We start from the raw sequence: 55318 nt of genomic DNA, 5'->3' as shown, positions 1-55318 counted from the left end.
GATGAGGTTGATAAACACCTGCCCCAAGCGGTCGAGATCCGTTTGCAAGGGGATACGCTCGGATGCCTTGCTGCGCCGCACAGCGAGCCGCTGATCCGTGCCCGCCAGTGCGCTGGAGATCGACCGATCCAGAACCGAACGCAACGTATCATCGCCAAGGTTCAGCCTGACCTGTCCGTTCTCAAGAACGCTTAGGTCGAGCAGATCGTCCAACAAACGTGTCAAGCGCAGCGCCTCGTCGTGAATGATGGCGGCATAGCGGGTCTGTTCTTCACCGCTCAGCCCTTCGGTGTCGCGCATTATCTCGGAAAACGCCCGGATCGAGGTCATGGGCGTGCGCAATTCATGACTGACCTGGCTGAGAAAGCTGTCTTTCTGCTCGGATATTTGGGTTAGCTTGGCGTTGGCATCGCGCAACTGGCGTGCCGTGCGGCTAAGTTCGGCAGATTTTTCTTCCAACTGGCTGGAGTATTCCAGCAATTGCGCAGATTCGTCGGCAACGGCCAGGAGGTCCTCGACCGAAACCGAGGCTCCTCCCACGATCTGCCCGATCATCGCATGCGCCGTCGCCGCCCCTACTGAGCCGCTGAGCTCCCTCTCAAGCCGGGCCAGAAATCCGGGTGTCGGCTCGGGCAAGGGCGAGCGTCCGCCCTGAAGTTCGGCCTCGCGCTGGAACAATTCCTGGGCGGGCGATGTGCCCAGAATGCGCTGGGTCATGATCATCAGGTCTTCGCTTTGCGCAACCGACCCGGTCCAACCGCGCGGCGCGACCGAGTGGTCAAAGACATTGACGAATTGCGCGCCCTGAAGCCGCTCCAACGGGCTGGGAAAGCTCAGCAGGGACGCAACACAGAACACAACCGCATTCAGGGAAATTGACCACATCACGGAATGCACCATTGGATCGATACCTTCGATCCCGAACAGGGCCTGAGGTCGCAGCCATGCAATACCAAATGGTCCGTTCAGCAACACACTCTCGGGCATCCACGCAGCCCCCATTCCGGGAAGAAGCAGCGTGTAGATCCACAGCACAAAACCCACGGTCAAACCTGCCAGGGCACCGGTTCTGGTGGCTCCGCGCCAGAACAATCCGCCGACCATCGCGGGCAGGATTTGCGAAATACCGCTAAAGGCCACCAACCCGATCGAGGCCAACGCCGCGCCGCCGCCAGACAGACTGTAGTAGAAATAGCCCAGCGCCATTATCGCAGCGATTGAGATACGCCGCGCCATCAATACGATGTTGCGCACGTCTCCGGGGACAGACCCGACCCGCTCATGCGTGTTCAGCCAAATCGGCATTACGACGTGGTTCGACACCATCGTCGACAGGGCCATTGCCGTCACGATCACCATCGAGGTCGCTGACGAGAACCCTCCGATGAAGGACAGCATAGCCAGGCCGTCCTTGCCCTGCGACAACGGCACGGTCAGCACGAACAGATCCGGGTTGGACCCTTCCGGCAACATATCGAGCCCGATAACGGCGATGGGGACGACAAACAGGCTCATCAGTAGCAGGTAGAGAGGAAAGGCCCACGCGGCGGTACGTAGATGGCCCTCGTCATCATTCTCGACCACCATCACCTGGAACATGCGCGGCAAGCAGACAAAGGCGGCGGCAGACAGGAAAATAAAGGTCGTCCAGCGCCCGGCATCCACTTGCCACGTGCCAATTTCCGAGGCGTCGATCCGCTCCATCATCGGGCCAAAACCACCGGCAATGCCCCAGACGACGAAGATGCCGACAGCCACCAGCGCAAACAGCTTGACGACTGACTCGACCGCAATGGCAGTTACCACGCCATGGTGGCGTTCATTGGCATCCAGATTGCGGGTGCCGAACAGGATCGCGAACATCGCCAGCCCAGCCGCCACCCAAAACACGCTGGAGCCTTCGCGGTAGAGGCCCGAGGGGTCGGCCTCGGCAAAGATCGAGAAAGACAGGGTAATCGACTGCAATTGCAACGCGATATAGGGCGTGCCGCCAATCACGGCCAGAATCGTGACGCACACCGCCAGCGTGTTCGACTTGCCATAGCGCGAGGACAAAAGGTCCGCGATCGAGGTCACGCGCTGGCTGCGCCCGACGCGCACCAGTTTGCGCAGCCCCCACCACCAACTGATCATAACCAGCGTCGGCCCGAGGTAGATTGTCACGAACTCCAACCCCGACCGCGCCGCATTGCCAACCGCGCCGTAAAAGGTCCAAGCCGTGCAGTAGATCGATAGGGACAGCGTGTAGATCAAAGGGGAGCGCAGCCATTTGCCCCGTCCGGCCGCCGCCATCCTGTCTGCGGCAAATGCCACGCCGAACAGCAGAACGACATAGCCCAGACAGACCAGAATCAGGACGTTCAATGTTGCCATCAGCCAGCGTCCGCGTCAGAGCTGTCATCCACGCCGGTGCGCCGGGCGACGAAGCCAAAAATCAGGCTGACCAGAATCAGACCGATCCAGCAGGCGAAGATGTAGAAGATCGCCGACGACAGCGGCACACCGCCGGTTTCAGAATAGGCGTCCGGCCACAGCAGCGGCAACACCAACAGCGCTCCGCCTAGAAATGGTAGTAACCGAGCCGAATCCGCCAACCTACGCCGGCGATAGCTTTGCCGTTCCAGAAACAACGAGGGCCGCGCACCGCGCGACGTGCGGTCCTGACCCTCGGGCGACGTCATAACTGCGTTGCCTGCGCATGCAGATCGCGCACGGCGGTCAGCACCTCAGCGTTGGAAAAAGGTTTGGTCATGAAGCGGCTAACACCCGCATTCTCGGCCATCTCACGATCTCTGGACTGCCCGCGAGCGGTCAGCATCAGAACCGGCAAGTCCTGCATGTCGTCCAAGGCACGCAGATCGCGCAGGATGTCCATCCCGCTCTTGCCCGGTAGCATCACGTCCAGAATCACCAGATCGGGCTGTGCGCCCTGAATCACCTGAAGCGCATCCGCGCCATCGCCATGTGTCTCGACCTGCCACCCCTCACGAGTCAGCAAGAATCGGATGGCCTCGGCAATGTTGGGCTCATCCTCAATCAACAGAACCTTACGGCTCATTTGTGTATATCCTCCCGATGACTGGCCTCCACCCCGGAACCGGTCTTCGCCAGATTAAGCGGTTGTTCGGGAACCTGTCAAAAGCCTTCGCTGAGAATTGACGGCTCGCGACGAGAACCGCAATCGCCGCTTGGGCAAATCCGGCAGCTTGGCCCGACCCGTGTCGCCTCTGGGTTCGGTTCGGCCTCGACCAGCGGCCATATCAGCATGGCCGCGCGATACGAGGGTTCCTGGTCGTATCCGGACAAGCCATGCGGCCAGGCATAGGCGTGACATTCGAACATTGCGGCGGCACGCCCCTGCTGCGCGACCTGCCGTCTGATCGGAACCAGAGGCCGATTCAGCGCAGAAAACAGCGGCCAATGCGGGCAGGCCTCGCCATGGCGCGGCAGCGACAGGCCGGTGACAGGTTTCAGGAACAGGATACTGCCCGAGCCGTCGCAGATCACCAGCCCTACTGGGCGGTTCAGCACCTTTTCGGGCAGGCTGGCTAGGCGTCGGAACACTGTCGGCAGATCGACCGAGAATCGCTGGGCCAGTTCCATAGGGTTCGGATCAACATCTGCAAGCGTGGTTTTGAGGGCATCAAGCGGCATGGCCTTGGCGTCAGCCTCACTCTGCTTTAGCCATTCCCCTGCAAGGTTCCGTGCAGCCGAGGTATTTAGACCCTCTAGATCTATGACCTCTGCCCCTTCCCCGGCGTCGAGTTCTGGAAAGCTATAGCCGCGCGCTTCAAGAAACACCTCAACCTCTTCCAGCGGTGCGCCACGCGGGTCTTTCGACGTATCGCATTCGTCTAGGTAGGTCACCAGCGCCTTTGAACTGTCGGCCAGTCGCTCGGCATCCTGATGAAGGTTCTGGTGGAACCGATCCTGCCACTCGGCGTCGATATCCTGCGGGTCGGCCAGAATCGCTGCGGTCGACCGAATCGCCGCTGCGGTCGACAGCACTTCGTGCATCGAGGCTGCCAGATGCGGGTCATGGGTCAATCGGTCCGAAAGCGTTGCAACCGTCCGTTCCAGCGACACGACACGCCGGTGCATCTGCGCCAAAACCCCCGACCAACCAGGAAAGCGGCCTGCAAACTCCTCAAGCGTTTCAATTTCGGCCTGCTGGCCAACTGCATCGGCCGCCGCTTCGCGCAAGGCCGATATCAAGGTCGCTTCGATCCCTTGCGTCAACACGGAGGGCTCAACTGCCAGCGCCCCTGCAATATCGACCAGCAATTTGCCCCCGATCCGGCGGCGGTTGTGCTCGATCAAGTTCAGATAAGAGGCCGAGATCCCCACTTGACGCGCAAGTTCCGCCTGCCTTAGACCCGCAATCTGCCGTCGTTCGCGGATCCGGCTACCGGTCAGCAAATCCCGCATGATCAAGGTCCTCAGTCACGTATTGCTATATCTGGGCAGTTGTATTTTCAGTTTATTCTATCATTTTCCTAATGTTATGCACCAGTTTTCACATTGAGTTGACAAGATTAACAACGTCCGGTCCTCGATGGCACCGTCAGACGCGCTTCGCCCCTTCTCATTTCCTGCATTTACCGCCACCATATGAGTATGAGCGATCCAGCTTTTGAATATGCACCCATCGGCCTTGTCGAATTGGAAAACCGCATCATCCGACGGTGCAACTTGCAATTTGCGCGCACCTTTGGCGGGGATGAAGCCGAATACAATAATATGCCCTTGCTGCATCTCTACCCTTCGGTCGCGGATTGGGAGAGAATCGGGCAACGCAGCCTGCAGGTGATGCGCGATACCGGCTACTACACCGATGAACGTGTGATGCGACGTCGGAACGGAGACCTGTTCTGGTGCCGCGCGCGAGGACGCTCGCTGACCCCTGACGATCCGTTTCGCCATGGAATCTGGAGCTTTTCCGACATCTCCGAGGAGCGCCCGCTGGTGGAACTGACCGTGCGCGAGCGCGAAGTGGCGATCCTGTCTTGTCGCGGCCTGTCGGCTAAGGAAATCGGGATGGAGCTGGGCCTGAGCTACCGCACGATCGAGGCCTACCGCGCCCGGCTACTGGAAAAATTCGGCGCTAGGAAACTGCCGGAACTGGTTGCAAAGCTCTCTGGCATGCCGCTGTAAGAACAACCGCCCGTAATAAACCATCCAAACCCCCTGTTTTCAGGCTTAAACGGCGCTTTTCATGGCTGCTCGCTTGGCTTATAACGCTGCGTAATCAGATCGAAGCCCGCGTAGATACAGACGGGCCAAAGGGGAACCTTCGAGGATACTCATGACAGATACCAAACACGAAGCGGATGTGGCGTTCATCAAAGCCTTGGCCGAACTGCTGCGCGAAAATGACCTGACCGAGCTGCAGGTCAAACGCGAATATGGCGAGGAAGACAGCCTGAACGTGCGCGTCAGCCGCGCAACGCAAGCGGTTGCCGCTCCGGTTCAGGTTGCCGTTCCGGCTGCAGCCGCAGCACCTGTCGCTGCCGCGCCGGCCCCTGCAACAGCCCCCGCAGCCCCGGCCGCAGATGTGGAAGACCCGGCCAGCCATCCCGGCGCTGTGACCTCGCCTATGGTCGGCACGGTTTACATGCAACCCGAGCCCGGTGCGCCCTCTTTCGTTTCGGTCGGTGCGTCTGTTTCCGAAGGAGACACGCTGCTGATCGTCGAAGCGATGAAGACGATGAACCACATCCACGCGCCCAAATCGGGCACCGTGAAACGCATTCTGGTCGGCGACGGCGACGCTGTGGAATTCGGCACCCCTCTGGTCATCATCGAGTAAGGCGGGCCCATGTTCGACAAGATCCTGATTGCCAACCGAGGCGAGATCGCCCTGCGCGTCATCCGCGCCGCGCGCGAGATGGGGATTAAGACGGTCGCCGTCCACTCCACCGCCGACAGCGACGCGATGCATGTGCGCATGGCGGACGAATCGGTCTGCATCGGCCCCCCGCCCAGCCCGCAAAGCTATCTGTCTGTCCCCGCGATCATCTCCGCCTGTGAGATCACCGGCGCGCAGGCGATCCACCCCGGCTATGGCTTCCTATCCGAGAACGCCGAGTTCGTGCAGATCGTCGAAGACCACGACATCACCTTCATCGGCCCCACTGCGGAACATATCCGCGTGATGGGCGACAAGATCACCGCCAAAGATACGATGAAAGCGCTGGGTGTGCCATGTGTTCCCGGCTCCGACGGTGGCGTTCCGACGTTGGAAGACGCCAAGCGTATCGGTGAAGAATTCGGCTATCCCGTTATAATCAAAGCCACCGCCGGTGGCGGCGGACGCGGCATGAAAGTCGCGATGAGCGCGGATGAGATGGAAAGCGCCTTCATGACCGCACGTGCCGAAGGTAAAGCAGCCTTTGGCAACGATGAGGTCTATATCGAGAAATACCTTACCACACCGCGCCATATCGAGATTCAGGTCTTCGGTGACGGCAAAGGCAACGCTGTTCATCTGGGTGAGCGCGACTGTTCACTACAGCGTCGTCACCAGAAGGTGTTCGAAGAGGCCCCCGGCCCCTGCATCACCCCCGAAGAACGCGCCAAGATCGGCAAGATTTGCGCCGACGCGGTGGCCAAAATCAACTATATCGGAGCGGGCACCATCGAGTTCCTGTACGAAAAAGGCGAGTTCTACTTCATCGAGATGAACACCCGCCTGCAGGTGGAACACCCGGTGACCGAGGGTATCTTCGGCGTCGATCTGGTGCGCGAACAAATCCGCGTGGCCTCAGGCTTGCCGATGTCGTTCGGACAGGATGATCTTGAGATCAACGGCCACGCCATCGAGGTTCGGATCAACGCAGAAAAACTGCCCAACTTCTCGCCCTGCCCGGGTAAGATCACGGCCTATCACGCGCCGGGTGGTTTGGGCGTGCGGATGGACTCTGCGCTTTACGATGGTTATTCGATCCCGCCCTACTACGACTCGCTGATTGCCAAGCTGATCGTTCAGGGCCGCGACCGCGCCGAGGCTCTGGCCCGTCTGGAGCGCGCCTTGGGCGAGCTGATCGTAGACGGCATCGACACCACAGTGCCTCTGTTCCACGCGCTGTTGCAGGAGCCGGACATCCATAGCGGCGACTACAATATCCACTGGCTGGAGCATTGGCTTGCGGAGAATATGGCCGACTAACCCCACAGGGCCGGTTGGCATGCGCCGCCCGGCCCTTGGATGTTCCTCATGAGTCTGTCACCAGAACTTTTGCTGCATGGCTATTCGATCGGCATCTTCCCGATGGCCGAGCATCGTGATGACCCGGACCTGTTCTGGGTCGACCCCAAATTCCGCGGCGTTTTCCCGCTGGACGGTTTCCACATCTCGCGCAGCCTTGCAAGGCGGATACGAAGATGCGGCTTTTCCATCTCGATCAATCAGGATTTTGAAGGCGTCGTCGATGGGTGTGCCGATCGTGCGGACACATGGATTAACGCCGAGCTGCGCGACCTGTATCGACAGGTGTACAACGCAGGCCAAGCACATTCTCTGGAAGTATGGGAAGATGACCAGCTTGTCGGAGGCGTTTTCGGAGTGGCCTTGGGCGCTGCCTTCTTTGGTGAGAGCATGTTCTCACGTCGCACCGACGCCTCGAAAATCGCGCTGGCTTATCTGGTGGACCGCCTGCGACAGACCGGTTTTCAGCTGTTCGATACTCAGTTTCTGACTGCCCATCTGGCCTCACTCGGCGCGATCGAAATCCCCCGGAGTGACTATAGAAAAGCGCTGGAAGAAGCGATTGGCGATAGCGCCGAGTTTGCGGCCGAGGTGCCTCAGTCCGCCGACGGAGTGATACAGCGGATCACCCAAACGTCGTAACGCGAATGGTCCAAGGCGTTCAGTGCCGGAGAGGTCGCGATCATCCAACCGTCGAACAACTGCTCCGCCTTGCCCTGTTCCCATATGGTCAGGAAGGCAAACGCATCCCCGGTCGGGTTATCGACGGGATAGCGGCAATCCCCCAAAGCGACATCCAGACCAAAGACGGCCTGTGTCTGACCAGTCTGCAGCTCAACATCCACGGTCTGACCGTTGACCTTATCCAAGCCGCGCAACATCGCGCCGGGTCCGGACTGAACCGTTTGCTGAGCTGTCGCGGATGTCGCGGCCAGCGTCAAAGCAAATGCCAAAGCGCGCATCATTCGCTGCCGTCTCCGGCGACGAACTTCACAAGCAACGAGATCAGGCTGACCGCGCCCTGTGTATCTTCGATTTGATCGCCGGGCTCAAAATAGAACGGAGAACCGCCTGGCATCACCTCAACAAAATTGCCCCCCAACAGCCCTTCGGAAGAAATCACGATGGCGCTGTCATCTGGCACGAGGACACCATCCGCGACCGAAAAGGTCGTATCAGCGCGGTAGGTCTCAGGGTTCAGGGTCACGTCGGTAACGGTCCCGATTTTGACACCCGCGAGGCGCACATCGGTTCCGACATTGACCCCTTCCAGCGACCGGAAGGACGCCCCAAGCTCATATCCGGCACTGCCTTGTGACAGGCCGGTGGATTGGCTGGCATAAACACCAAACGCGACGGCGCAGGCCAAGACGGCACCGCCGACGAATACTTCGGTCCAGTTGTGGGTCGACATTGCTCGCCTCGTCTTATTCCGGGCTCCAGGCCTCGTAGTCCTTGCGCTCAACAGGCTCTGCCCGGCGCAATGACCCCGCAGGGGTGTAAGCAAGCGCGGTGCCTGTCAGGTTCTCCTGATGCGGTTTTTCCCAGGCCTTGTGCGCCAGCGGTTTGTCTGTCGGCGGCTCATCCCAGGTGCGGTGAAGCCAACCATGCCAATCTGGATCAACCCTGCTGGCTTCAGCCTCACCATTGAAAATTACCCAGCGTTTGCTGTCATCGGCGGTTCTATAGAAGACGTTGCCTTCATTGTCCTCACCAACTTTAACACCTTTACGTGCGGTGAAAATCTGCGTGTTCAGGGTTGCCCCGTTCCACCAGGTTACGGCCCGCAAAAAAGTGTTCAGGATGCCCATGATCCGCCTCCGGCAATTCGGTCCCGAGAAGGTATGACCCAAAGGCGCGCCAAGGTCCAGTACCCGCCGCGTGACTGCGTCACTGCGGCAATAAAGCGGTCACTTCGATCTCGATCCGGTATTTGGGGTCGATCAAACCGCATTCAATCATCGTCGCGGCTGGAGGATTGGCTCCAAAAACCTCGGATAACACGGGCCAGCAAGGCTCGAACTCGGTCCGGTCGGGCAGCATGTAGGTCACACGAACAACATCGGCGAAACCTGCGCCCGCCTCATCCAAGGCTTTCCCGATGACGTCCAATGCTGATCTGCATTGATCGACAACGCCACTACCCTGCCCAACAGTGCCGGAAACGTGAACCCACCCTCCGGCCACCACTGCTCGGCAATAGCCAACCTTGCCCTCAAATTCACCACCTGAAGAGATACGCTTGATTGCGGACACGGCTCATTTCTCCGAGAATTTGAATGTCATGAGGTTTTGCGAGGCTCTACCTCGCGCTCCGGGATATTTATGGCCAGATGAAGTAAAGGATCCCCTGTTCATCTGGTTGGAAATACCTCGGGGGACGCGCCTGAAGGGCGGCGGGGGCAGCGCCCCCTTACCCCTTAACCAGCTGACGCCGACTCTGGCACGGCATCCGCATAGATGATCAAGGGTTGCGAGTCAGAGGTCACGGCTTCTTCGTTTACCACCACTTCGGTCACATTTTTGAGGCCCGGAAGTTCAAACATCGTATCCAGCAGGATATCTTCGAGGATCGAACGCAGCCCCCGAGCGCCGGTTTTTCGCTCGATCGCTTTCTTGGCGATCGATTTCAGCGCCTCATCGGTAAAGGAAAGTTCAGCATCTTCCAGCTCGAACAAACGCTGGTATTGTTTGACCAGAGCATTCTTGGGTTTGGTCAGGATGGTGACCAGAGCGTCCTCGTCCAGATCCTCCAACGTCGCCAGAACCGGCAGACGACCGACGAATTCCGGGATCAACCCGAATTTCAGCAGATCTTCCGGCTCGAGATCCTGGAAGATTTCGCCAACGCCACGCTCGTCATTGTCGCGCACGTCAGCGCCAAAGCCCATTGCCGAACCCTTGCCGCGTTGCGCAATGATCCGATCCAGACCGGCAAAGGCGCCGCCACAGATGAACAGGATATTGGTGGTGTCGACCTGCAGGAACTCCTGCTGCGGATGTTTACGTCCACCCTGAGGTGGAACCGAGGCGACGGTGCCTTCCATCAGTTTCAGCAGCGCCTGCTGCACACCTTCACCCGAGACGTCACGGGTGATCGAGGGGTTTTCGGACTTACGGGTGATCTTGTCGACCTCGTCAATATAGACGATGCCGCGCTGTGCGCGTTCCACATTGTATTCGCTGGCCTGAAGCAGCTTCAGGATGATGTTCTCAACATCCTCACCCACATAGCCAGCTTCGGTCAGCGTCGTCGCGTCGGCCATAGTGAACGGCACATCCAGAATACGTGCCAGCGTCTGGGCTAGCAGCGTCTTGCCGCAACCGGTCGGACCGATCAGCAGGATGTTCGACTTGGCCAGTTCAATATCACTACCCGCTTTCTGGGCGTGGTTCAGACGCTTGTAGTGGTTGTGGACCGCAACCGACAGAACCCGCTTGGCTGTGGCCTGACCGATCACATAGTCGTCCAGAACCTCACAGATATCCTTAGGTGTCGGTACCCCGTCCGAGGATTTCAGACCGCTGGCCTTTGTTTCCTCGCGAATGATGTCCATGCACAGCTCGACGCATTCATCACAGATGAAAACGGTCGGGCCTGCGATCAGCTTGCGCACCTCATGCTGGCTTTTTCCACAAAAGCTGCAGTAGAGCGTGTTTTTGCCGTCACCGCCTGAATTCGTCGCCATGATCTACCTTTCGGGCTTCGTCTCTGCGCCCCTACCTGTGGGGCACGCTTGCGCATGTTCGTGCAGCTTAGGCCAGCGCTCTGGCGGCTACAATCTCAAAATGGCCCTGCGCTTGGCGCGCGGGACGCGTTTCTTAGGCCTCTTCCGTATCCATCTTGGCACGGTTTTCGACGATCTCGTCGATGTGACCCCAATCCTTGGCCTCTTCGGGACTCATGAAATTGTCACGATCCAGAGCCTTTTCAACGGACTTCTTGGTCTGACCGGTGTGACGTACGTAGATGTCATACAAGCGATCTTTCAGCTTCTGTGTTTCAGCGGCATGGATCATGATATCGCTGGCCTGACCCTGATATCCGCCGCTGGGCTGGTGAACCATGATCCGGCTGTTGGGCAGCGAAAAGCGCATGCCCGCCTCGCCGCCAGCCAGCAAAACCGACCCCATCGAGGCCGCCTGACCGATGACCAATGTGGAACATTTCGGCTTGATGTACTGCATTGTGTCGTAAATCGACAAACCGCTGGTCACCACACCGCCGGGCGAGTTGATGTAGATCGAGATTTCCTTGTTCGGGTTTTCCGCCTCAAGGTGCAGCAACTGCGCGACGATCAGATGGCTCATACCGTCGTGAATCGGACCGTTAATGAAGATAATCCGTTCTTTGAGCAGGCGCGAGAAAATGTCATAGGCGCGCTCCCCCCGGCTGGTCTGCTCAACGACCATGGGCACGAGCGTATTCATATAGGTATCTACTGGATCGAACATTCGGAACCTGCCTGCTTTGCTATGGATCGGGACATTATCCCAACAAGAGTTACCCGAGTCTTAGTGTCGCCACTGGGGGGCTGCAAGGGGGGCCAGCAAGAACGACCTTGCAAACTGTTCGCAAGATACGGCGGCCCTTGTCTTCAGGTCCCACCTCACAGGGGCCGAAAACGGCGCTTTTTTGTTCACCGCTTCTTTGATCACAGTATTTTGATGCATGCATATGGGCGTAAAAGTGCAAAATAAGTAAATTGGATGTACTTATCCGGAAAGAAGTATATCTCTGGCTCCACCCACAGCGGGATAGTAAGGAACGAAGTTTAGATGGCACTCCCCCAAGTAACCCAGGACACCCCCTCGGCAGAGCTTGACCACATGGTCGAAAACGCGTCGCGGGCGGCGAATTTTCTGAAGGCGATTAGCCACGAAGGGCGTCTGATGATCCTGTGCCATCTGGCGTCGGGCGAGAAATCTGTCACCGAGCTTGAGACTCTGTTGTCCGCCCGCCAGGCCGCCGTGTCGCAGCAATTGTCGCGCTTGCGGTTGGAAGGGCTGGTGACGCCCCGCCGCGACGGCAAAGCGATCTATTACCGACTGGCCGATGACAAGCCCCGTCGGATGCTGGAAACCGTCTATGAGCTGTTCTGCAGCGAAAACACAGGGCACTAACAGTTTGCCCGGCAGGCCGCAGGCGTAGACGCAGCGCGACCCCCGGTAAACCGCAAAAGTGCTAGCCTCCTCAGTAAGATACTGCTACCGAAGGCCTGATCGAGCATGAAGGAGAAAAACATGATCCGCGCAATTCTGATTGGCCTGAGCCTATTTGCATTGACCGCCTGCGAAACCGCCAAAGGCGCGGGCAAAGACATCGAAAAAGCGGGCGATGCGATCCAAAACGCAGCCTCGGACGTGCAGGAAAACCTCTGATTTACGCCTTCATCTTGCGGATCGCAGGATGACGCACGCAATATGTTGTTGATGCGGTAGGCTGAACTGGCTATTATGCAAGGACAGGTGCATAGACGCGGCATTGCATCATCTGACGTTAACACGGGGCTCTTTTGCACATGCGAAAGAGCCCCGTTCCCATTCTGACGAGGGGTGGGTGGTAGCCTGCATGAAGCCAGCAAGGGAAAAGGCGTCAGGTGCGCAGACGCGGTCTTTGCATGCGCCCTTGCGGGCAACCCCTGACGCCTTACCCGGACGAAGTTTGTCCTAAGACCACTTCGATCCAGTTGCCCCGGCCCCCGAGGGAACCGCAGCCGCCGCCACAAACTCGAAAGTCGCCGCGACGCACAAAGCCCATTTGAGAAGATGATCCGTCGACCCAAGACACGAAGCCCCAACTCGATGCACCACCCACCGGTAAGCCCTTGCAAAAAAACGTCAATCCTAAGATCAACTTTCCCTGCGCAGACCCCCTTGGCCTTTGCATCCCGCCTTCTGATCCGAGGAACTCCAGCGGTGAAACCAATCTTGCATTGCACCCGTAATCGGGCAAGAAAATAGCACTGCAGCATGGAAATCAGACGGGGATAAGTTGTTGATATCTGCCGGGAGGGTACTGTGGATAACTCCGGATTTCTCGACAACCACGTAGGGTTAGAATTGCAAAACTCTTTTCGCAAAACTCTGACCGGAATATTGCGATTTGCTGCAGGTGCAAACGGCAACAGACGATAAACTGATCGCAAATTGCAGGAACTGACAACGCCGCACCGTCCGCCGAACCGAATCGTTCGGACCGAAACAGGGCTAAGTTCCCTATTACACACCTGCGCTGTCGAGCATATGCAAAAGACGGCATTTAGAGTGAGGCTTGCGCCCGGTATTGGTTCTTAACCGACGCTTAAAAAACGCCTGCCGTACTGAAGTCGGTCGCGGAGGCAAAACAGATATGTTCGCAAAAGATCGACTGGACAAATCCTCCCAACAGAACCTGCGGCATACTGCGGATAGGATGCCATTCTGTAATGGAGCTTGGACCGGACGGCGAATTTTTCACCGTGCGTGACTCCGCGCTGAAGGTTCGCGAGATCCGAGTAACCCGGGCCGAGGAACGCCGCGTGTAAACCCGGCATATCATGGATCATGTCGCGAGCGGCGAAATTACCGTCCGGTCCGCCTCCTCCCTATGGAGACGAGTTTTCCGATATTGAGAAGCGTTCCGACCCGGACGGTTTACCTACTATTCTGTCGCAGTCAAAATCAGGCGACAGTCCGTACCCCCTACAGTCCGGCCGGGCCGAAAACGCTTCAGTTCACCTGACGTTCCAGAACGGTGCTGTAGGTAGTTCCATTCCGCAGGCTACGGAAATCCGCGTAAATTCGCCCATCCTCGTAGCGCGCGTCAATCAAAGCGTTTACGCCAATCGCCGGCTCGGCCGAGCTTTCGACGATCCCGATCTTTCCAGAGCCATCCTGGCTGATGGAACCGGTGGCCTCGTACATCGTCCAGTCATCCATGGCATTGCGACGCCACATACTCGGCCCCCAGAAGACATTGTCGTTCTGAGCCTGAATTTCGAGCACCCATTCCGACTGGTTAAATCGTGGAGCATCGCCGGTAGCCGAATTCGACGGCGAAACTGTAGTCTGGCTGGCCGTCCAAATACCGCGCAGATCAGGCGTGGTTTCGGCACCAGCGGCAGTACCAAGGGCTAGGCTCGTGGCCAGAGCGGCTGCTCCGGCAGTCATAAATCTGGTCATGGTCTCTTTCTCCCTGAAATCGGTGCCATCTCTGGCTGTGTTCAACAGATTGGGAAGAGTGCGACGGATTACAACTTTCCTGAAGGAACCTTCATCAAGCGTTTATGCTCTGTTTGATCGCACAGGTCGCTTTCCACACTATACATCCGGCGCCTCACTCGGTAAGGAGTGCCCTTCGACGATCATCCGCGTAATAGACGCTCTGAGGGTGACCGCAGCATCCCAAAGAGCCGAGCCATGAATCAGACACTTCAAGACGCCCTTGATCGCAAAGGGTATGACACGCTGACCCCTGTCCAAACCGCCGTATCCGCGCCCGACTTAGAAGGTCGCGACATGTTGGTTTCGGCACAGACCGGATCGGGGAAAACCATTGGCTTCGGCCTTGCCATCGCCCCGACCATACTGGGCGACGTGGATGTATTCGATGGGGCTGGCGCGCCTTTGGCGCTGGTCATCGCGCCGACGCGTGAATTGGCGATGCAGGTCAAACGCGAATTGGCATGGCTTTATGCGGATGCAGGCGCGTTCATCGCGTCCTGTGTCGGCGGCATGGATATGCGAGACGAGCGGCGGGCGCTGGCCCGTGGCGCGCATATCGTGGTCGCAACGCCGGGCCGCCTGCGCGACCATATCATGCGCGAGTCGATTGACCTGACTGCTGTGCGCGCCGTGGTTCTGGATGAAGCCGATGAAATGCTCGACCTGGGCTTCCGCGAAGATCTTGAGTTCATTCTGGAACAGACACCGTCCGAGCGTCAGACACTGCTGTTTTCCGCGACGGTTCCCCGCGCCATCGCCTCCCTCGCCGCGCGGTATCAGCACGATGCCGAGCGGGTCAGCACCGTCAGCGAGCGCACACAACATGCCGATATCGAATACCGCGCGATGAACGTGGCCCCGCGCGATGGTGAGAATGCAATCATCAACGTGTTGCGGTTCTACGAGGCCCCCAACGCCATCATCTTCTGCAACACCCGCGCCATGGTCAGCCGCCTGACGGCGCGGTTGTCGAATCGTGGATTCTCGGTCGTGGCCCTGTCCGGCGAGCTGACGCAAAGCGAACGTTCGAACGCGCTACAAGCCATGCGCGACGGACGCGCCCGCGTCTGTGTGGCGACCGATGTGGCCGCGCGCGGCATCGACCTGCCGAACCTTGATCTGGTGATCCATGCGGAACTGCCGAACAGCCATGAAACGCTGCTGCACCGCTCGGGGCGAACCGGACGCGCCGGGCGGAAAGGCGTCAGCGCGCTGATCGTACCGCCTGCATCGTTCAAAAAGGCGCAACGCCTGCTGAAATTCGCTAAGCTGACCGCCGAGTGGGGGTCTGCGCCCTCGGCCGACGAGGTTCAGGCGCAGGATATGCAGCGGATTTTCAGCTCGGATGATTGGACCGTGGATGTGACCGAGGGGGAAAGTGCTCTGGTCGACGATCTGGTCTCGCGCTTTTCGCCGCAACAGCTGGCGGCGGCCTATCTGCGTCAATACGGGCGCAAGCACTCCGCCCCCGAAGAGCTGAGCGACACGCCGGATGCAGCGGCAAAACCGAACGTGCCCTTTGGCCCAAGCGTGTGGTTTTCGCTGTCGGAGGGACACAACGAAAACGCCTCGCCTCGCTATTTGCTGCCCATGTTGTGTAAGGCGGGCAAGATCACCAAAGACGATATCGGCGCGATCCGCATTGCTGACACAGAAAGCTATATCGAGATTCGCGAAAGCAGTGTCGAAGGTTTCCTGAAGGCCATCGGCCCCAAAATGACGGTCGAAGGCACCAAGACCATCGTGCAACTGGACGCGCCGCCCGCCCTTTCCGGTGGTGGCCGCAAAGGCCCCAAGCGCGACTTCAAAGGCAAGAAGCGCCCCGAACGTGCTGAACGCCAGGCCCGCGCGGCTGAGCCTCAACCCGCAAAACCACACCGGAAACCGGCCGAGAAACCCAAGCCCGAAACGCGCCCCAAACGGGAAGAGGTGCCCTCGGGCGATCAGCATAAGAAACCCGCGCGCCGTCCGAAAGGCCCGCCTCCGCCCAAAGGCAAGCCAAGCAGCAAGAAAAACCGCGCGCGGGCGGCTGCGATGAAGGGTGGCAACGCGATGCCCAAGCGGAAAAGGTAGACCGCCTTAGCGCACGTGGCTGGTTGTGCAAGCGAAGAAATTTATTTTCTTCGCCACACCATATATTGACAACATGCCACCACCAACCCCAATATGGTGTTGCTTCGGTTCTTTCGATTCCTGTTGAAAGCTAAGAGGGAAACCGGTGAAAAACCGGCGCTGCCCCCGCAACTGTAAGCGGAGAGTTCGACTGAATACGCCACTGAAAGCGTGCTTTTGGGAAGGCCAGTTCGAACGTCAATCCGCGAGCCAGGAGACCTGCCGTAAGCAAAGAAAGAGAACCGCGAACGGAGGGTTCGGGGGCGTGTTCAGGGGTCATTTTGCCCGCAGCGTCCTCGGCATTCATTAAAAGGACAGAGGACGACATGAGCATTACCGTATATTCCAAACCCGCATGCGTACAATGCACCGCCACCACCCGCGCGCTGGATGCAAAAGGCATCGCCTATGACGTCATCGACCTGACCCAGGACGACAGCGCAATGACCCATGTGACCGAGTTGGGCTATCGTCAGGCCCCTGTCGTTGTTGCGGGCAGTGATCACTGGTCGGGTTTCCGCCCGGACATGATCGCCCAACTGGCCTGATCCATGACCGCGCCGATCCCGGCGCTGGTCTATTTCTCATCGAAATCCGGAAACACCCACCGCTTCGTCTCGCGGCTGGGCCTGACCTCTTTCCGCATTCCGAATGGAATGGACCCGCTGCCTGACCCCGGACACTCCTACGTGCTGATCAGCCCCACCTATGCCGATGGCGAAGGGCGCGGGGCGGTTCCGAAACAGGTGATCCGGTTCCTGAACAACCCGGACAGACGTGCCGGGATCGTTGGGGTGATCGGCACAGGCAACCGCAATTTCGGTGCGACCTACGCTTTGGCCGGTCGCATCATCGCCCAGAAATGCAACGTACCGCTGCTCGACACATTCGAGCTGGCCGGAACAGAGACCGACATCGCCCGCGTCCGCGCCGGGCTGAAAAAACTAGGGAGACACCTATGCTCGACAGCAGCGTAAACGAGCAGGATTATCACGCGCTGAACGCGATGCTGAACCTCTATGATGGTGAGGGGAAGATTCGGTTCGATGCCGACCGTATGGCCGCGCGGCAGTATTTCCTGCAGCACGTGAACCAGAACACCGTGTTCTTCCACTCGCTGGACGAAAAGCTCGGGTATCTGGTTTCCGAGGGCTATTATGAAGAGGCCATTCTGGACCAGTATTCCAAAAACTTCATGCGGAAGATCTGGGATGCGGCCTATGCCAAGAAGTTCCGGTTCCCGACCTTTCTGGGCGCGTTCAAATATTACACCTCATATACGCTGAAAACCCGTGACGGGCAGCGGTTCCTGGAACGTTATGAGGACCGCGTCGTCATGACCGCGCTGGCGCTGGCGCGCGGGGATGAGGCGCTGGCCCTGTCCTTCATGGAGGAAATCCTCGACGGTCGCTTCCAGCCCGCCACGCCCACCTTCCTGAACGCGGGCAAATCCTCACGCGGGGAGTTGATCTCGTGCTTCCTGCTGCGGCTTGAGGACAACATGGAGAGCATCGGTCGCGGCATCAACTCGGCCCTGCAACTGTCCAAACGCGGCGGAGGTGTGGCGCTGCTGCTGACCAACATCCGCGAGCACGGCGCGCCGATCAAAGGCATTGAGAACCAATCGTCAGGCGTGATCCCGGTGATGAAACTGCTGGAGGACAGTTTCTCCTACGCCAATCAGCTTGGCGCGCGGCAAGGTGCGGGTGCGGTGTATCTGAACGCGCACCACCCGGACATCATGCGCTTCCTCGACACCAAGCGCGAAAACGCGGATGAGAAAATCCGTATCAAAACGCTGAGCCTTGGCGTGGTGATCCCTGACATCACTTTCGAGCTGGCGAAGAAAAACGCTGATATGTACCTGTTCTCGCCCCATGACGTGGAAAAGGTCTACGGCGTGCCGTTCTCGGAAATCTCGGTGACCGAGAAATATCACGAGATGGTCGATGACAAGCGCATCCGTAAATCCAAGGTCAACGCGCGCGAATTCTTCCAGACCATCGCCGAGATTCAGTTCGAATCCGGTTACCCCTACGTGATGTTCGAAGACACGGTGAACCGGATGAACCCCATTGCGGGCCGGATCAACATGTCGAACCTGTGCTCCGAGATTTTGCAGGTCAATGAAGCGTCCGAGTTCAACGATGACCTCAGCTATTCCCATCTGGGCACGGATATCTCCTGCAACCTCGGCTCGCTGAACATTGCCAAGACGATGGATGGCGGCGATCTGGGTCGTACTGTCGGCGCTGCGATCCGCGCGCTGACGGCGGTGTCTGAGATGTCGGCAATCGACTCGGTCCCATCGGTGCGTCGGGGCAATGATGAGAGCCACGCAATTGGTCTGGGGCAAATGAACCTGCACGGGTTCCTTGCCCGCGAACATATCCACTATGGCTCGCCCGAGGGGGTCGAGTTCACGTCCGTCTACTTCGCGGCCATAGCCTATCACGCGATCCGCACCTCCTGCGATCTGGCACAGGAGCGTAAGGCGTCGTTCAAGGGGTTCGAGGCCTCCGACTATGCCTCAGGCACCTTTTTCGACAAATACACCACCCGTGACTGGCTGCCCGAAAGCGAGCGGGTTAACGCTCTTTTCGATGGCATGACCCTGGCCACCCGCGACGACTGGGCGGCGCTGAAGGCCGATGTGATGAAACACGGCCTCTATAATCGCAACCTTCAGGCTGTCCCGCCAACAGGGTCGATCAGCTATATCAACAACTCGACCTCTTCGATCCACCCCATCGTCTCGAAGATCGAAATCCGTAAAGAGGGCAAGATCGGCCGCGTCTACTATCCGGCGGCCTTCATGAACAACGACAACCTCGAATACTACCGCGATGCCTATGAGATCGGCCCCGAGGCGCTGATCGACACCTATGCCGCGGCCACCGAGCATGTGGATCAGGGCCTGTCGCTGACCCTGTTCTTCCCGGCCGAGGCCACGACCCGCGACATCAACCGCGCGCAAATCTACGCGTGGAAGAAGGGCATCAAAACCATCTATTACATTCGTCTGCGCCAGGAGGCCCTTGAAGGGACCGAGGTGCAGGGCTGCGTATCTTGCTCGCTGTAAGGGGCCACTGACATGAAAGATATGATCCAAACCAAGATCCCCCGCGCCATCAACTGGAACCGGCTGGAGGATGACAAGGACCTTGAGGTCTGGAACCGACTGACGGTCAATTTCTGGCTACCAGAGAAGGTGCCGCTGTCCAACGACATCCAAAGCTGGGCGACGCTGACGGACCATGAAAAGCAGCTGACCATCCGCGTCTTTACCGGCCTGACCCTGCTGGACACGATCCAGAACACGGTCGGCGCCCCTGCCCTGATGCCAGATGCTGTGACTCCGCATGAAGAGGCCGTTCTAACCAACATCGCCTTCATGGAGGCGGTTCACGCGCGCAGCTATTCCTCGATCTTCTCGACACTTTGTTCGACCAAGGAGATCGATGAGGCGTTCCGCTGGTCCGAAGAGAATCCCCATCTGCAGGCCAAGGCCGAGGCGATTCTGAACACATACGCCCCGGGCAACGATCCGCTGAAACGCAAGATCGCGTCGGTGTTTCTGGAAAGCTTCCTGTTCTATTCAGGCTTCTACCTGCCAATGTACTGGTCCAGTCGCGCCAAGCTAACCAACACCGCCGACCTGATCCGCCTGATCATCCGGGATGAGGCCGTGCATGGCTATTACATCGGCTACAAGTTCCAGCGCGGCTACGAGAAGCTCTCTGAGGCGGAACAGCAGGAGTTGAAGGACTATGCCTTTGGCTTGATGTTCGAGCTTTACGGGATCGAGAACCAATACACCGAGGAACTCTATGACGAACTCAGCCTGACCGAGGATGTGAAGGTCTTCCTCCACTACAACGCCAACAAAGCGTTGCAGAACCTCGGGTTCGAGGCCCTGTTCCCACCAGAAGTGTCCGAAGTGAATCCGGCGATTCTGGCCGCCCTCAGCCCGGATAGCGAGAACCACGACTTCTTCTCGGGCTCCGGATCCTCCTACGTCATCGGCAAGGCGGTTGCGACCGAGGACGAAGACTGGGATTTCTGATGGCAAAGGACACTCTGACCATCGTTCGGGACTGGCACGAAGCCTTCGACGTGCCGGTCGTGGAGACGCCCGCAATCCCCGAGACGCGCGCGCAGATGCGGTTGGCGATCCTCGAAGAGGAAGTCGCGGAGCTACGCGCAGCCGTCGAGGAAGGCAATCTGGTCGAGGTGCTGGATGCCCTGTGTGACATCCAATACGTGCTGGACGGCACCTTTCTGGAATTCGGCCTCCATAGCCTCAAACAGGCGGCGATGGAGGAAGTCCACGCCTCGAACATGTCCAAGCTGGGCGCCGATGGGAAACCGGTTCTGCGCGAAGATGGCAAGGTGCTGAAAGGTCCGGCTTTCCGCCGGCCCGACCTCGCCCGCATCCTTGAGGATGGCTAACACCGCCTTGATTGGGACGAATAGCTATCGGTGCAAATGAACAGGGCGGGTAAATCCCCGCCCTTTTTCACGTCAACTGATCTTTGACCGGATCAGCTGCAGTTCAGCGGAACCGCAAAGCCCGAGCTGCGATCGGATGAGCCCTTGCTGTAGACATCTCCTGCAGGCAGGCAACCGGTAAAGCGTTCGGTCTCTCTACCAAACGCCGCCCCCACAGAGTTATCGACCCGAGTGCTGTTTGAGCGAGTCCGAACGACTCCGAACAGGGTACCGTTCACATTCACCGTGCTCAGATACAGGTTCTGACTGCTTCCTGATAGTTCCACTGCGTTTGCAGGCGACTGACCGCCATTGTCGATCGCCACACCGGCAATCCTATCGATCCCGACCTTGTCGGACAGGACCGAGACGGTGGGCAATTCCGCAAGCTCGGCCGGGACATTGGTCGCTGGCGGTAAGAAGGCAACGGCTCCCGGAACATCGGACACCGTGCGCGGTTCACCATCAATCCCGGTGAACCCGACACCTTGGCGATTGAAGGGGTCTTCACAAGCCGTGAGAGTCAAAACAGCGATTGTCGGTAGCAAGATTTTTTTCATGACGGTCAACATTTTGTGGCGATTTGCTAAACCGTAGCGGTAGCGAGATGTAAAAAGCAAGCCGCGGCAGGTGCGAAGGGGCCTGGCGCTGATGCGTCCCTGCAACGGACCTGTTCCCTTCGCATGGCCGCACCAGCGTACGCGTCCAAAAGAAAAAGGGCTCTGACAACTCAGAGCCCTTTTCAAAATGTCCAATTGGAACGGCAGATTACTTAATCTTGCCTTCCTTGTACTCGACATGTTTCCGAACGACCGGGTCGTATTTACGAATGGTCATTTTCTCGGTCATCGTACGCGCGTTTTTCTTGGTCACGTAGAAGTGGCCCGTGCCCGCGGTCGAGTTCAGGCGGATCTTGATTGTCGTCGGCTTCGCCATGGTTATCTCCTGCGTCCGAAAAGGCAGGGCCTTCCGGTTGAATTCCTATGAGCGTGCGCTTTTACCCCGTCGCGCGCCCGAGTCAACCGGATTCCGCAAGTGAGGCGCACAAAAGCTGAGTTGCACGCTCGCACCGGATTTGGTGCAATCACGCTTTCGTGATATGGTCGCGCAATTCGAACGACCCAGAAGCCGGCGCCAAGCCCGGCCTTCGAGGCATACATATCAGGCTCGACCCTAATACGGCAGATTACGTTTAAGCGTGTTTGGGGGTTAAACATGACAGAATGGAAACTGCAGGCCGAAGAGCTGGCCAATTGTAACTGCAACTTCGGCTGCCCTTGCCAGTTCAGTGTTCTACCCACCCATGGCAATTGCGAAGCTGTCGTGGTCTTCGATATTGAATCCGGCCACTACGGCGACACAGACCTTGCCGGTGTGCGGGCAGCAGGGGTGTATCACTGGCCCGGCCCGATACATGAAGGCAATGGTCAGATGCAGTTGATCATCGACGAAAGCGCATCTGCCGATCAGCGCGCCGCGTTGCAGGCCATCATGACTGGCGAAGACACCGATGAAATGGCGACTATGTGGTACGTCTTCAGCGCAATGGCGCCCAAGAAACACGAAACTCTGTACGTTCCGATCGAACTGGACTGGAGCCGCGAAGACCGGACCGGCTATGCGAAAGTGACCGGTGTGTTCGATGTGAAAGTCAGACCGATCCCCAATATCGTAACAGGCGATCCGCATCGTGCGGCGTTCCATCTGCCCAACGGGTTCGAATATCGCACCGCCGAGGCGGCCTCGGGCTCGGCCCAGACCACGGGCGCGGCGATCAGCCTGGCCTTTGATGCAACGCACGCGCATCTGGCGCATCTCAACATCTCAGGACACGGGGTTCTGGGCGCTTAGGCAGGATGTCCAATGACTGAATCCCCACCACCGAGCCATTTGGTCGATCGGGTGCTTCGGCATGACCGTGGCGTTGTTCTGGTCTGTGTCGCGCTGATCATTTTGGCGGCATCGTGGTACACGATTGCCGGGGTTGGCATGAACATGACCGCTGTAGACATGACGCGGATGGCCCGCCCAATTGGCAACCCAATGCAGATGGCGACCGATGTGCATTGGACGGCGGCTTATGCCGTGCTGATCTTCCTAATGTGGTGGGTGATGATGATCGCGATGATGACACCCAGCGCCGCCCCTACTGTTCTGCTGTTCATGGCGTTGAAACGGGTAGGGCCGGATAAGGCCAATACGGCGCGGCTAAGCCTGTTTTTTCTGGCCGGTTATCTGGTGGCCTGGGCCTTGTTCAGCGTGCTGGCAACCGGCGCACAACGGCTGTTGGAAGTTGTTGGACTGTCCGATGGCCCGATGATGACCATCCGCTCCCGGACGGCGGCCGGGTGCGTTATGATCGCAGCGGGGCTGTACCAACTGTCTAGCCTCAAAACCGCCTGTCTACGCCATTGCCGCAGCCCGGCGCGTTTTCTGGCCGACCATAACAGACCCTACGCCTATGGCGCATTCCGCACCGGCGCGCTGCACGGAGCCTATTGTCTGGGCTGCTGCTGGGCCCTGATGCTGCTGCTGTTCGTGGGCGGAGTGATGAACCTCTATTGGATCGTCGGCGTCGCCATTTACGTCGCGTTGGAGAAACTGATGCCGCGCGCCATGTGGCTGGTGCCTGCAACCGGTGCGGCGCTGATCATTCTTGGCGTCTGGCTGGTGGCCGTGCCTTAGCGCACGCCTCGGATCGGATTTCAGGCCAAAGGACCGGCCCAATCAAAGGTCCCTCAACTTCAGTCAGGAGGAATCCATGCCTATTTTTATCACCTATGCATCCTATTCCCAAAAAGGCGCTAAGGGGATGGTCGGCAAACCATCCGATCGGACGGACGCCGTAAAAGCGCTATTGAAGAAGGTCGGTGCCAAGCTTTTGGCCTTCTACATTACGACGGGGGATAACGACGTGGTTGTCATCAGCGAAGCACCAGACGAGACGGACGCAGTTGCGGTGGGCATGGCGGTCGCCGCCTCGGGCGCTGTATCCAATATAGAAACCGTAAGGGCTTGGAAAGCCAAAGACTTCGTGGCGGTTCAGAAAAAGGCTGCGAAACTGGTCGGAGCCTATACGCCACCCGGAAACTGACAATAGGATACGCGCGGAGGGCCTGTAAGCCGGATCTTGTTCCGGGGTTGCCCCCTTCGATGACCATTCCTCTAGGCCGCGCATTGCTGCGCGGCTCAAGCTGCCAACCCGGTCCCTCTCGGCCAAGACGCGCTTAGCGGTGGTATCGGCAGACGCCGACCATCCCGCGCGGGGACCCTATTTGGCATTGCTCCCGGTGGGGCTTGCCGTGCCGCCGCTGTTGCCAGCGGCGCGGTGGGCTCTTACCCCACCGTTTCACCCTTACCTCTGACCGAAGTCGCAGGCGGTCTGATTTCTGTGGCGCTTTCCGTCGGGTTACCCCGCCCGGGCGTTACCCGGCACCGTTGTCTTGTGGAGTCCGGACTTTCCTCTCGGGTCTTGCGACCCCAGCGGCCATCCGGCCCTCCGCGCAGAGGGGTGGGTATGCTGTGTTCCCGGTCGCGTCAAGGGTGGATGGGACGGAGGGAGGGGCCAGTCCCTTCTTGGCCTTTGGCTAATTCATCTCAGGGATATTTTTGGCCAGATGAAGAGCGGATCAGGTCGCGCTTGGGGCCAAGCTGAGCGCCTTGATATCGGCTAGGGAGAGCGGACCGGTGCCCCAAGGGCGGTATCGCAAACGTATAGCAGCCAGAAGCGTCTCGTTCGGGACATCGGCGGTGAAACCTGCGGCGCGAGCCAGTTCGCGAAAGTTGTCGCACGAGATGCCTGCCGGGGTAGTTTGGGTTGCACCTGCGGCGGCCAGCCCTTGTCGTTCGAGTCGCTGCCAGTCGAACTTTGCTCCGGGATCGCTTTTTCGGCCAGGGGCCATGTCAGAATGGCCGATCACGCCATTGGGCGGAATCGCCCAGCGCGACATGATCTGAGGCAGGAGGGTTTCCAGTGTTGCCAATTGCAAATTCGAGAAAGGGTGTGCTCCGGTGTTATCCAGTTCGATCCCGATGGAGCGCGAGTTGATGTCGGTCTGACCGTGCCACTCGCCCGCACCGGCGTGCCATGCACGGTCCTCTTCGCGCACCATCTGCCAGAGCATACCGTCAGAACCAATCAGGTAATGCGCCGATACCTCGGCTTGTGGGTCACAGAGGCGCTCCAGCGCAGCCTGCGCGCTATCCATCGCGGTGTAGTGCAGGACAATCAGCGCCGGTGTCAGGCCGTCGCGGCGGGGGCCGAAATTCGGCGAAGGGTGCCAGATCGGCGCAGGCTTAGTTGTTGATGGCACTGCGGAACGGGCTCGGATCCCAGCTGCAGGCATAGCCGTCGCCATCCGGGTCCAGTCCTTTGCGGTCGCGCTGCGGCCCTCCGTTCGACAGGAAAGCGATCTGGGCCTGATCTGGAGAGGGGAATTGTGCGCAATTACGCTGTGCTTTGGCCTGCAGGTTGAACCCCGCGCGACTGTAAAGCTGGGTGCCCACCGGGTTGGATGTGCTGAGTGCGTATTGCACGATGTTGGGCTGCCCGTCGCTGCCACGTTCAGGCACGGCCGTAGGGGCAACCACTTCGTAGGTCTGGCGGTTCTGTTCAATACGGGCGGCGTCAGATTCGATGCTGCGGCGCTCGGACACGGCTCCGAAATCCTGTTCGTCGGAGATACCGGCATTGTTGGGCACGGGATCGACCGTTGGCTGCGCCGATGTGCTGGCCAAAGCCGCCGCCGTCTGATTGGCAATATCGGCATTGGCACCGGTCGCAACGGCTGCGTTCGACGCCAAACCCGGGGCGCCCAGTGCCTGTTCCGAAACATCCACCGGGGCAAGCAGCGGGTTTACGACACTCCCCTGCCCGGACAGTTGCGCCTCACGCTGGGCCTGATACTCGGGCGTGTTGAAATCGGTTCCGCCAATCGGTGTGACCGTATCACAGGCGGCGATCAGCGAGATCGCCGCAATGAGTGGCAAAGAGCGCATGCTGCGCCTCCGTGTCTGATGTCTTTCAGGCCCGAGGCTTACCACCATTTCGACGGTTTTGCCACAAAACCAGCGGCGTTTTCCAACGCATAGGCGGTATTGAGCAGATCGCCTTCTTCCCAGGGCCGACCGATCAGTTGCAGACCCAGTGGCAGCCCTTGTTTATCGAGACCTGCAGGCACTGAAATCCCCGGCAGACCGGCGAGGTTCACAGTCACGGTGAAGACGTCGTTCAAGTACATTTGAACGGGATCGGCCTCGGTCATCTCGCCCAGACCAAAGGATGCGGACGGGGTGGCCGGGGTCAGAATCGCGTCGACACCGGCAGCGAAGACATCCTCGAAGTCTTTCTTGATGAGGGTGCGAACCTTGCGGGCGCGGTTGTAGTAGGCGTCGTAGAAGCCCGCCGACAGCACGTAGGTGCCGACCATCACACGGCGCTGCACCTCGTGGCCAAAGCCTTCGGCGCGGGTTTTCTCGTACATTTCGGTGATGCCGTCACCCTGTGACAGCTGCGCGCGGCGGCCATAACGTACGCCATCATAGCGGGCGAGGTTCGAGGACGCCTCGGCAGGCGCAATCACATAGTAGGCAGGCAGCGCGTATTTGGTGTGCGGCAGCGAGATATCGACGATCTCGGCGCCAGCGTCTTTCAGCATCGCGGCGCCATCGGACCAGAGCTTTTCGATCTCGGCAGGCATACCGTCCATGCGGTATTCTTTCGGGATACCGATCTTTTTGCCTTTGATGTCGCCGGTCAGCATCGCCTCAAAATTCGGGACGGCCAGTTCGGCGCTGGTGGAATCCTTGGCGTCATGGCCACACATGGTTTCCAGCATGATCGCCGCGTCGCGTACGTTTTTGGTCATCGGACCGGCCTGATCCAGCGAGGAGGCAAACGCGACGATGCCCCAGCGCGAGCAACGGCCATAAGTCGGCTTGATACCGGTGATACCAACAAAAGCTGCAGGCTGACGGATCGAACCGCCGGTATCGGTGCCGGTCGCGGCCAGACACAAGTCAGCGGCCACAGCAGACGCCGAACCACCCGACGAACCGCCCGGTGTCAGCTGCGCGTCGTCATTGCCGCGCCGCCACGGGCTGACCGCATTGCCGTAGACGGAGGTTTCGTTGGACGAGCCCATGGCGAATTCGTCCATGTTCAGCTTGCCCAGCATGACCGCTCCGGCATCGGCCAGTTGCTGAGACACGGTGGATTCGTATTCGGGCTTGAAGCCTTCCAGAATTTTGGATGCCGCCTGCGAGGGCACGCCCTTGGTGCAGAACAGATCCTTGATGCCGATCGGCAGACCACACATCGACGGCGCGTCGCCGCCCTTGATCCGCTCATCCGCAGCCTTGGCGCGCTCCAGCGCGATCTCGGGCGTTTTGTGGACAAAAGCGTTCAGCGCGTCGGCGGCATCAATGGCCTTCAGGCAGGATTCGGTCAGTTCAACCGAGGTCACGTCACCCTTGCGCAGCGCATCGCGGGCCTCGGCCAGGCCCAGTTTGTTCAGATCGCTCATGTCTTACTCCACCACTTTGGGGACTGCGAAAAAGCCTTCGCGGGCGTCGGGGGCGTTGGCCAGAACCTTGTCCTGCTGGTTTCCGTCGGTGACGACATCCTCACGACGTTTCAGGCGCATCGGCTCGACCGAGACCATCGGCTCGACGCCTTCGACATCCACTTCGTTCAGTTGCTCGATGAACCCAAGGATGGTGTTGAACTCGGACGCCAGCGCGGGCAGCGCGTCATCCTCGACCTTGATCCGGGCCAGTTTGGCCACCTTGGCGGCGGTGCTTTGGTCAATCGACATCGGAAAACCTCATATGCGTTAGGGGGCATTTACCCGTCCGGGGTCCGGGTCGCAAGAGCGCGATAAGGTCTGCCCTGGCATCATCTGACATGGCCTCTTTTCCATTTTGCATACCTCCCATGCAAAAAAGTAAACCGTTTAGTTCATTTTTACCCTTGAAAAACTGAACTGAACTGTTCATTTCTATTCCACGGCACAGCCAAAACCCGGAGTAAAGACATGAAACCCTTCCTGATTGCATTTGTATTGGCCACCACTGTTTTAGCGTCGCAGGCACAGGCTTTTGGCCCGACAATGAATACCCTGACACCTGATCTGACCTTCCCCACACCTGCCCCCGAGGTTGTCAGCCAGGATCAGGTCAAGACGAACAAGTGATAGACCCCCTGCCCCGGGTCGGGCGATTAATGCCCGGCCCGGTTGGCTACAATTGACTACTGCTCTTTTCGGCGCGACCCGCTACGGTAGGCCGAGTGATGCGCCGAACCGTAAGGTTGGTTCGGCAAGAACCAACGGAGCAGAAGATGAGCGCGCGCAAGCAAGCCGTTCTGGACGCGATTGATGCGGCCAACAGGCAAGACCCCAACATCGAAGACGGCCAACCGGTCGAGCTGATCTATGGCCAGCGCATGAGCGCCGAGATGGACAGGCTGTTCCCTGACGCCTCGGACATGTTGCAGATTGCCGCCCGTGGGCAGCATGTTGAACGCTGGAAGCTGGCGCGCAGTGAATATCCCGAAGGTCGTGCCGGATATCTGGCCTGGCGCAAGGCGCAGGGTGTCCATCACGCTGAGGTTGTCATGGGCCTGATGCAGCAGGCCGGATACGACGCGGATGACATCGACGCGACCGGTCGCATGCTACGCAAGCTAGGCATCAAGCGCGATGATGAGGTTCAGGCGCTTGAGGATGTCATCTGCTTTGTGTTCCTGAAATGGTATTTCGCGCCTTTCGCCGCAAAACACTCGGCCGAGAAGATTCAGAGCATTGTCGAAAAGACAGCCCGGAAGATGTCAGCCGAAGGCCGCGCGCGGGTTTTGAAGGAGTTCGATCTGCCCGACAACCTGGCTGCTGCGTTTCAGGACTGAGATGCGCGGATCATGTGCCTGCGATAGACCTCGATCATCCAGCCCAGCATGGTTGCGTTCAGGATGTGCCACATGAAATGCGTGCCCAGCGGGAGCTGCATACATAGTGGTTCATCCAACGCGCGGAAGGTGATCGAGGCGATCAGGATAAACGCACCAATCGCTAACCCTCGGGCCGTTTCCAGCGTGCGATTGCGCAGCAGAAACGCATAGATCAGAATCAGCAGCGGCACCGGAGCGTATGCGGCGGAGCCCCCTAACCCCGGAACCAGTTGAAACAGCGGCAGGGTCGCGGCGGCATAGGGAATGAAAAGCGCGGTCATCATCGCGGCGGGCAGAGGACGCATCCGCCAGACGTCCCGATTGATCGCAAAGATATAGATCAGAATATACAGAAGGATCGGCGCGACATCGGCCAACGCTGCCCAGACCTGCGCGTGGGTGTGAAACAGATAGCTGCCGATCCCGATCGCGGCGAGAATCACAACCAGCAGCATCGCCAGAGGCATCCCCTGCCCGCGCACCCTGCGCCACATGATGAAAGCCGCGATCAGAAACGCAGCGTTGGTCACCGCGTTGATCGGCTCGGCCCAATAGGCGGGGGTAAGGCGTTCGCAATACCCATCAATTTCCTGAAACCAATCCATGAACTTTTACATAACGGATGCTAGTGTGATGCCAATAGGCATCGCAGGAGGATTTCTCATGAACATCATTTGGTTGGGCCACGGAAGCTTTCGCATTGAAACCGAAGGTCAGGTGCTGCTGGTCGACCCTTGGCTGACCGGCAACCCGTCACTGCCCGAGGATCAGCATGATGCAGCCGTCGAAGGTGCCACGCATATCCTTCTGACCCACACGCATTTCGACCATGTCGTCGACATCCTGCCTTTGGCCAAACACCTGAAGGTGCCGGTGGTCGGTCAGTACGACCTCATGGGTTATTGGGCCGAGGCCGAAGGGATCGAGACCATCGGCTTCAACAAAGGCGGAACTGTCAATCTGAACGGCATCAAAGTCACGATGGTACCTGCCTCGCACAGCTCGACCTTTTCGACGCCGGACGGGCTGCGCACCGGTGGCAGTGAGGTCGGATTCATGATCGCAGCCGAGGGGCGCATGCTCTATGTCTCGGGCGACACCGATGTCATGGCGGATATGGATTGGATGGGGGACTACTACAAACCCGACATCGGCATTTTGTCGGCGGGCGGACATTTCACCATGGATATGAAAGCCACCGCCTATGCCGCCAAACGGTATTTCAATTTCAAAACGGTGATTCCCTGCCACTACAAAACCTTCCCCATACTTGAGCAATCCGCGCAGACACTGATCGACGGTCTGCCAGGTGTGGACGTGATCGAACCTGAAGTCATGAAAGCGATCTCTCTCTGATGCCTGCGTCAGATTTCAGCGCGCAGGAATACGCGGACCGTCTGAGCAAGACCCGCGCGGCGATGAACGCGCGCGGGATTGAGACTCTGCTGGTCACCGACCCATCCAACATGGCCTGGCTTACCGGGTATGACGGCTGGAGCTTCTACGTCCCGCAGATGGTGATCTTGCCTGCACAAGGGGCGCCTCTGTGGTGGGGGCGCACGCAGGACAAGGCCGGTGCCGCGCAGACCACGTGGCTGGACGCGGCGGATTTGCTGGATTGGCCGGAAGAACACGTTCAGCATCCCGACCACCATCCGGTTGACGCTCTGGTTCTTGCGCTGCGCGACCGGGACTGGACCCGAGGGCTGGGCGTCGAGATGGACAATTACTACTACTCCGCCGCCAGCCACCGCATTCTTGAGCGCGCCTTCGGTGAAATGATTGATGCCACGGGTCTGGTGAACTGGCAGCGTGCGGTCAAAAGCGACGCAGAGATCGACATGATGCGCAAGGCGGGCCAGTTGACAGCGCATATGCATGGGTTGCTGCGCGAGGCGTTTCGCGAAGGCCTGCCCAAGAACCAACTGGTCGCCCAAGTGCAGGCAGCAGGCATTGCGGGCCTGCCCGGTTTGGCGGGCGACTACCCGGCGATTGTGCCGATTGCACCCTCAGGGCGTGAAGCCTCGGCTTCGCATATCACCTGGAATGACCGGCCTTTGGCGCGCGGAGAGGCCACCTATTTCGAGATCTCCGGCTGCTATCGACGGTATCACTGCCCGGCCAGTCGCAGCCTGTTTCTGGGTGATCCACCGGATGACATCCGCCGGGCCGAAGCGGCGGTTCTGACGGCGATTGAGGCCACTCTGGCAGCCGCTCGTCCCGGCACCAAATGCGAGGAAATCGCCACCTGCGTCTATGACAGTTTCGCCCGCGCCGGATATGAAAAAGCCAACCGCACCGGCTATCCCATCGGCCTCAGCTACCCGCCCGACTGGGGAGAACGCACGATGAGTCTACGCCCCGGCGACACCACGGTACTGCAGGAAAACATGACGTTTCACTTGATGCCGGGACTGTGGACTCCGGACTGGGGGCTGGCGATAACCGAAAGCTTTGTGGTGACGCCGGAGGGCGGCCAACCTCTGGCCGATATCCCGCGTGAGATGGTGGTTAAACCCTAGTCACGTTGGCTCGCGAAAAAGCACCTGAGCAGGTCGGCCGCCTCCTCGGCGGCGATGCCATCGTAGACCTCCGGCTTGTGATGGGCCTGCGGGTGCGCAAAAACCCGTGCGCCATGGGCGACACCGCCTGATTTCGGGTCGGATGCCCCATAGTAGATGCGACGGATGCGTGCTGCGGCCAAAGCCGCCGCGCACATCGCGCAAGGCTCCAACGTCACATAGAGGTCATGACCGGGCAGCCTTTCTGAGCCTGCCTCGGCACAGGCGGCGCGCAGCGCCAGTATCTCGGCATGAGCGGTCGGATCGTTCAGCTCACGCGTCCGATTCCCGGCGGAGGATACGACCCGACCATCAGGCGCGACGATCACCGCTCCGACGGGAACCTCCCCCCGTTCAGCGGCCGCGCGGGCCTCGGCCAGTGCTTTGTCCATATGTGATTTGAACACCATGCCCCTGACTGCCTCAGAAACCTGCCTTTCGCAAGCGGGCGGGATGGGGTATGGCGCTGCCATGAGCAACACCCCTCCTCCCGGCGACCGGATCGCCAAAGTCCTGGCCCGTGCTGGCGTTGCCTCGCGGCGCGAGGCTGAACGCATGATCGAAGCTGGCCGCGTTAGTGTGAACGGCAAGGCTATCAAAAGCCCTGCCCTGAACGTGACCGGCAAAGACAAGATCACCGTCGACGGCAAACCGGTGTCGGAACCCGAACCTTCGCGGCTGTGGCTGTATCACAAGCCGACCGGGCTGGTGACCACGACCAAGGACGAAAAAGGCCGCGCGACGATCTTTGACGAACTGCCCGAAGACATGCCTCGGGTGATGTCTGTTGGCCGGTTGGACCTGAATTCCGAAGGGCTGCTGCTGCTGACCAATGATGGCGGCATCAAACGCAAGCTGGAGCTTCCCTCAACCGGTTGGCTGCGCAAATATCGCGTTCGGGTGAATGGACGACCCAAGGACGAAGATTTTGCGCCCCTGCGCAAAGGTCTTGTGATCGAGGGCGAGAGGTTTCAGCCCATGACCGTCTCGCTGGATCGTCAGCAGGGCGCGAATGCCTGGCTGACCATCGGACTGCGCGAAGGCAAAAACCGAGAGATCCGCCGCGCGATGGAAGATATCGGCTTTACCGTGAACCGCTTGCTACGCGTGTCTTACGGGCCGTTCCAACTGGGCGACCTGAAACCGGGTGAGGTTGAAGAGGTCCGCCGCCGCGTAATGCGCGATCAGCTGGGTCTGGATGGGGGTGAAAAACCCGAAGGAACGGCGAAACGCGCGACCCGACCGCAGCGCAAACGCCCTCCGATCGGCAAGAAACCCCGCAAGTGATGCGGGTTTGGCAACCTTCCCCCTAGCGCCAAGCCCTCGTATCCCCTAAATTTTCTGTGAGTGCTGCTATTTGGGGGGCTGAATGTCCGGGAGCGGAGTGCAAAAACTGGCCTATGCGGCCCTTCTGGTGCTGCTATTTGGCGTCTGCACCGGCCTGCTTGGGGGTCTGTAGCCATGGCCAAACGGTTCGGTGGCAAATACAGCCCTCAGGGTGAGGACTCGCCAGACAGCCCGCTGCCGCGCGGCCAGTTTGACAATGCCCGAGTCGAACCTGCAGGCGCGCGGGCAAACATCCTTTTCATCCCCGCGATCCCTCTGGTCTTTTTATCGCTGAATGATGGCGCGATTGGCATGACCATGGGCCTTGTTGCCGCCGGCCTGCTGACAGCCGCCGCGTTTTTGCTACGCGAAGGATTGCGGGCCGAGGCTGCCTATAACGCCCGCAAAACCGCGCGTCGCCCAGCCTTCCCTCGTAAGATCTTCGCAAGCGTTCTGACCGGGCTTGGGGCAGCGCTCGCGTCCTACCGGACCGAGTTTCTGGACGCTGAGACCGCGGCGCAAGCAAGCCTTGTAGCCCCGATCCTGTTCGGCGCCGCCGCCGCGACCCTGCATTCCGTGTCCTTCGGCTTGGATCCCATGAAAAACAAGGGCATGGAGGGCATCGACACGTTCCAGCAAGACCGTGTTGCGCGCGTCGTCGATGATGCCGAAAAGCATCTGGCCGAGATGACGGATGCGATCAAACGGGCCGGAGATCGACGGATCGAGGCACGTGTTGAACGATTTCAGGACACTGCCCGCGATCTGTTCCGTACGGTCGAAGAAGATCCACGTGATTTGGCGGGCGCACGGAAGTATCTGACCGTCTATCTGCAGGGCGCACGTGATGCGACGGTCAAGTTCGCGGATGTCTACGCCCGCACCCGCGATGGGCAGGCCTTGGCAGACTACTCCGCCCTATTGGATGATCTGGAACAAAATTTCGCCGCGCGTACGCGCAAAATGCTATTGGATGACCGTAGTGATTTAACGGTCGAAATCGACGTGCTGCGTGAAAGACTGCAGCGCGAAGGCGTCCGGCTGGACTGACCGGCCCTTCTTATTTGAGCGAGGAACTCCCCTATGTCCGACGAGATCAAGAACAAAGCGGTTGAGGCCGAAACACTGGTACAAGAGGTCACCGCGGTGGCCCTGCCCGAACCGCAGGCCGAGGTCGTCTCGCTTGAAGAGGCCGACGAACCCGTTAGCGCCGAGATCCGCAAGCGGATGGATGAGATCGACATGGGCAACACCAATTCGATCGTCGCCTTCGGCTCTTCCGCGCAGGCCGAATTGCAAGAGATCAGCCAAGCCATGCTTGCAGATGTGCGCAATAAGGATGTTGGCCCTGCAGGCGACAGCCTGCGCAACATCGTCACCACGATCCGGGGGTTCTCGGTCAGTGAGCTGGACGTGCGGCGCGAACGCAGCTGGTGGGAGAAACTGCTGGGCCGCGCGGCCCCATTCGCCAAATTTACAGCCCAATACGAAGAAGTTCAGGGCCAGATCGACCGCATCACCAACGATTTGCTGTCTCATGAACATACGCTGCTGAAAGATATCAAATCGCTGGACCTGCTCTATGAAAAAACGCTGGGGTTCTATGATGAATTGGCGCTTTACATCGCTGCGGGCGAGGAAAAGCTGACCGAGCTGGATAGCCACGACATCCCCGAGAAAGAGGCCGAGGTTCAGGCAGCGCCTGAAGACCAGCAGGTCATGAAAGCGCAGGAGCTTCGCGATATGCGCGCCGCACGCGACGATCTGGAACGCCGGGTGCATGACCTGAAACTGACGCGGCAGGTGACGATGCAATCGCTGCCCTCAATCCGGTTGGTTCAGGAAAACGACAAATCTCTGGTGACGAAGATCAACTCAACCTTGGTTAACACGGTACCGCTGTGGGAAACCCAGCTGGCACAAGCCGTCACGATCCAGCGCAGCGCCGAAGCCGCCGCCGCCGTGCGCGACGCCAATGATCTGACCAACGAGTTGCTGACCTCGAACGCGGCCAACCTGCGCGAGTCGAATAAGATGATCCGCGAAGAGATGGAGCGTGGCGTGTTCGACATCGAAGCCGTCAAACAGGCCAACGCTGATCTGATCGGCACGATCAATGAAAGCCTGGCGATCGCGGACGAAGGCAAAGCTAAACGCGCAGCCGCCGAGCAAGAGCTTCAGAAGATGGAGGCCGAATTGCGCGACACGCTGGCCGCCGCCAAGGCACGGCGTGACGGGACCGGCGACAATGCCGGAACGGCTGTTCCGGGATAAGGTGGGCTGGGCGTGCGGCCACTAACCTGTCTCAAAACGGGCGTTGGTGTTCTGAGCCTGCTGGCGCTTGCGGGGTGCGAAGAGGCGCTGACCTCTTCGGTCGTTCCTCAGGTGCGGCCTTCAGCTCCGCCGACTGCGGCGAACGCCTATGTGCCGCCATCCGCGGCCAGTCAGGACCTCGCGCGGTTCTATCAGCGGATCGAGCGGGACCTGCTGACTCGCGGCCTACTGCGTACCGATGGCGGCGGACCAGACACCCCTTATGACGCCGACGACCTGAGCCGGAACTTTGAGGCCATCGCTTTTTACAGCGAATATCCTGATCACACCGTCTCGCTCGGGTCGCGGCAAACGGATGGGCAACTCAGCCGCTGGTCAGGACCTGTTCGTATCCAGACCGAGTTCGGACCCTCGGTCCTGCCCGCGACCCGCACCAGTGACGCGGATCAGGTTCAATCTTATGCTGCGCGGCTGGCCAAACTGACTGGCCACCCGATCTCGACCGTCAGTCGCAAAGCCAATTTCCACGTGTTTTTCGCCGGCAAGGATGACAGCGCCTATGTTGTCACGCGCCTCAAGGAACTGGTGCCCAACATCAGTCAAGCCTCTCTTGATTTAGTCGCCAACCCGCGCGCGAGTTTCGACTGTTTTGTGTTTGCTTCGGCAACCCGCAACGATCCGAACAAATACGTGCGCGCGGTGACACTGATCCGCTCGGAACTGCCCGATCTGGTGCGGCGCAGCTGCATTCACGAAGAGATTGCACAAGGGTTGGGCCTGTCCAATGACAGCCCCGCCGCGCGGCCTTCGATATTCAACGATGATGACGAGTTTGCTTTGCTGACAAGTCATGATGAAAAACTACTAACAATGCTCTATGATCCGCGTCTTTCGCTCGGAGTGACGGTCGATCAGGCCCGCCCCGTGGTGCGGATCATTGCACGCGAATTGATGGGGCAGCCGCTTTGACCCCAAGGACAGGAGAACCCAAATGGGAATTTTCGATTTTCTGACCGGAGAGTTTATCGACGTCATTCATTGGGTCGATGACACCCGAGACACCATGGTCTGGCGGTTCGAACGCGAAGGGCACGAGATCAAGTATGGTGCAAAGCTGACCGTTCGCGAAGGTCAGGCGGCGGTGTTTGTGCATGAAGGACAGCTGGCGGATGTGTTCACGCCGGGTCTTTATATGCTTGAGACCAATAACATGCCGATCCTGACAACCCTGCAGCATTGGGATCACGGCTTTCAATCTCCGTTCAAGTCTGAGATCTATTTCGTTAACACGACGCGGTTCAATGATCTGAAATGGGGCACCAAGAACCCGATCATGCTGCGCGACCCGGAATTCGGACCGACCCGCATTCGGGCCTATGGCACCTATACGGTACGGGTGAAAGACCCGGCAAAATTTCTGGTCGAGATCGTCGGAACCGATGGTGAGTTTACAATGGACGAGATCAGCTTTCAGGTCCGCAACATCATCGTGCAAGAGTTCAGCCGCGTGATCGCCGGATCCGGTATTCCGGTTCTCGACATGGCGGCGAATACGGCCGATCTGGGCAAACTGATCGCAGCCGAAGTCTCGCCCGTGTTGGAAGGCTATGGGCTGGAGATGCCTGAGTTCTACATCGAAAACATCTCGCTTCCGCCTGCGGTAGAGGCCGCGTTGGACAAGCGCACCTCTATGGGACTGGCGGGTGATCTGGGCAAGTTCACCCAGTATTCCGCCGCCGAGGCGATGACGGCAGCAGCCAACAACCCCGGTCAGGGCGGCGGCATGGGTGCCGGTCTTGGCATGGGAATGGGCATGGCGATGGCCAATCAGATGGCGAACATGACAGCGGGCCAACCGAGCGGCCCGTGGGGATCGCCCGCCCCCGCTGCCCCGCAAACATCCGCGCATGCGGCCCCGCCGCCTCCTCCGCCCGTTGAGCATGTATGGCATATCGCGGTGGACGGACAGACCAGCGGGCCGTTCTCGAAGGCCAAGATGGGGCGTATGGCTTCGGACGGGGAACTGACACGTGAGACACATGTTTGGACTGCAGGTCAGGACGGCTGGAAAAAAGCGGGTGAGGTGCAGGAATTGGCGCAGCTATTCACGATCCTGCCTCCGCCCCCGCCGGGTGCCTAAGCGGTAGCAGGCGGACGGATGACTGAAGAACACCGCTTTCCCTGCGACCAATGTGGTGCGGACTACCGGTTCAATCCCGGCGATGGCACATTGACCTGTGACCATTGCGGCCACTCCGAACCCATTGGCTCAGGCCCATGGGGCGGCGCAAGCCTGCGCGAGCTGGATTTTGACGCCGCCATCGCCGACCGTCTGCCCGACAGCGAGATTGAGGAAACACGGGTTCTGTCCTGTCCGAACTGTGCCGCTCAGGTCGAGTTCGACCCGAATACCCACGCAGCGGAATGTCCGTTCTGTGCCACTCCTGTGGTGACGGATACAGGCGTCAACAGGCATATCAAACCCAAAGGCGTCCTGCCTTTTGCGCTGGATGAACGGTCCGCCCATAAGGCGATGGGGGATTGGCTGGGTCGGCTTTGGTTCGCGCCGAACGGGCTGAAGGACTATGCTCGCAAGGGGCGAAAAATGCAGGGCATATATGTGCCCTACTGGACCTTCGACGCGGACACCAAATCCAGTTATCGCGGCGAACGCGGCACCGTCTACTACGAAACGCGCACCGTCATGCGCGACGGGAAGCGGGTGCAACAACAGGTGGCCAAAGTGCGCTGGAGCCCGAAATCCGGTCGTGTCGCTCGGTTCTTTGATGACGTTCTGGTGTTGGCGTCACGCTCTCTGCCCAAGAAATATACAGACGCGTTGGAGCCCTGGGATCTGCCCGCACTTGAACCCTACCAGCCGCAATACCTAGCGGGGTTCCGGGCCGAGGCTTATTCGGTCGAGTTGCCCGATGGGTATTCCGAGGCGCGGGCACATATGGCGCGCGTGATCGAGCGTGACGTGCGCTTTGACATCGGTGGCGACCGGCAGCGTATTCACGCGGTGGACACGGATGTACGCGATGTGACGTTCAAGCATATCCTGCTGCCCATCTGGATGGCTGCCTATAAGTATCGCGGGCAAACCTATCGGTTTGTGGTCAACGGGCGCACTGGCCGGGTGCAGGGGGAACGACCGTGGTCTGCGATCAAGATAACCATTGCGGTGGTCCTAGGCCTGCTGGTGGCGGCAGGCGTGGGGTACGTGATGGCGACGTCGCAGGGGTGAGCCCAGCAAAATCACACAGGCAGACGTTTTCCCGACTACGCGCAAGACACTGGATGACAAGTGGGCCTCCGGCGGCTAAACCGACTGCTGAACGCATGCGATTTGGGGAGAGCGATGCGCGCAGTCTTACAACGGATCTCTAGAGCGTCAGTCTCGGTGGATGGCGCTGTTGTCGGCCAATCGGGACCGGGACTGATGATTCTTGTATGCGCGATGCAGGGCGACAGCGAGGAGAACGCCTCAAAACTGGCTGCGAAAATCTCCAAGCAGCGAATCTTCAAGGATGACGCCGGCAAAATGAACCGGTCTGTTGTGGACATTGGCGGCTCGGCTCTCGTTGTCAGCCAGTTCACTCTTGCTGCGGATACGGCCAGCGGTAACCGGCCCGGATTTTCGCAGGCCGCTGCGCCGGATATCGGAAAACACCTTTATGAAACCTTTGCCAAGAACCTCGCCGCGTGCGGAATCGCGGTTGAGACAGGGCAATTTGGGGCCGACATGGCCGTTGAGCTGGTCAATGATGGGCCAGTGACAATCTGGATGGAGAATTGATGACCCGCGCTGAACAGGCAATCGCACTCTGGCAAGCCGGAGTCGCGGCGGTAGACGGATACACGGCAACCCGAAAAGCACTATCCGATGTTGCAAAACCGGATCGAATATTGGCCGTGGGCAAACCTGCGGCGGCGATGGCCCGAGCGGCATTGGATCATTTCGGAGACATCCCAACGCTGGTGGTCACCAAGGACGATCATGGGCGCGACCTGCCGGAGGGCGTCGAGGTGATCGAGGCCTCACATCCCGTCCCGGACAGCCGCAGCCTTGCAGGCGGCAGGGCACTGCGCCTAGCGGTCGAGGCAATGCCGCCCGAGGCGCATTTGCTGCTGTTGGTGTCGGGCGGCGCGTCCTCGCTGGCCGAAGACTTGATAGGTGGCAAAACGCTTGAGGATCTGGAGGCGTTGAACAAAAAGCTACTGTCCGAGGGACTTGATATCGGGGCGATGAATGCGGAACGACGCAAGATCTCAAAGGTCAAAGGCGGAGGATTGCTGTCCCGGCTCAAAGGCAGACAGGTCACGGTTCTAGCGATCTCGGACGTGCCGGGGGATGACCTGAACGTTATCGGCTCGGGCATCGGCGCTCTGCCTGAACAGGTCTCCTACGAGGCCGAAGCGCAAATCATTGCCTCGAACGCCCATGCTCGTGCGGCTGCTGCCGAAGCGGCCGAGGATGAGGGTCTGTCGGTGCTGGCCAATGAAGAGGCCTTGCATGACGATTATCAGGCCGTCGCCACCGCAATCGGTGAGAAGCTAAGGCAGATGGGATCAGGCGTCATGGTTTTCGGCGGCGAGCCGACTGTTGTGCTGCCCCCAAACCCCGGACAGGGTGGGCGCAATCAGGCACTGGCACTGGCACTGGCGCACGAGATTTCCGGCCTTGAAGATATCACGGTCGTGGTCGGAGGAACCGACGGAACAGATGGCCCAACCAACGCAGCGGGCGGGGTCGTTTCTGGTGCCACATGGGCCGAAGGCGCAGATGAAGCGCTCGCCGCCGCCGATAGTGGAGCCTTCCTGGAAAACGCAGGCGCTTTGCTGGTGACTGGGCCGACAGGAACCAATGTCATGGACCTGATTGTCGCAATTCGGGATTAGAATGACGCATTCTCCCGATACCGACCAAGGCAACCAATAGATCATTTTCGTCATAGCGGAGGACGCGAAGACACGGCGCTATGACGGCTTTGATAAACACGGTATTGTCAGGCAAGGCACATTTGCGACACGGAATTCCACTTGCCCGACCCGCTGAAATGCGTCAACGTTGACTCACGCGTCAATAAAAAGCCCGAAAACGGGCGAACACAATCAACTGGGAGCTTCTGAATGAACGAACAACTCACTCACATGTCCAAACAGGTGACGGCAGGCAAACTGACCCGTCGCGAGTTCATGGGCAAAGCCGCCGCTCTTGGCGTTTCGGCAGCCGTGGCTAGTACGATGTTTGCCGACGCGGCCCGTGCAGCCGGCCCGAAAAAGGGTGGCGATCTGAAATTTGGCCTGCAGGGCGGCGAATCGACCAACTCGCTTGACCCGGCGACCTATGCAAGCTCGGTTCCGTTCCAGAACGGCAAACAATTTGGCGACCAACTGGTCGAAGTTGCACCCGACGGCACGATCGAACCACGCCTTGCCGAAAGCGTCGAAGGCAGTGCGGATGCCAAGGTCTGGACCTTCAAGCTGCGTCAGGGGGTCGAGTTCCACAACGGCAAGACCATGACCAGCGAAGACGTGCTGAAAACGATGCAGCGCCACTCGAACGAAGACTCCAAGTCCGGTGCATTGGGCATCATGAAGGGCATCGAGTCGATGAAGGCCGATGGCGACAACTTCCAGGTCACCCTGTCCGAGCCCAACGCCGACCTGCCCTATCTGATGGCCGATTATCACCTGATCATTCAGCCGGATGGCGGTATGGAGAACCCGGCAGCCGGTATCGGCACAGGTCCCTACAAGCTGGAAGTTGATGAGCCCGGCGTCCGCCACCTGTTCACCAAGAACGAAAACCACTGGAACAGCGATTTCGGCAACTTCGACAGCGTCGAAGTGGTCGTCATCAACGACGCAACTGCCCGGACAGCTGCGCTGCAATCGGGTCAGGTTCACGCCGTGAACCGCGTTGAGCCCAAAGTTGCCGACCTGCTGGGCCGCGCACCCAACCTGACTGTTCATTCGACTGCTGGTCGTGGCCACTATGTGTTCATCATGCATTGTGACACGGCTCCGTTCGACAACAACGAACTGCGCACGGCTCTGAAATACGCAATTAACCGCGCGGATCTGGTGGACAAAGTTCTGCGTGGCTATGGCTCGATCGGGAACGACATGCCGATCAACGCGGCCTACCCCCTGTTCGATGAGACAATCGAACAGCGCGAGTTCAGCGTTGAAAAAGCGGCCGAGCACTACAAGAAATCCGGCCACGATGGATCGCCCATCATTCTGCGGGTTGCAGATGGCGCCTTCCCCGGTGCTGTGGATGCGGCGGCGCTGTTCCAGCAAACCGCTGCTCAGGCAGGTATCCCGCTGGAAATCAAACGCGAACCCAATGATGGCTACTGGTCCGAAGTGTGGAACGTTCAGCCGTTCTGTGCCTCCTACTGGGGTGGTCGCCCGGTCCAGGACCAGATGTACTCGACCGCGTATCTGTCGAGCGCGGACTGGAACGACACGCGCTTCAAGGTTCAGGCCTTTGACGACATGCTGTTCGCAGCGCGCGCCGAACTGGACCCCGAAAAACGCAAGGGTATCTACAGCCAGATGGGCCAGATGGTCCGCAACGAAGGCGGCCTTATTTGCCCGATGTTCAACGACTTTGTCGAAGGCATCAGCAACCAGCTGGACGGTTGGGAATCTGATCCGACGCAAGAGATGATGAACGGCAACATCTCACGCAAGATGTGGTTCGTGTAATTCGGGCAACGGATAATGCATCCTATCATCAAACTGGTTTCCCAGCGCCTCGCGCTGGGGCTCCTATTGCTGCTCGGCGCTTCGGCTCTGATTTTTGGCCTGACCGAAGCCCTTCCCGGAGACGCCGCGCAAGCCGTCCTGGGGCAGTCCGCAACCCCTGAGGCCCTTGCCAACCTAAGAGAAGAGATGGGCCTGAACCGCCCTGCACTAACCCGCTATTTCGAGTGGTTGGGTGGCATCGCGCAAGGCGACCTGGGGCAATCCCTCACCAATAAACTTGATATCTCCGAGAGCATCGGAAAACGCCTGGGCAATACGTTGTTCCTTGCTTGCGTTGCTGCGATCGTTTCCGTTCCGCTGGCGATTTTCCTGGGCCTTCTGGCTGTTCGGTTCCGCAATCGCTGGCCCGACAAGCTGATCTCGGCGATCACGCTGACGACAGTTTCAATTCCCGAGTTTCTGATCGGCTACGTGGTGATCTACTTTATCTCGGTTAAACTGGGCTGGTTCTCATCCCTGGCGATGATCAACGATTCCATGACCTTCGGGCAGAAGCTGAATGCAATCGCTCTACCGGCTTTCGTTCTGACATTGGTGGTTCTGGCGCAAATGATGCGCATGACCCGCGCGGCCATTCTGAACCTCATGCAATCGGCCTATATCGAAACCGCCGAGCTAAAGGGCCTGAGCACCTTTCAGGTGATTGCACGCCATGCATTCCCCAATGCGATTTCCCCGATCGTGAACGTTGTGATGCTGAACCTGGCCTATCTGGTTGTCGGCGTCGTCGTGGTCGAGGTTGTATTCGTCTATCCCGGCATGGGGCAGTATCTGGTGGATGCGGTGACCAAACGTGACGTGCCCGTCGTGTTGGCCTGTGGCGTCGTATTCGCGGCCGTCTATATCGGCCTGAATATGGTTGCCGATATCGTGTCGATCCTTGCCAACCCAAGACTGAGGCACCCGAAATGATAAAGAATATTCCTCTTTCGGCACTGATTGGCCTCTTGTTCACTGGCGCCTATTTCTTTGTGGCCATCGCGGCCCCTCTAATTGCGCCCTACGGAATGGCAGAAGTTGTCGGCGATGTGTGGGAGCCTGCCAGCGCCGAGCATCTGCTGGGTACGGACAATATCGGGCGGGACCTACTGACCCGCATGATCTATGGCGGGCGCACGACGATCTTCATCGCCGCCGCAGCCACCTTGCTCAGCTTTCTGACCGGTACATCTCTGGGTTTGCTGGCCGCCGTTCTGGGCGGATGGGCGGATCAGGCACTCAGCCGGACTGTTGACCTGATCATGTCGATCCCGACCCTCATCCTGGCGCTGGTTATTCTGGCCATCGTTCCGGTGACCGTTCCGATCCTGATCCTTGTGATGGGCCTGCTGGACGCAACCCGCCCCTATCGACTGTCGCGCTCGGTCGCGGTCGACATCAACGTGATGGATTACGTTGAAGCCGCGAAACTGCGCGGTGAAGGGCGCGCATGGGTTATCTTCCGGGAAATCCTGCCCAATGCTCTGTCACCGCTGGTGGCCGAGTTCGGTCTGCGGTTCATCTTCATGGTTCTGTTCATCTCGACCTTGTCCTTCTTGGGTCTGGGCGTGCAACCGCCGCTAGCGGACTGGGGCGGCATCGTGAAGGAAAACAAGGACGGTATCGTCTATGGCATCGGTGCTGCCCTGTGGCCCGCCGTCGCCATCGCGACGCTGGCCATCTCGGTCAACCTTGTGGCTGACTGGGTTCTGAACCGCACCACATCGCTGAAAGGAGGCCGGGGATGAGCGACGATATCCTTCTCAAGGTCCGCGACCTCAAGATCGGCGCGACCGTCTATCCGCCGGGCGAAAAGCCCCATGACATCGAAATCGTGCATGGGGTCAGCTTTGACCTTGAACGCGGCAAGGTGCTGGGGCTAATCGGCGAATCCGGTGCCGGTAAATCCACCATCGGCCTGGCCTCGATGGCCTATGGCCGGGGTGGCGTGAAGATCACCGGCGGCGAGGTCTGGGTAAACGGGCGCGATATCCTCAAGACATCTCACGGGGATATCCGCAAGCTGCGTGGGGGTGAGGTCACCTATGTGTCCCAATCCGCTGCCGCGTCGTTCAACCCTGCCAAAAGGATCATGGATCAGGTCGTCGAAGCGGCGGTCGAGCAGAAGAAATTCACCCGCAAACAGGCCGAGGCCCGTGCGCGTGAACTCTTCGCCAAGCTGGGCCTGCCCGATCCGGACAATATCGGCAGTCGCTACCCGCACCAGGTTTCCGGTGGTCAGCTGCAACGCTGCATGACCGCGCTGGCCCTGTGTCCGGAACCTGATCTGGTGGTATTCGACGAACCCACCACGGCCTTGGATGTGACCACCCAGATCGACGTTCTGATGGCCATCAAGGAAGCCATTGCAGATACCGGCGTTGCTGCGCTGTATATCACCCACGACCTTGCGGTTGTGGCGCAGGTCAGCGACGACATCATGGTTCTGCGGATGGGCGACACGGTCGAATACGGCAATACCGATCAGATCATCAACAACCCGCAGGAAGACTATACCAAGGCTCTGGTCTCGGTCCGGTCTATCGAACACGAAGAGAAGAAGCCGACCTCTGAGCCGGTTCTTCAGGTCGACGGTATTACCGCACGCTACAAGGGTCTGAACTTTGACGTTCTGCACAACGTCAATGTAGAGCTTCATCCGGGGCAGACTTTGGCGGTTGTGGGCGAATCCGGCTCGGGCAAGTCCACATTGGCGCGTGTGATCACCGGCCTGCTGCCTGCACGTGAGGGTGAGATCACCTTCAACGGGCGCAAGCTCAGCTCGGATCTGAAGGGGCGCACGCGCGAAGACCTGCGAGAGCTGCAGATGATCTATCAGATGGCAGACACGGCGATGAACCCGCGTCAGACCGTCGGCACGATCATCGGCCGCCCGTTGGAGTTCTACTTCAACATGCGCGGGGCCGAGAAACGCAAACGCGTTGTCGAGCTGCTGGATGAGATCGAACTGGGCGAAAAGTTCATCGATCGCTACCCGGCGGAGCTGTCCGGCGGGCAGAAACAGCGTGTCTGTATCGCGCGGTCACTGGCGGCCAAGCCTAAGATGATCATCTGTGATGAGGTCACCTCGGCCCTTGATCCGCTCGTAGCTGACGGCATCCTGAAGCTGCTGCTGGACCTGCAGAAGATCGAGGATGTGGCTTACCTGTTCATCACCCATGATCTGGCTACGGTCCGAGCGATCAGCGACAGCATCGCGGTGATGTATCAGGGTCGCGTCGCGCGCTATGGCTCGAAATCTCAGGTGCTTAGCCCGCCATTCGACGACTACACTGACCTGCTGCTCAGTTCGGTCCCCGAGATGGAACTTGGCTGGCTGGAAAAAGTCGTTGCAAACCGCAAGATGGAGGCGGCAGGGAACTAATCCCTGCCCCGATCAAAGCTATGAAACCCCGGCACTTGTCACAAACAGGTGTCGGGATTTTGCTATTCGGGGCGGGAATAGGCAGCCCTAGTGCAACGAATCTTCTAGGGTCGCCCGAAACACTCTCGAAAAGGGTCAGAACATGGACCGCAAACTCCTCCTCATCATTCTGGACGGCGTCCCGTGGCGCAACTTCCGTCGGTTGTTCGGCAACCTCGAAGGCTGGGCCGATAGTGGTGAGGCCCGCGTGTGGAAACTCCGCTCGGTCCTGCCGTCGACCTCGGCCAGTTGCTATGCCTCGATCCACACCGGTGTGACCCCGCAGGAACATGGCTGCACCGGAAACGGAAATGTCTTCCGCCTAAGCCACAAGGACGTTTTCAGTCAGGTCCGCGAGGCCGGGGGCGTGACCGGAGCCGTCACGCATAGCTATTGGTCGCAATTCTTTAACCGCCATCCGTTCGACTATGTGCGCGACGTGGAATATGACGAGCCGGAGAGTAAGACCATCAACCATGGCCGGTTTCACAGCATGACCGGCTATGGCAAGGCCAACCAGATGACGCCCTGCGACGTCGATCTATTTGCCACCCTGACGAACCTGTGCCTGCGCCATGGGCTGGACTACGGCATCCTGCACACCTGCACCTTGGACAGCATGGGTCATCGCTTCTTCCACGATTGCGAGGAAATGGACCACGCCTGCTTCGTGATGGATGAGATGCTGGCACCCTTCATCCCGAACTGGCGCAAACTGGGCTATGAGGTCATCGTCACCGCCGATCACGGGCAGGACGAACGCGGTCACCACGGCGGGCGCAGCCCGTTGCAACAGGAAACCGCGCTCTACTACTTTGGCGACGCAGAAGGCCCAGAGGCCGATACCGTGATCGACCAGCTACAGCTTGCCCCCACCATCCTGACCCGAATGGGCGCGCCGCTTGCGGACACGATGAAGGCCAAGCCCTTCCTGAGCTGATCAAAGCACTTCGCTGCCACATACGGCGGCAGGAATGTCCTGAACTTGGCAGGGCATTCCTGTTCTAATCTGGAACCCAGATGGATTAGTCGTAGGACCAGATCCCCTGCCCTAGCGCCTCAATGGCGATGGAAATCCGTTCGAAACTATCTGCGGCGCGCTTGACCGAGGTACGGGCGCGCAGATAGCCGTGGACAAGGCCGGGTTCGTTGATCCACTCGGCGCGGCCTCCAGCAGATTGGATCGCCGCACAATAATCTGATCCATCATCCCTGAGAGGGTCGCAATCGGCGGTGATGACAACGGTCGGTGGCAAGCTCGAGAAGTCGGTGTCCTGAAGCGGGGCAAAGGTTGGATCACCGCTCGAGGCTGGTCCCCCGCATCTGACGGTTTCGTAGAACTTAATATCCTCAAGCGTCAGCAACGGGGCATGAGCGTGTTCGATATACGAGCCTTTGGACGTATCACCGCCCAGCCCGGGGTAGATCAGGACCTGCCCCAAGATGTTCTCTAGCCGTCCCCGCGCGTAGTGAGCGACAGTTGCAGCCAGATTACCCCCTGCACTGTCACCAGCCAGGATCATCGGGTCGCCAAACTCTTCCGCTGCCCAGTTTACGGCAGTCCAACAATCCTGAAACTGGGCCGGATGCACGTTTTCGGGGCACAGGCGATAGTCGACTGCGACAATCCGATATCCGGTCTGTGCGCAAATCTCGGCGCAGACATCATCGTGGCTATCCAGCCCGCCGACGACGAAACCGCCGCCATGGAAATAGACGACGGTTCGTGTCGGTTGACCTGCGGTATAAAGGCGGACCGGCACGCCATTGGCGGACAGGTCCTGCACCGCCACCCCTTCGGGTCGCGGCTGGCGAAAATCCTGACACATCTTGTCATAAACCTTGCGCTGGTCTTCGATTGACAGATCCACCGCATCGTCAGGATAGCTTTCAGCCGTGCGTCTTATGAACGCCCAAGTTTCCTCATCAATTAGACGTTCATAATCCATGTTCCCTCCCGGTTAGGCTGCCCACTCCCACGGCCGGGTATACGCGCCCAGCACTTTGCTGACATCGTCCTCGGATGTGCCGTTCGCGTCAAGCTGCGCGACCAGGCCACGCTTCTTGTCGTCGATGACCGAGACGACACGGGCATCAACGCCAGCTTGCTCAAGCGCGCCATTGTAGATCCGGGTGATCGCGTGCTTGCGCAGATCAGGTTTGAACACCTTACCAACCGCGGTCTTGGGCAATTCGGTCAGAATTGTCATGTGCTTGGGCTGAGCCGCGCGTTCATGAACATGGACCTTACAGAACTCCATCAACGCCTCTTCGGTCACCGAAGCTCCCTCCACCAGTTCTACGAATGCGCAAGGCACCTCACCGGAATGGGCGTCGGGCTGACCAATGGCACCTGCGAAGGCCACGGCCTCATGCCCTAGCAGGGCCTCTTCGATCTCGGCAGGATCAATATTATGTCCGCCACGAATGATCAGGTCCTTGGCACGGCCAGTGATCCAGAGGTACCCGTCCTCATCAAAGCGACCCAGATCGCCTGTGCGCAGATACTTGTCATAGTGGTACAGGTTCTCGTTCTTGTCGGTTTCGGTATAGGTATTGCCTGCAAAGACACCTGGGTTAGAAACGCAGATCTCTCCAATCTCATCCACCGCGCATTCCTTGGGGCCGTCCGGGCCGTCCTGCAGGATTTTGACATCTGTGTATGGGAAGGGAATCCCGATCGAGCCGATCTTTTTCTCACCATCCACCGGGTTGCACGAGACAAGGCAGGTGGCCTCGGTCAGGCCGTAGCCTTCGACGATAGTCACGCCTGTTGCCTCTTCGAACCGACGGAACAATTCGACCGGCAGCGGGGCTGAGCCGGAGAACGCCGTTTTCACCGAGGAAATATCAGCATCCACGGGTCGTTGCATCTTGGCCGAGATCGCGGTGGGCACGGTGATGATGAAACTGACCTTCCAACGTTCGATCAGCTTCCAGAAATTGTCGAACACGCCATCACCGCGATATCCCTGAGGTGTCGGGAAAATCACATGCGCGCCCGAGGACACAGCCGCCATCCAGATCACATGCACGGCAAAGACGTGGAACATCGGCAGCGGGCACATAATGACGTCGTTTTCGTCAAACAACAGCGTATTGCCCAGCCAGCCATTGTAGATCAGGCCCGAATATTTGTGCTGCGCCACCTTCGGCATGCCAGTCGTGCCGCCTGTGTGGAAGTAGCAGGCCACCCGGTCCTCGGTGCTATCTGCAAAGGTCAGAGTCGTGGGCTGCTTGGCCAATTCCTGATTGAAGTTCTTATAGTCCGCATGCGCGAGCTTTGCCTTGTCGCCCATTTTTGGCCGCAGGAACGGGACGATCCAGGATTTCGGCGGTGTCAGATAGCGGTTCAGGTCAATCTCGAGAATGGTGTTGACCTTGGGCGCATGGCGCACGGCCTCTTCCACCTTCTGCGCCACATCCGTTTTCGGGAAGGACTTGAGCGTGACGACAACCTTGGCACCTGTCTCGCGCAGAATGGCGGCGATCTGCTCTGGCTCGAGCAGCGGGTTGATCGGGTTCACGATGCCAGCGACTGCTCCGCCCATCAGGGTCACCAGCGTCTCGTTACAATTTGGCAGGATATAGGCCACCACGTCACTTTCGCCGATCCCGAGCGAACGGAACAGGTTGGCCGCCTGATTGACCTGCCCCAGAAGGTTGGACCATGTCAGCGTCTCGGCCTTGTCGTTCGGACCTGAAAACAGCTGAAAACTGACCGCATTGTGGTTTGGAAATTTCTCTGCCGTGCGCGATAGCAGCTGGTGGAACGTCACCGGCAGGTCGCGGTCCTCCCACGTCATTTCCTGTTCAATACGCGCTTTGTCTTCCTTGCCAACAAAGGCCATGTGGCTCCTCCCCGTGTTTTATTCTCCCGCGCGCCACACGCGGAGTGATCTTGACACAGATGGGATCACAACCTTGGCGGCGCAAGCAAGGGCTTAGCGAGGGAAAAGTCGAAAATGTAGAATGACGCTACGGCGAAACGGCGATTGCCGGAGCGTCACTTTATTCAGCAGCGACGCCGTCAGTGAACTGAAGACGGGCCAAACGGGCGTAAAGCCCATCTTGCGCCACCAGATCGTCATGCGTGCCTTGGGCGACAATGCGACCGGCCTCCAGCACCACAATGCGGTCCGCCTTTTTCACGGTTGCTAGCCGGTGTGCCACGATCAGGGTCGTGCGTCCGGCGCGCATCTGATCCACCGCGCCCTGCACGGCCCGCTCGCTTTCCGCATCCAGCGCCGAGGTCGCCTCGTCCAGCAACAGAACAGGCGCATCCCGCAAAATGGCGCGGGCAATGGCGATCCGCTGTTTCTGCCCGCCGGACAGCATTACACCCCGTTCACCAACGAAACTGTCATAGCCTTCAGGCAGTGCCGCGATGAAGTCATGCGCGGCAGCGGCGCGCGCGGCGGCTTCGACCTCCGCGTCCGAGGCATCCAGACGGCCAAAGCGGATATTATCACGAGCCGAGGCGGCAAAAATAACCGGATCCTGCGGGACCAGCGCCATATGCTGGCGGAAATCTGCCCGGTTCAGGTTTTGCAGATCCATCCCATCCAGCATCACGCGCCCCGAGTTCGGGTCGTAGAACCGCTGGAGCAACTGAACCACAGTTGTTTTTCCCGCGCCCGAGGGGCCAACGAAGGCAACCGTCTCGCCGGGATTGACCTGCAGGCTGAGCTTGTCCAGCGCCACCACATCGGGCCGCGCAGGATAGCGGAAGGTGACCTCTTCGAACTTGATCTCGCCGCGTACTGGTTGCGTCAGCGGATTTGCCTGAGACGGGTCGATCACTGTGTCTTCAGCATTCAACAGCTCAACCAACCGTTCAGTGGCCCCTGCAGCGCGCTGAAGCTCGCTCCAGATCTCGGACAGGGCAGCAACAGAGCCTGCCATGATGACCGAGTAGATGACGAACTGGATCAGAACCCCTTCGGTCATGACCCCGTTGCGCACGTCATTGGCTCCCATCCACAGCACTCCAACGATGCCTGAGAAGACCAGAAAGATCACGATGACCGTCAGAATGGCCCGCGTCTGGATGCGGCGTAGCGACACGACATATGAGGTCTCAGTCATGTCGCCGAACTGCTGGCGGCTTGCGCGTTCATGGGTAAAGGCCTGCACGGTCTGTACCGCCCCCAGAGCTTCACCCGCGTTGCCCGATGAGGCCGCGATCCAGTCCTGATTCTCGCGGCTGATGGCGCGCAGTCTGCGCCCCAGCAACAGGATTGGCACCACAACGACGGGGATCAGCAGCAGAACCAGCGCTGTCAGCTTGGCCGAGGTCAACAGCATCAACACCAACCCTCCGACAAACATCAGCAGGTTGCGCAGGGCAATCGAAACAGATGACCCGATCACCGATTGAATCAGCGTCGTGTCGGTAGTGATCCGGCTGAGGACCTCTCCGGTCATGATGCGTTCGTAGAACTCGGGGCTCATGCCAATCACACGGTCAAAGACGGCCTTGCGGATATCGGCGACCACACGTTCGCCCAGACGGGTAACAAGCGCGTAGCGGATGCCTGTGCCCACGGCCAGAATACCGGCAATGCCGAGCGCGGCCAGGAAGTACCAATCCAGCAGCTCTCCGTCCTGAATGCGGAAATTGTCCACCACACGGCGTACCGCCAAAGGCAAGGTCAGCGTCATGCCAGCCGTCAGGACCAGCGCCAGTGTCGCCCCCAGCATCAGCAGGCGATACGGCTTCATAAAAGGCCAAAGCGACGCCAAGACGCCCAGCTTTTTGGAGCCTGCTCTTTCTTCGCTGGCGCCCGGCGCGGATGCGGTGGTCGTGCTGGCTGTCTGTCTCGCCATGTGCGGCCCTTATGTGTTCACTTTGTCTTCACTGCGGAGTTGCTGTTTCTTGGCGATACTGGCCCGCAGGGTCAAGAAGCCGTGCGCAAAATGCCCTGAGGACCGGGCCATTTGACGCAGAGATGTGGGGCTGAGTTGGAGCGGGTAGACGGAATCGAACCGACATAGCCTGCTTGGAAGGCAGGGGCTTTACCATTAAGCTATACCCGCTCAATGTTTCGCCTTCCTATGTGATGGCTAAGTGGGCGTCAAGAGCGAACCATCACTTGGGCAAATTGACCCGAAAGAAAGGGTTTTTCGTAGTTTGTGAGGAAGGCGTGAGCAAAGGCGTTCTGTTTGATATCGCAGGTGTTCTGTATCAGGGCGATAAGCCACTGGCGGGTGCTGTGGAGGCGGTTTCAACCATTCGCGACACAGGACTTCCGGTTCGCTTTCTAACGAATTCAACCCGACGACCGAAGCGTGTTATTCTGGATAAGCTACAAGGCTTCGGAATAGACGCAGGTCCTAAAGAAATCCTGACACCCGCTGCGGCAGTGTGTGCCTGGCTAGAGGAAAACGGTCTTGCGCCACATCTGCTGATCCATCCGGATCTGGAAGAGGATTTTGCAGTGTGCTCGAAATCTGGCCCCAAAGCGGTCGTGGTTGGTGATGCGGGCCGCTATTTTACGTATGAACGATTGAACGCAGCCTTTCGCCTGATCCAAGACGGGGCTCCCTTCCTTGCATTGGCCTCAAACAGAGTGTTTCGTGACGCAGACGGCGAATTGAGTCTGGATGCCGGCGCTTTCGTCCGGGCGCTTGAATACTCGAGCGGAACAAATGCTCTTCTATTTGGAAAGCCATCACCAGCGTTTTTCCACTCTGCCGCGCAAAGCATGGGGCTGGAGCCTGCTGAGGTAACAATGATTGGCGATGATGCCGACAGCGATATCGCGGGCGCTTTGAAGGCGGGTTTAGGCGCGGCCATACTGGTCCGAACCGGAAAATACCAAACTGGCGACGAGGCGCGCTATGAACCGAGACCCACTGCAACCGCAGGGGGTGTCCGTGCCGCGGTGGAACTTGTCAAACGAGGGGGCAATTGAGAGCGCCCGAAGGAGCATTGCACCGACGGGAACCGGCACTCACAAACAGACAAGGTCAGTGCGACAAACTTCGGCCCGAACAAGCTTTGATTTCAAACTTGGGTTGGCACACGACCTGCGGCAGGTCAGAACAGTCGAGCAAAATGAGGGCTTCTGCAAGTTCCGCCAGGGGTAAAAGAGGACACTGAAGTTTTAAGCGGACGGCACTTGGCAGACCTTCGAAACGAGACTTTGCAAACCCAGAGGTTCGCGGCCCTACTTTCATCAAACTCTAATTTGCAACTCCACTAGATTTCTGTAAGCGCCTCAGCGATTTTGTCTGCGAGCACTTCAGGCTGGTCAACGCTCGGCCAATGTGTGGCGTTTTCTAAGATGACATGGTTCATCTTGTTTTCTTCCAGCCAACGGACGGTGTCTTCGGGACAATTATCGGGATTGTACAAATATGTAACGTTAGCTGCGTGTTGCAAAACCTCACCTGGTACGTGATCTGATGAAAACTTCCGGGCGTCAATGCCGAGCTGCCAAAGCGCTGAAGGATCGGCCTTTGAGACTTCGTCGCGATATCTTCTTATGATCGGTTCAGACTTCGCCATTTCATCTAGCCGCCCCAGAAACGCTTTGCGAAACTCTGCCGGACTAGCGTAGTCGGCCGCTGTCCCGGAAAAATAGGCATCTGCGGCTGTAATGTTTCCTTCCAGAGAAACGATTTTAGTCAAAGGGCAGTCTGCCCGGCGGACGGCCAAGGAAGCTATGATCGAAGCAACTGAATGGGCGACGATAGTTTCGACCTCATACTTTGTTGCTTCATTTGACACGTATTGCGCGAGGGCTTCGAGTGTTGTTCCCTCCGCAAGAGGCGCAGCGCCAAATCCTGGAAGATTGATGGGCAACAAACGATGGCTGAAAGCAAGATGTGTCTCAGTCAATTCGTCAAACATGCTTCCATTGTCGCCGAAGCCGGCAACGAACAAAATGATCGGCCGATTGTCACGCACCCCTTTGAATTTTCTTGAGTGTTCGGCGCACATATCAATCTCCTGAACTCTGCGGGACGCGCAAAACAGGGCTCCAACGTGCAAGCTACTTTGTATAAAGAAGGCTGTTTGCGGTGTATCGGGAGCTTTCTGCAATTCCTATGGGAAGGACCTCAGCCGCAGTATTTTCGGACCTCGGTATCCCGAAGCCCCGTGGCTACAAGCATGCATCTGTTACGGGCTTCGTAGTAATAGCCGCGGGCATACCACATGACCGCTTCGGGCTCATTTCCATCCGAAACCATCCAGGCACCGCGAAGGTATTTCACGGCGTATGTCAGATTGGTCTGAGCGTCCAAGAGGTCGGAAGGCTGTCCACGAAATCCCATCTGGCGCGCTGTGGCAGGTAGAATCTGCATCAGCCCGTAGTAGGGGCCATTTCGGGCACTGGGGCGGTAATCACTTTCTCGTTGGATCACTCGGTGTACAAGGCTTCGCGGCACACCGTTTGCGTCCGCAGTTTCATTGATCATCACTCGTAGCTCAGGGGTCTCACCGGGATAAAGCCGGGTTAATGGCTCTGCGGGTTGATTGCTACAAGCGGCAAGAAATAACACAGCAACAATGAACGTGTTTCGCATCAGAGTTCTCTTCCCATCAACTGTACGATTCATCAGCGCTCAACTGCGATTGAATTTCAATATCCCAGAAAACTGTTAAGCGACTTTTGGCCCGAATTGATTTGGCATCTAATATCGACGATGCACTCTCTTTTCAGTAACAATGTGCCTCTTTTTCTGACGCTCACGCAAAAATACAAACAGTCCTGACCCCAAGATCAGTGCGATACCAATGGCGACAGGCAGGTTTGGGAGCTCTCCCCAGATGACCCATCCCCAGAAAACGGCCATAGGAAGACCGACGTATTCAAATGGCGCCACTGTCGCCGCGTCTGCCATGCGGTAAGCCTGGCCGAGGCAATACCCGATGATTGCAGAATTGAATCCGAGCCCAATAAACAACCAGCGGTCAGTCCCTTCGGGCCAGACCCAGGCACGCAGCAAGAAGATCAAGCTTTCGTTTTCAAACGCGCTCGCAAAGCGCCCATCCCCTGCCACTGACCAGAACAACAGGCTGACAACGATAAAGCACGCCTGAATATAAACAGCCATTGCTGAGGCCTTGGACTTTGCACCCAAGAAACGAGTCATCACGTTGTTGAGGGCATAGGTGAACGCAGCAAGAACCGGAAGGGCATACATCAGCAGACCAACCTCACGCTCGCCGCCGGCCTCCCAGGGGCGGGTCATGATCACCACGCCCAAAAATCCCACAATCACGGCACCAATCCGCATCGGCCCAACTCTTTCGCCAAGCAATGGGATACTCAGCAAAGTGATCATCAAGGGAGCGACGAAGAAAACAGCCGTGGCTTCCGCCAGGGGCATTACCGCGAGGGCTGTAAAGAACGTCAGATTGGCTACCACAATCAACAGACCGCGCAGAAGGTGAAGACCTGGCTGATCGGTTTTCAGGATGCGCCAACCGCCCTCCATCTGGACTAGGGCAAAGCTAAATCCGATTCCGATCAATGATCTTGCAAACACCATCTGGTGCAAGGGGTAACCGCCAGACAGGAATTTAATCAGCATATCATTGATAGAAATCGCCAATATTCCGATCAGTACGAACGCAATACCAACTGTCGGGTTTTGTAATTTTTGTTTCGCTGTCATGGAGTGCCCTTTCATTGGGCCACTACCATGGGTCAGCCAATAGATCACGTCGCTTTGCGACACGGAAAGTCGCGCAGCCTTGTCCAACTTAGGTCTTGTGCGTAGCTTTTGGAGCCATGTGCAACCTCTACTCCAACACCATCCCGGTCACAGCGATGCGCCAACTGTTTGACGTGACCGTTGAACGTGACAGGCTGGGGAATGCGGAACCATTACCAGCCATCTATCCGAAGCACTTAGCCTCTGTGGTCAGGAAAGGCGACGAAGGTAAGCGTGAGCTGGTCTCGCTGATTTGGGGATTTCGTACGACAAAGAAGTCAAAGAAAACCGGTGCTATTATCCAACCGGGTGCCTGGAATAACGCACGTGATGACAAGGTGCGC

At 58.7% G+C, this 55318-nt stretch carries 58 protein-coding genes, 1 tRNA gene, 1 other RNA gene, 1 pseudogene and 1 riboswitch (1 of these 62 cut by a window edge); of the genes and pseudogenes, 34 read left to right on the top strand and 27 right to left on the bottom strand.

What is annotated here, in order from left to right; translation table 11 throughout:
• The 4 genes from ACRZ95_RS09585 to ACRZ95_RS09570 all read right to left on the bottom strand — a co-directional run.
• Positions 1–2373, bottom strand: partial view of an ATP-binding protein gene (locus ACRZ95_RS09585; protein WP_170678327.1) — the 5' portion only. Its footprint begins 306 nt before the window's first position; 2373 of the gene's 2679 nt are visible here — the first part of the coding sequence; its start codon is at positions 2371–2373; its stop codon lies off the left edge, out of view.
• The gene (locus ACRZ95_RS09580; RefSeq protein WP_170678326.1) at positions 2373–2681 is read right to left on the bottom strand and encodes a hypothetical protein; all 309 of its coding nucleotides are present in this window, start codon (positions 2679–2681) and stop codon (positions 2373–2375) included. The genes ACRZ95_RS09585 and ACRZ95_RS09580 overlap by 1 nt, the downstream gene beginning before the upstream one ends.
• Positions 2678–3058: a response regulator gene (locus tag ACRZ95_RS09575; RefSeq protein ID WP_170468096.1), complete on the bottom strand. Its 381-nt coding sequence runs from the start codon at positions 3056–3058 to the stop codon at positions 2678–2680. Before ACRZ95_RS09575 ends, ACRZ95_RS09580 begins: the two co-directional genes overlap by 4 nt.
• Positions 3059–3135: 77 nt before the next feature.
• Positions 3136–4428 carry a helix-turn-helix domain-containing protein gene (locus tag ACRZ95_RS09570; RefSeq protein ID WP_170678324.1) on the bottom strand — a complete coding sequence of 431 codons (1293 nt, stop codon included), beginning with the start codon at positions 4426–4428 and terminating at the stop codon, positions 3136–3138.
• A 189-nt stretch (positions 4429–4617) separates the two neighbouring features.
• Here ACRZ95_RS09570 and ACRZ95_RS09565 point away from each other — a divergent pair, with 189 nt between their 5' ends.
• The 4 genes from ACRZ95_RS09565 to aat all read left to right on the top strand — a co-directional run bounded on the left by ACRZ95_RS09565 (position 4618) and on the right by aat (position 7849).
• Positions 4618–5154: a LuxR C-terminal-related transcriptional regulator gene (locus tag ACRZ95_RS09565; RefSeq protein WP_170460784.1), complete on the top strand. Its 537-nt coding sequence runs from the start codon at positions 4618–4620 to the stop codon at positions 5152–5154.
• 151 nt (positions 5155–5305) lie between these two features.
• Positions 5306–5809 (top strand): acetyl-CoA carboxylase biotin carboxyl carrier protein, encoded by a 504-nt coding sequence (gene accB, locus ACRZ95_RS09560; RefSeq protein ID WP_170678322.1) that lies wholly within the window; start codon positions 5306–5308, stop codon positions 5807–5809.
• Between the two features lie 9 nt (positions 5810–5818).
• On the top strand, positions 5819–7168 hold the full coding sequence (gene accC / locus ACRZ95_RS09555) for an acetyl-CoA carboxylase biotin carboxylase subunit (protein ID WP_170374885.1): 1350 nt from the start codon (positions 5819–5821) through the stop codon (positions 7166–7168).
• 48 nt (positions 7169–7216) lie between these two features.
• Complete coding sequence (gene aat / locus ACRZ95_RS09550) at positions 7217–7849, top strand: leucyl/phenylalanyl-tRNA--protein transferase (RefSeq protein ID WP_170678320.1); 633 nt, start codon at positions 7217–7219, stop codon at positions 7847–7849.
• On the opposite strand, the gene ACRZ95_RS09545 is transcribed toward aat, so the two are convergent.
• From ACRZ95_RS09545 to ACRZ95_RS09520, 6 genes are all read right to left on the bottom strand, one after another.
• On the bottom strand, positions 7804–8172 hold the full coding sequence (locus ACRZ95_RS09545; RefSeq protein WP_170643074.1) for a DUF2155 domain-containing protein: 369 nt from the start codon (positions 8170–8172) through the stop codon (positions 7804–7806). The genes aat and ACRZ95_RS09545 overlap by 46 nt on opposite strands.
• Positions 8169–8621 carry an outer membrane lipid asymmetry maintenance protein MlaD gene (mlaD, locus tag ACRZ95_RS09540; protein ID WP_170468107.1) on the bottom strand — a complete coding sequence of 151 codons (453 nt, stop codon included), beginning with the start codon at positions 8619–8621 and terminating at the stop codon, positions 8169–8171. Before mlaD ends, ACRZ95_RS09545 begins: the two co-directional genes overlap by 4 nt.
• Before the next feature lie 13 nt (positions 8622–8634).
• Positions 8635–9018: an NADH:ubiquinone oxidoreductase subunit NDUFA12 gene (locus ACRZ95_RS09535; protein WP_170468109.1), complete on the bottom strand. Its 384-nt coding sequence runs from the start codon at positions 9016–9018 to the stop codon at positions 8635–8637.
• Positions 9019–9097: 79 nt separating this feature from the next.
• Positions 9098–9463: a RidA family protein gene (locus tag ACRZ95_RS09530; RefSeq protein ID WP_170678318.1), complete on the bottom strand. Its 366-nt coding sequence runs from the start codon at positions 9461–9463 to the stop codon at positions 9098–9100.
• Positions 9464–9627: 164 nt separating this feature from the next.
• Positions 9628–10896, bottom strand: coding sequence for an ATP-dependent Clp protease ATP-binding subunit ClpX (gene clpX, locus ACRZ95_RS09525; protein WP_170374874.1), 1269 nt, complete (start codon positions 10894–10896; stop codon positions 9628–9630).
• A gap of 133 nt (positions 10897–11029) precedes the next feature.
• The gene (locus ACRZ95_RS09520; protein WP_170374872.1) at positions 11030–11662 is read right to left on the bottom strand and encodes an ATP-dependent Clp protease proteolytic subunit; all 633 of its coding nucleotides are present in this window, start codon (positions 11660–11662) and stop codon (positions 11030–11032) included.
• A 324-nt stretch (positions 11663–11986) separates the two neighbouring features.
• Here ACRZ95_RS09520 and ACRZ95_RS09515 point away from each other — a divergent pair, with 324 nt between their 5' ends.
• Both ACRZ95_RS09515 and ACRZ95_RS09510 read left to right on the top strand, forming a co-directional pair.
• Positions 11987–12331, top strand: coding sequence for a metalloregulator ArsR/SmtB family transcription factor (locus ACRZ95_RS09515; RefSeq protein WP_170374870.1), 345 nt, complete (start codon positions 11987–11989; stop codon positions 12329–12331).
• Between the two features lie 120 nt (positions 12332–12451).
• On the top strand, positions 12452–12589 hold the full coding sequence (locus ACRZ95_RS09510; RefSeq protein WP_170374868.1) for an entericidin A/B family lipoprotein: 138 nt from the start codon (positions 12452–12454) through the stop codon (positions 12587–12589).
• Between the two features lie 1329 nt (positions 12590–13918).
• Here the strand turns inward: ACRZ95_RS09510 and ACRZ95_RS09505 are convergent.
• Positions 13919–14371, bottom strand: coding sequence for a hypothetical protein (locus ACRZ95_RS09505; protein ID WP_170678316.1), 453 nt, complete (start codon positions 14369–14371; stop codon positions 13919–13921).
• Between the two features lie 237 nt (positions 14372–14608).
• On the opposite strand from ACRZ95_RS09505, the gene ACRZ95_RS09500 reads away from it, so the two are divergent.
• The 6 genes from ACRZ95_RS09500 to ACRZ95_RS09475 all read left to right on the top strand — a co-directional run bounded on the left by ACRZ95_RS09500 (position 14609) and on the right by ACRZ95_RS09475 (position 20977).
• A complete protein-coding gene (locus ACRZ95_RS09500) occupies positions 14609–16486 on the top strand; it encodes a DEAD/DEAH box helicase (protein ID WP_170678314.1) in 1878 nt (625 codons plus the stop codon).
• Positions 16487–16574: 88 nt separating this feature from the next.
• Positions 16575–16766, top strand: a riboswitch (cobalamin riboswitch).
• An 85-nt stretch (positions 16767–16851) separates the two neighbouring features.
• On the top strand, positions 16852–17073 hold the full coding sequence (nrdH, locus tag ACRZ95_RS09495; protein WP_170678312.1) for a glutaredoxin-like protein NrdH: 222 nt from the start codon (positions 16852–16854) through the stop codon (positions 17071–17073).
• 15 nt (positions 17074–17088) lie between these two features.
• Positions 17089–17502, top strand: a complete 414-nt coding sequence (nrdI, locus tag ACRZ95_RS09490) for a class Ib ribonucleoside-diphosphate reductase assembly flavoprotein NrdI (RefSeq protein ID WP_170637689.1) — start codon at positions 17089–17091, stop codon at positions 17500–17502.
• On the top strand, positions 17484–19607 hold the full coding sequence (gene nrdE, locus ACRZ95_RS09485; RefSeq protein WP_170678310.1) for a class 1b ribonucleoside-diphosphate reductase subunit alpha: 2124 nt from the start codon (positions 17484–17486) through the stop codon (positions 19605–19607). The genes nrdI and nrdE overlap by 19 nt, the downstream gene beginning before the upstream one ends.
• A 12-nt stretch (positions 19608–19619) precedes the next feature.
• Positions 19620–20591 (top strand): class 1b ribonucleoside-diphosphate reductase subunit beta, encoded by a 972-nt coding sequence (gene nrdF, locus ACRZ95_RS09480; RefSeq protein WP_170678308.1) that lies wholly within the window; start codon positions 19620–19622, stop codon positions 20589–20591.
• Positions 20591–20977: a nucleoside triphosphate pyrophosphohydrolase family protein gene (locus ACRZ95_RS09475; protein WP_170678306.1), complete on the top strand. Its 387-nt coding sequence runs from the start codon at positions 20591–20593 to the stop codon at positions 20975–20977. Before nrdF ends, ACRZ95_RS09475 begins: the two co-directional genes overlap by 1 nt.
• A gap of 92 nt (positions 20978–21069) precedes the next feature.
• On the opposite strand, the gene ACRZ95_RS09470 is transcribed toward ACRZ95_RS09475, so the two are convergent.
• A complete protein-coding gene (locus ACRZ95_RS09470) occupies positions 21070–21576 on the bottom strand; it encodes a lipoprotein (protein WP_170678304.1) in 507 nt (168 codons plus the stop codon).
• Between the two features lie 208 nt (positions 21577–21784).
• Entirely contained in the window at positions 21785–21952 is a 168-nt protein-coding gene (gene rpmG / locus ACRZ95_RS09465) for a 50S ribosomal protein L33 (protein WP_037309480.1), read from the bottom strand.
• 279 nt (positions 21953–22231) lie between these two features.
• Here rpmG and ACRZ95_RS09460 point away from each other — a divergent pair, with 279 nt between their 5' ends.
• The 3 genes from ACRZ95_RS09460 (at position 22232) to ACRZ95_RS09450 (ending at position 24110) form a co-directional block, all read left to right on the top strand.
• The gene (locus tag ACRZ95_RS09460) at positions 22232–22867 is read left to right on the top strand and encodes a DUF1326 domain-containing protein (RefSeq protein ID WP_170678302.1); all 636 of its coding nucleotides are present in this window, start codon (positions 22232–22234) and stop codon (positions 22865–22867) included.
• Between the two features lie 12 nt (positions 22868–22879).
• Positions 22880–23701 carry a DUF2182 domain-containing protein gene (locus ACRZ95_RS09455; RefSeq protein ID WP_170678301.1) on the top strand — a complete coding sequence of 274 codons (822 nt, stop codon included), beginning with the start codon at positions 22880–22882 and terminating at the stop codon, positions 23699–23701.
• Positions 23702–23777: 76 nt separating this feature from the next.
• Complete coding sequence (locus ACRZ95_RS09450; RefSeq protein ID WP_170374847.1) at positions 23778–24110, top strand: GYD domain-containing protein; 333 nt, start codon at positions 23778–23780, stop codon at positions 24108–24110.
• A 9-nt stretch (positions 24111–24119) separates the two neighbouring features.
• Here the strand turns inward: ACRZ95_RS09450 and rnpB are convergent.
• The 5 genes from rnpB to gatC all read right to left on the bottom strand — a co-directional run bounded on the left by rnpB (position 24120) and on the right by gatC (position 27831).
• An RNA gene (gene rnpB / locus ACRZ95_RS09445) (RNase P RNA component class A) lies at positions 24120–24519 on the bottom strand.
• Positions 24520–24645: 126 nt separating this feature from the next.
• Positions 24646–25362: an N-acetylmuramoyl-L-alanine amidase gene (locus ACRZ95_RS09440; protein WP_170678300.1), complete on the bottom strand. Its 717-nt coding sequence runs from the start codon at positions 25360–25362 to the stop codon at positions 24646–24648.
• Entirely contained in the window at positions 25313–26014 is a 702-nt protein-coding gene (locus tag ACRZ95_RS09435; RefSeq protein WP_480554862.1) for a hypothetical protein, read from the bottom strand. The genes ACRZ95_RS09440 and ACRZ95_RS09435 overlap by 50 nt, the downstream gene beginning before the upstream one ends.
• Positions 26015–26052: 38 nt before the next feature.
• On the bottom strand, positions 26053–27540 hold the full coding sequence (gene gatA / locus ACRZ95_RS09430) for an Asp-tRNA(Asn)/Glu-tRNA(Gln) amidotransferase subunit GatA (protein WP_170678299.1): 1488 nt from the start codon (positions 27538–27540) through the stop codon (positions 26053–26055).
• Between the two features lie 3 nt (positions 27541–27543).
• On the bottom strand, positions 27544–27831 hold the full coding sequence (gatC, locus tag ACRZ95_RS09425) for an Asp-tRNA(Asn)/Glu-tRNA(Gln) amidotransferase subunit GatC (RefSeq protein ID WP_170325838.1): 288 nt from the start codon (positions 27829–27831) through the stop codon (positions 27544–27546).
• Between the two features lie 219 nt (positions 27832–28050).
• Here gatC and ACRZ95_RS09420 point away from each other — a divergent pair, with 219 nt between their 5' ends.
• Both ACRZ95_RS09420 and ACRZ95_RS09415 read left to right on the top strand, forming a co-directional pair.
• Positions 28051–28209 carry a hypothetical protein gene (locus tag ACRZ95_RS09420; RefSeq protein ID WP_170374839.1) on the top strand — a complete coding sequence of 53 codons (159 nt, stop codon included), beginning with the start codon at positions 28051–28053 and terminating at the stop codon, positions 28207–28209.
• Positions 28210–28355: 146 nt separating this feature from the next.
• Positions 28356–28919 carry a DUF4202 domain-containing protein gene (locus tag ACRZ95_RS09415; RefSeq protein WP_170678298.1) on the top strand — a complete coding sequence of 188 codons (564 nt, stop codon included), beginning with the start codon at positions 28356–28358 and terminating at the stop codon, positions 28917–28919.
• Here the strand turns inward: ACRZ95_RS09415 and ACRZ95_RS09410 are convergent.
• Positions 28910–29566, bottom strand: a complete 657-nt coding sequence (locus tag ACRZ95_RS09410) for a ceramidase domain-containing protein (RefSeq protein ID WP_170678297.1) — start codon at positions 29564–29566, stop codon at positions 28910–28912. The two genes, ACRZ95_RS09415 and ACRZ95_RS09410, sit on opposite strands and share 10 nt — an antisense overlap.
• Before the next feature lie 58 nt (positions 29567–29624).
• On the opposite strand from ACRZ95_RS09410, the gene ACRZ95_RS09405 reads away from it, so the two are divergent.
• Positions 29625–30317: a metal-dependent hydrolase gene (locus ACRZ95_RS09405; RefSeq protein WP_170678296.1), complete on the top strand. Its 693-nt coding sequence runs from the start codon at positions 29625–29627 to the stop codon at positions 30315–30317.
• A complete protein-coding gene (locus ACRZ95_RS09400) occupies positions 30317–31483 on the top strand; it encodes a M24 family metallopeptidase (protein WP_170678295.1) in 1167 nt (388 codons plus the stop codon). The genes ACRZ95_RS09405 and ACRZ95_RS09400 overlap by 1 nt, the downstream gene beginning before the upstream one ends.
• Here the strand turns inward: ACRZ95_RS09400 and ACRZ95_RS09395 are convergent.
• Entirely contained in the window at positions 31480–31932 is a 453-nt protein-coding gene (locus ACRZ95_RS09395; RefSeq protein WP_170554025.1) for a nucleoside deaminase, read from the bottom strand. The genes ACRZ95_RS09400 and ACRZ95_RS09395 overlap by 4 nt on opposite strands.
• 61 nt (positions 31933–31993) lie before the next feature.
• Here ACRZ95_RS09395 and ACRZ95_RS09390 point away from each other — a divergent pair, with 61 nt between their 5' ends.
• The 13 genes from ACRZ95_RS09390 (at position 31994) to ACRZ95_RS09330 (ending at position 46245) form a co-directional block, all read left to right on the top strand.
• Positions 31994–32809, top strand: a complete 816-nt coding sequence (locus ACRZ95_RS09390; protein WP_480554859.1) for a pseudouridine synthase — start codon at positions 31994–31996, stop codon at positions 32807–32809.
• A 174-nt stretch (positions 32810–32983) separates the two neighbouring features.
• A complete protein-coding gene (locus ACRZ95_RS09385; RefSeq protein WP_170678291.1) occupies positions 32984–33898 on the top strand; it encodes a 5-bromo-4-chloroindolyl phosphate hydrolysis family protein in 915 nt (304 codons plus the stop codon).
• A gap of 33 nt (positions 33899–33931) precedes the next feature.
• Positions 33932–35122, top strand: coding sequence for a toxic anion resistance protein (locus tag ACRZ95_RS09380; protein ID WP_170678289.1), 1191 nt, complete (start codon positions 33932–33934; stop codon positions 35120–35122).
• A 12-nt stretch (positions 35123–35134) separates the two neighbouring features.
• Positions 35135–36091, top strand: coding sequence for a DUF2927 domain-containing protein (locus tag ACRZ95_RS09375; protein ID WP_170678287.1), 957 nt, complete (start codon positions 35135–35137; stop codon positions 36089–36091).
• Between the two features lie 22 nt (positions 36092–36113).
• Complete coding sequence (locus ACRZ95_RS09370; RefSeq protein ID WP_170492130.1) at positions 36114–37262, top strand: SPFH domain-containing protein; 1149 nt, start codon at positions 36114–36116, stop codon at positions 37260–37262.
• Between the two features lie 18 nt (positions 37263–37280).
• On the top strand, positions 37281–38369 hold the full coding sequence (locus ACRZ95_RS09365) for a TFIIB-type zinc finger domain-containing protein (protein WP_170662124.1): 1089 nt from the start codon (positions 37281–37283) through the stop codon (positions 38367–38369).
• 114 nt (positions 38370–38483) lie between these two features.
• Complete coding sequence (dtd, locus tag ACRZ95_RS09360; RefSeq protein ID WP_170468163.1) at positions 38484–38921, top strand: D-aminoacyl-tRNA deacylase; 438 nt, start codon at positions 38484–38486, stop codon at positions 38919–38921.
• Positions 38921–40024 (top strand): DUF4147 domain-containing protein, encoded by a 1104-nt coding sequence (locus ACRZ95_RS09355; RefSeq protein WP_170678285.1) that lies wholly within the window; start codon positions 38921–38923, stop codon positions 40022–40024. Before dtd ends, ACRZ95_RS09355 begins: the two co-directional genes overlap by 1 nt.
• A gap of 231 nt (positions 40025–40255) precedes the next feature.
• Positions 40256–41842 carry an ABC transporter substrate-binding protein gene (locus tag ACRZ95_RS09350; protein WP_170678283.1) on the top strand — a complete coding sequence of 529 codons (1587 nt, stop codon included), beginning with the start codon at positions 40256–40258 and terminating at the stop codon, positions 41840–41842.
• A gap of 15 nt (positions 41843–41857) precedes the next feature.
• Positions 41858–42814: an ABC transporter permease gene (locus tag ACRZ95_RS09345; protein ID WP_170374804.1), complete on the top strand. Its 957-nt coding sequence runs from the start codon at positions 41858–41860 to the stop codon at positions 42812–42814.
• Positions 42814–43629, top strand: coding sequence for an ABC transporter permease (locus tag ACRZ95_RS09340; protein ID WP_170375341.1), 816 nt, complete (start codon positions 42814–42816; stop codon positions 43627–43629). Before ACRZ95_RS09345 ends, ACRZ95_RS09340 begins: the two co-directional genes overlap by 1 nt.
• Entirely contained in the window at positions 43626–45266 is a 1641-nt protein-coding gene (locus ACRZ95_RS09335; RefSeq protein WP_170480338.1) for an ABC transporter ATP-binding protein, read from the top strand. Before ACRZ95_RS09340 ends, ACRZ95_RS09335 begins: the two co-directional genes overlap by 4 nt.
• Before the next feature lie 142 nt (positions 45267–45408).
• On the top strand, positions 45409–46245 hold the full coding sequence (locus ACRZ95_RS09330; RefSeq protein ID WP_170678281.1) for an alkaline phosphatase family protein: 837 nt from the start codon (positions 45409–45411) through the stop codon (positions 46243–46245).
• An 85-nt stretch (positions 46246–46330) separates the two neighbouring features.
• On the opposite strand, the gene ACRZ95_RS09325 is transcribed toward ACRZ95_RS09330, so the two are convergent.
• The 4 genes from ACRZ95_RS09325 to ACRZ95_RS09310 all read right to left on the bottom strand — a co-directional run bounded on the left by ACRZ95_RS09325 (position 46331) and on the right by ACRZ95_RS09310 (position 51344).
• On the bottom strand, positions 46331–47254 hold the full coding sequence (locus tag ACRZ95_RS09325; protein ID WP_170678279.1) for an alpha/beta hydrolase: 924 nt from the start codon (positions 47252–47254) through the stop codon (positions 46331–46333).
• 12 nt (positions 47255–47266) lie between these two features.
• Positions 47267–49156, bottom strand: a complete 1890-nt coding sequence (locus ACRZ95_RS09320; protein WP_170678277.1) for an acyl-CoA synthetase — start codon at positions 49154–49156, stop codon at positions 47267–47269.
• A gap of 160 nt (positions 49157–49316) precedes the next feature.
• The gene (locus ACRZ95_RS09315) at positions 49317–51134 is read right to left on the bottom strand and encodes an ABC transporter transmembrane domain-containing protein (protein ID WP_170678275.1); all 1818 of its coding nucleotides are present in this window, start codon (positions 51132–51134) and stop codon (positions 49317–49319) included.
• 136 nt (positions 51135–51270) lie between these two features.
• Positions 51271–51344: transfer RNA gene (locus tag ACRZ95_RS09310), tRNA-Gly, on the bottom strand.
• A 107-nt stretch (positions 51345–51451) separates the two neighbouring features.
• Between ACRZ95_RS09310 and ACRZ95_RS09305 the strand changes: the two genes are divergently transcribed.
• Positions 51452–52222, top strand: a complete 771-nt coding sequence (locus ACRZ95_RS09305; RefSeq protein ID WP_480554854.1) for a TIGR01458 family HAD-type hydrolase — start codon at positions 51452–51454, stop codon at positions 52220–52222.
• Positions 52223–52509: 287 nt separating this feature from the next.
• Here the strand turns inward: ACRZ95_RS09305 and ACRZ95_RS09300 are convergent, their stop codons facing one another.
• From ACRZ95_RS09300 to ACRZ95_RS09290, 3 genes are all read right to left on the bottom strand, one after another.
• A complete protein-coding gene (locus tag ACRZ95_RS09300) occupies positions 52510–53253 on the bottom strand; it encodes an alpha/beta fold hydrolase (RefSeq protein WP_170678271.1) in 744 nt (247 codons plus the stop codon).
• A 119-nt stretch (positions 53254–53372) separates the two neighbouring features.
• Positions 53373–53840, bottom strand: coding sequence for a lytic transglycosylase domain-containing protein (locus ACRZ95_RS09295; protein ID WP_170468631.1), 468 nt, complete (start codon positions 53838–53840; stop codon positions 53373–53375).
• A gap of 108 nt (positions 53841–53948) precedes the next feature.
• Entirely contained in the window at positions 53949–54935 is a 987-nt protein-coding gene (locus ACRZ95_RS09290) for a DMT family transporter (RefSeq protein ID WP_170678269.1), read from the bottom strand.
• Between the two features lie 155 nt (positions 54936–55090).
• Between ACRZ95_RS09290 and ACRZ95_RS09285 the strand changes: the two are divergent.
• A pseudogene (locus tag ACRZ95_RS09285) lies at positions 55091–55318 on the top strand (SOS response-associated peptidase); the annotation flags it as partial.

The organism is Ruegeria sp. AI3, assembly GCF_056541245.1.
The sequence above is the reverse complement of the archived record's forward strand: the minus strand, read 5'-3'. Positions and strand labels throughout refer to the sequence as shown.

Coding starts and splice junctions, on each gene's coding strand:
- ACRZ95_RS09580 (WP_170678326.1), bottom strand. CDS start 2,681: ATGACGTCGCCCGAGGGTCAGGACCGCACGTCGCGCGGTGCGCGGCCC.
- ACRZ95_RS09575 (WP_170468096.1), bottom strand. CDS start 3,058: ATGAGCCGTAAGGTTCTGTTGATTGAGGATGAGCCCAACATTGCCGAG.
- ACRZ95_RS09570 (WP_170678324.1), bottom strand. CDS start 4,428: ATGCGGGATTTGCTGACCGGTAGCCGGATCCGCGAACGACGGCAGATT.
- ACRZ95_RS09565 (WP_170460784.1), top strand. CDS start 4,618: ATGAGCGATCCAGCTTTTGAATATGCACCCATCGGCCTTGTCGAATTG.
- accB (WP_170678322.1), top strand. CDS start 5,306: ATGACAGATACCAAACACGAAGCGGATGTGGCGTTCATCAAAGCCTTG.
- accC (WP_170374885.1), top strand. CDS start 5,819: ATGTTCGACAAGATCCTGATTGCCAACCGAGGCGAGATCGCCCTGCGC.
- aat (WP_170678320.1), top strand. CDS start 7,217: ATGAGTCTGTCACCAGAACTTTTGCTGCATGGCTATTCGATCGGCATC.
- ACRZ95_RS09545 (WP_170643074.1), bottom strand. CDS start 8,172: ATGATGCGCGCTTTGGCATTTGCTTTGACGCTGGCCGCGACATCCGCG.
- mlaD (WP_170468107.1), bottom strand. CDS start 8,621: ATGTCGACCCACAACTGGACCGAAGTATTCGTCGGCGGTGCCGTCTTG.
- ACRZ95_RS09535 (WP_170468109.1), bottom strand. CDS start 9,018: ATGGGCATCCTGAACACTTTTTTGCGGGCCGTAACCTGGTGGAACGGG.
- clpX (WP_170374874.1), bottom strand. CDS start 10,896: ATGGCGACGAATTCAGGCGGTGACGGCAAAAACACGCTCTACTGCAGC.
- ACRZ95_RS09520 (WP_170374872.1), bottom strand. CDS start 11,662: ATGTTCGATCCAGTAGATACCTATATGAATACGCTCGTGCCCATGGTC.
- ACRZ95_RS09515 (WP_170374870.1), top strand. CDS start 11,987: ATGGCACTCCCCCAAGTAACCCAGGACACCCCCTCGGCAGAGCTTGAC.
- ACRZ95_RS09510 (WP_170374868.1), top strand. CDS start 12,452: ATGATCCGCGCAATTCTGATTGGCCTGAGCCTATTTGCATTGACCGCC.
- ACRZ95_RS09505 (WP_170678316.1), bottom strand. CDS start 14,371: ATGACCAGATTTATGACTGCCGGAGCAGCCGCTCTGGCCACGAGCCTA.
- ACRZ95_RS09500 (WP_170678314.1), top strand. CDS start 14,609: ATGAATCAGACACTTCAAGACGCCCTTGATCGCAAAGGGTATGACACG.
- nrdH (WP_170678312.1), top strand. CDS start 16,852: ATGAGCATTACCGTATATTCCAAACCCGCATGCGTACAATGCACCGCC.
- nrdE (WP_170678310.1), top strand. CDS start 17,484: ATGCTCGACAGCAGCGTAAACGAGCAGGATTATCACGCGCTGAACGCG.
- nrdF (WP_170678308.1), top strand. CDS start 19,620: ATGAAAGATATGATCCAAACCAAGATCCCCCGCGCCATCAACTGGAAC.
- ACRZ95_RS09475 (WP_170678306.1), top strand. CDS start 20,591: ATGGCAAAGGACACTCTGACCATCGTTCGGGACTGGCACGAAGCCTTC.
- ACRZ95_RS09470 (WP_170678304.1), bottom strand. CDS start 21,576: ATGAAAAAAATCTTGCTACCGACAATCGCTGTTTTGACTCTCACGGCT.
- rpmG (WP_037309480.1), bottom strand. CDS start 21,952: ATGGCGAAGCCGACGACAATCAAGATCCGCCTGAACTCGACCGCGGGC.
- ACRZ95_RS09460 (WP_170678302.1), top strand. CDS start 22,232: ATGACAGAATGGAAACTGCAGGCCGAAGAGCTGGCCAATTGTAACTGC.
- ACRZ95_RS09455 (WP_170678301.1), top strand. CDS start 22,880: ATGACTGAATCCCCACCACCGAGCCATTTGGTCGATCGGGTGCTTCGG.
- ACRZ95_RS09450 (WP_170374847.1), top strand. CDS start 23,778: ATGCCTATTTTTATCACCTATGCATCCTATTCCCAAAAAGGCGCTAAG.
- ACRZ95_RS09440 (WP_170678300.1), bottom strand. CDS start 25,362: ATGCCTGCAGCTGGGATCCGAGCCCGTTCCGCAGTGCCATCAACAACT.
- ACRZ95_RS09435 (WP_480554862.1), bottom strand. CDS start 26,014: ATGCGCTCTTTGCCACTCATTGCGGCGATCTCGCTGATCGCCGCCTGT.
- gatA (WP_170678299.1), bottom strand. CDS start 27,540: ATGAGCGATCTGAACAAACTGGGCCTGGCCGAGGCCCGCGATGCGCTG.
- gatC (WP_170325838.1), bottom strand. CDS start 27,831: ATGTCGATTGACCAAAGCACCGCCGCCAAGGTGGCCAAACTGGCCCGG.
- ACRZ95_RS09420 (WP_170374839.1), top strand. CDS start 28,051: ATGAAACCCTTCCTGATTGCATTTGTATTGGCCACCACTGTTTTAGCG.
- ACRZ95_RS09415 (WP_170678298.1), top strand. CDS start 28,356: ATGAGCGCGCGCAAGCAAGCCGTTCTGGACGCGATTGATGCGGCCAAC.
- ACRZ95_RS09410 (WP_170678297.1), bottom strand. CDS start 29,566: ATGGATTGGTTTCAGGAAATTGATGGGTATTGCGAACGCCTTACCCCC.
- ACRZ95_RS09405 (WP_170678296.1), top strand. CDS start 29,625: ATGAACATCATTTGGTTGGGCCACGGAAGCTTTCGCATTGAAACCGAA.
- ACRZ95_RS09400 (WP_170678295.1), top strand. CDS start 30,317: ATGCCTGCGTCAGATTTCAGCGCGCAGGAATACGCGGACCGTCTGAGC.
- ACRZ95_RS09395 (WP_170554025.1), bottom strand. CDS start 31,932: ATGGTGTTCAAATCACATATGGACAAAGCACTGGCCGAGGCCCGCGCG.
- ACRZ95_RS09390 (WP_480554859.1), top strand. CDS start 31,994: ATGAGCAACACCCCTCCTCCCGGCGACCGGATCGCCAAAGTCCTGGCC.
- ACRZ95_RS09385 (WP_170678291.1), top strand. CDS start 32,984: ATGGCCAAACGGTTCGGTGGCAAATACAGCCCTCAGGGTGAGGACTCG.
- ACRZ95_RS09380 (WP_170678289.1), top strand. CDS start 33,932: ATGTCCGACGAGATCAAGAACAAAGCGGTTGAGGCCGAAACACTGGTA.
- ACRZ95_RS09370 (WP_170492130.1), top strand. CDS start 36,114: ATGGGAATTTTCGATTTTCTGACCGGAGAGTTTATCGACGTCATTCAT.
- ACRZ95_RS09365 (WP_170662124.1), top strand. CDS start 37,281: ATGACTGAAGAACACCGCTTTCCCTGCGACCAATGTGGTGCGGACTAC.
- dtd (WP_170468163.1), top strand. CDS start 38,484: ATGCGCGCAGTCTTACAACGGATCTCTAGAGCGTCAGTCTCGGTGGAT.
- ACRZ95_RS09355 (WP_170678285.1), top strand. CDS start 38,921: ATGACCCGCGCTGAACAGGCAATCGCACTCTGGCAAGCCGGAGTCGCG.
- ACRZ95_RS09350 (WP_170678283.1), top strand. CDS start 40,256: ATGAACGAACAACTCACTCACATGTCCAAACAGGTGACGGCAGGCAAA.
- ACRZ95_RS09345 (WP_170374804.1), top strand. CDS start 41,858: ATGCATCCTATCATCAAACTGGTTTCCCAGCGCCTCGCGCTGGGGCTC.
- ACRZ95_RS09335 (WP_170480338.1), top strand. CDS start 43,626: ATGAGCGACGATATCCTTCTCAAGGTCCGCGACCTCAAGATCGGCGCG.
- ACRZ95_RS09330 (WP_170678281.1), top strand. CDS start 45,409: ATGGACCGCAAACTCCTCCTCATCATTCTGGACGGCGTCCCGTGGCGC.
- ACRZ95_RS09325 (WP_170678279.1), bottom strand. CDS start 47,254: ATGGATTATGAACGTCTAATTGATGAGGAAACTTGGGCGTTCATAAGA.
- ACRZ95_RS09320 (WP_170678277.1), bottom strand. CDS start 49,156: ATGGCCTTTGTTGGCAAGGAAGACAAAGCGCGTATTGAACAGGAAATG.
- ACRZ95_RS09315 (WP_170678275.1), bottom strand. CDS start 51,134: ATGGCGAGACAGACAGCCAGCACGACCACCGCATCCGCGCCGGGCGCC.
- ACRZ95_RS09300 (WP_170678271.1), bottom strand. CDS start 53,253: ATGTGCGCCGAACACTCAAGAAAATTCAAAGGGGTGCGTGACAATCGG.
- ACRZ95_RS09295 (WP_170468631.1), bottom strand. CDS start 53,840: ATGCGAAACACGTTCATTGTTGCTGTGTTATTTCTTGCCGCTTGTAGC.
- ACRZ95_RS09290 (WP_170678269.1), bottom strand. CDS start 54,935: ATGACAGCGAAACAAAAATTACAAAACCCGACAGTTGGTATTGCGTTC.